Below are 43,298 nucleotides of genomic sequence, written 5' to 3' on the forward strand. Positions count from 1 at the left end.
ACCCCGAACAGAAGCAAGACTTCGGCGACAGGACAGTCACTCAGGGGATTGACACCCAACGGCCCATTACAGAAGCACTGCTTATGAATATGTTATCGGGTGCCATTGAACCGCCAGACCGGCCGACATGCCTGGAGCGCATCGACTTCGATATCACAATAGCCTTCCGAGCGGTCCGGCAAGAACTTCGGCCCTTGAGCATCGAACCCTAAGTTGGGTATCCATTCCCCTTGACGATTATTCATCATCAGGACCTTCTTCAGGCCGATGTGGCTGAAGCAGCCCGCTCCTCCGTCCGCATGATGGACCGTGATCATGAGCTCCTCGGGACCATCATCATCCACATCGATGGTCTCGGTGTCGAAAGTGACGGGTTTGTTCAACTCCTCGCCGCACTCGATATAGCTGTCCAGATCAGCGGCTCTGATTGCGGCCACGTGATCTGCCTCCGAGAGGGCTAAGGCAGAAGAGGAGCTGGCAAGAAGTGCAAGAGGAGCGATAAGAATGCGCCTAATCGTAATGGGCTCAGACGGCTGTTTAGTTGGTTCGGATGTTTGTTAGCGATCGGTCGGCTTCTACGCTACTCTCAGGGCGGGGTGATTAAGCCGGCCCACAGACCACGCTTTGGCTTCCGTGTATCGGTTTTTGAGCGACGTAGCCGGCCCGTACTGATGGCAGGGCAGGTAACTACATGGCCTCGTTGAACTAGCCAGCCATTGAAGTTGACACCGTCGGTCGAGCACGTGCGCAACCATCACCGATTGTGACGGACATCTTTCGCTTGGCAGGTGAGCGTTGGCCAGCCGATCTTGTCAGAACGGCTAAGGGCTGCCTGCTGGCCGCAGCGACAAGTCTTCCCGCCGACGTGGTGACAGGTCTGAGTGTTCTCTGGGGACAACAGCATGGAACCTGATGCGAATGCCGATCTCGATGGTTCGCCGTCGATCACGCTCGCACTGCCGATGATCGCTTGAGCTAACACGGGAGTCGTTTTCACAAGAAGGGCAGCACATAGAATGGCGGGTCGACGAGTATCTCGAGCAGGCAGCGATTCCCGGCACATCGTTGGCAATGCGGCTGAGCACACTGGAAGCCTGTTCGATGACGTGCGGGATTGTTGTGCCTATGGATGCGGAGTTGTTGGAGGCGGTGTTCGACACCATGCTGGAGCAATTGCACGGCGATGCCGATACGATTCCCGATGATCAACGGTTTGCCACCGCCATCGACCACATAGCCGCAACAGACGCGCTTATGCTCTTGGTGGCATTTGCCGATTCGGAACGACCCGCAGGTGGGTTACAGGTTCCACAACCGGTCAAACGCGAGCCGAGTAAGCACTCGAATAGGGTTATAAATTCAGTGTCATCATGATTATTGGTGGGTATACTTGTCTTTGGATTTGAATAGAGATACCCAACTTGATCCGTTACTGTGTAAGTAATATATTGGAAAATGAGGGATATACTTGAAATAAATCTTATAGTTTAAGTTTAAAACGCCCAATCATCTTTACAATTTGGCAGTTTTTTATCATTCAACAATGTGATTGGTATAGTTACCTTGCGGAACTGTCCGATAACTAGGGGTTTCCGGACACCTCGGCGGAGCTGAGAGGCCGTCCCGTAATCATGAGTTCCGGCCCAAGCGGCGGACCAGGAGCATGACGGGAGCGGCGTAGAGGAACGCGCGGGCTGAGGCGAGCGTCGCCTCCGAATCCTTCCAGAGCCGTCGGTTTCAACTGATCCACGCGAAGAATCTTTCAACAACCCAGCGGCGTGGGTGCACCGCAAAGCCGACCTGATCAGGCCGCTTCTTGACGATCTCGATGCGGATCGAGGTGGCCTGAGCCGGCGCTTCGCCGGTATAGCCGCTGTCGGCAAAGGCCTGAACGATGAACGGGAATGCGCGCCGCGACAGGCGCAGGACCACACAGGCCCCATCGCAGTTCTGAACGTCCGCCGGCTGCGGCTCCAGGATCAGACCGCGCCCATCGGTGTCGACCATCACCTGGCGCTTGCGGCCCTTCACCTTCTTGCCCGCATCATAGCCTCTTGGGCCGCCACTCTCAGTGGTCTTCACGCTTTGGCTGTCGAGCACGGCGGCGGTGGGCGAGGCCTCCCGCCCGACCCGCTCCCGGTCGGCCATGACCAGGAGGTGGGTGATGGTCTCAAACAGGCCGGTGTCGCGCCACAGGCTGAACCAGCGAAAGACTGTACTTTTGGGCGGCAGATCAGAGGGTAAGAGCCGTCAGGCAATGCCGCTGCGCAGCACATAAAAGATCGCGTTCAGGATCTCCCGGGTGGACCAGCGGCGCGGACGTCCTCGGGCGTGGGGCTCGGGCACGAGCGGCGCGATCAGATCGGTTTCGTAACGCAAGCCGTCGCGGCTATACTGCCGCCGGGTGGTCGGGGTCCACATTGCGGGTCCAGGTCAGGCTTCAGCACCCTCCTGAAATCATAGGTATCTCGGCCACTCAACCCATTTCGGGACGGGCTCTGAGAGCTTCACGATTGCCCCGCTGCGGATTTGACTTCACCCGATGAGCTGCGCCACCGACAGGCGGCGTTGAGCCTCATGCACGCTTTCCATCGTGTCCAGGATCTCGCAGGTGGAAGTCCGTAAAGAATTATCCTGTGCGCGGCCGCAGCAGGATGATATCAGCGCTGAACGGGCGAAGCACCGCGTCCGTACCATCCCAGCGGCCCGGTAGAACACGGTTGCCGTCGAGAGAACAAGGCAGCATCACACACCAGCGATGCGGCCTAGATTTCACGTTAAATGGAATCGGGATCACTGCCGTGTGGCGTGCATGTCGCGTGCAGCAAGGACGGCCTGCACCAGGCGACGCAGCACGCGGATCGAGCCACCCGTCCAATGAGCCCGCAACAGGTCCGTCTCCGCGCCTGTCAGCGGCCCATACCATCGCTCATCCAGCCCACGGGCCTGGTACAGATCCCGTGCTATGGTGGATACCAAGGCATCAAGATGGGCGGGGCCCGGAGACGGGATCCGGATGATGGTGAGGCGATCAAGCAATGGCCGGCCGAGGGGCGAAAGATCGTTCGCGGTCAGGATCACATTCAAGGCGGACAAGTCGATGGGCGCCTCCAGGTAAGGATCAAGAAAGCTCGCGGCCCGTTGCGGCTCCAGAAGGGCCAGGAGCGTGGACTTCAGGTCCCCGTTGCGCCGGCTTCCGCCGATCTTTTCGACCTCGTCGACAATGAGCGCGCCATTGGCAACTCGGTGCTCAAGAATCATGTCCCAGTGACATCCAGGTGAAGCCGCCGCCCACTTTCGTGAAGCTCCGAGCAGCATGCCATCGAACGTAGATGCGCCATCAATCACCCGATGCGGCAGCCCGAGCTCCCGGCAGAGCACCAGCGCCAAGGTGGTCTTGGCAGTTCCGGGAGAGCCCAGGAGAAGCACCGGAGACACAAAGCGCAATGCGTCTCCCGGCACGATATTGGTCAGAAGTTGGTCGATGACGTCCGTAAGATGCGGAAACCGTGGCATGAGGCGCTGCCGTACGGCCGCAAGATCGGGCGTGGGCACCAGGGCAAGCGGTTGTCCGGCGACGGCCTCGAATGGCGTGAGTGCATTCCTCGCCTCGCGGCTGGTCGCAAGAGGCAAGCGGGGCAGGACCACCACTCCCGCTCCACCATGCTCGATGAGCGCCTCTCCCGCGGCCTCCTGTGAGCTGACACACGAGTCTGCCTCTTGTGCTCCAATAACCTCGTCATCGTCGGTCTGGCTCCTCGAGTCGAAGCGGACGAGCAGGTCATGGACGATCTGATGGGCCGGAAAGAAACTCGAGCTCTGTCCCTCGCCCCCAAGCCAGGCGCGCCAGCACAGCACGAGGAGGCGGGCCCGCTGAAACAGCTCGGGCGTGACGGCATCCCCGTCGAGGGCATCCACGAGGCGGGCGAGCCGCCCGACGACCATGCCGGCATAGGGCGTGCGCTCCGTCGACGTTGCAAGCGTCAGGTAGCTGACGTCCTCCGCCAGGCGGGCAAGCCCCGGCGCATTCCTCTCGACGGAACGCTCATCGAGCAGCTGCGCGAGCGTCTCGCCGTCCTCCTGGCCACGCGCCCAGTCCTCGGCCGCTGGTGCCAGAGCCGGCACGCCGCGGGCGATCTCACCGGCCACGGTGCGGCGGGCCTCATAGGGGCGCAAAATTGGGTCAATGGCCAAGTCGACGAGCCGCGGGTAAGGGGAGGGCGGCGCCTCCCCTTGAGTGGCCATGAGCTCGTCCATGCTGATCTCATCGGAAGAAGAACGGGTCTTCGCGGTGGCGATACGGGGCCGCATGCCCCGATAAACAGATGCCTGACGGGATTTGGGTGAGCGGCTTTTCGACATGGGTGTGCTCCGGGCAGCCCGGGGCAGCCGGCCTCAGGACGAAGCCGGTGCGCCGCGGGTGAGGGCAGGAAAGGTGGGTGGGCTCAGTGGGCCAGCGTGAGGTTGGCCGGCGTGGCGAGCGTGCGCTGGAGCGAGGGGCGCCGCGGTGTCAGCACCGGGCAGCCGGCATCCGCCAGCAGCGAGCGCACCGCCTCCAGGATGATTTTGGCCTCAAGGCGCGCGGCCGGCGAGGCCGGGAACCGCAAGGGGCCGACGCCGGCGTGCAGGTGGGCACGCCCCACGCGCTTGACCTCGTCGCTCAGCTCCGCCTGGAGCGCAACGATGTCGTCCTTGCCCCATTTCTCGTTCTCGAACCGGCTGGTGCCGACGATCACGAACAGCCGCTCCACCCAGGCGAGGGAGCGGTCGTACATGTGGTCGCCGATGCGCGGCCAGGGTTTCGCAGCCTCGCCGACCCGGACGCGCAGGCGCTGCTCGCCGTCCTCCCCGGCGAGGAGGTAGCAGGAGGGGCTGTCGAGGAGCTGGAGGTCGCGGACCAAGCGCAGCTCGCTCCATTCGCACGCGATCAGGGCCACGGGGCTGACGCGGCTTGACAGGATGCGGATCGAGCTGTCCGGGGCGGGGCGGGAGATGTTGACGCGGGGCAGGATGATGGTGGGGCTCATGGAAAGTCTCCTGTGGGGACGAGCTCGCCCGTGCATGCGCCGCTCGGGCTGGCATGCCGGATCAGGGGACAGACTGAGAGCGGCATGCGGGTGCATGCACGGACGCTCGGGTCAGGCCTCAGGCGGGAAGATCGTCGGGTGTGAAGGATGTCGATATGGTGCGGGCGATCAGGCGCGCAGGGCTGCCGGGGCGGCAGGCGCCTGGGTCAGGACATCGATCGAGGGGACTTCCGGCACGGGCCGGATCAGGGTAGAGGTGGCGTCAGCCATAGCAGAACTCCTTAGCAAGTTCGGTTGTGGTCAGACCGCTGAGGGTGTTGGTAGCACCTTTGGCGGTCGCCCGTCGGATCACCCGATGAGGACCATCATCCTGCAGCTGCTCCGGATGTTAGGCAAGCGATCCTTTCTCACATGGTTAAGATTCGCCTTGTTGCAACAGGATCTTTGGGCAGGCGCTCAGGGAAGAGCCTTGAGCCCAAAGATCATGGGTCTGACAGGTGCGATGTCCCAGACGGGCTCCTTGATCCCGTCCGCCATGCTGCCGGTCGGCGGTTGCCGCAGGCGCTACACGAAATCAAGGCAGCTTGGTGATCTCAGGACACAGAAGATCCGGAGGAACGGCATTTCGGCTATGCGGAGACAGGCCCGGAACCCCCCGCCTGTACTCACCTAAGCCGGCAAGTTGATTGGCATTCAGTTTCTTTTGATCCGGTCGAGCCCCCGGCGGCGATTGGATCCGCTCTAATGATCGCATATCCTCCCAGGGAGCGACGCCGCGTAAATCGCAGGTGTTCGTAGCCCCCACTCTTCAGGGGCAAGAAATATAGGCCGTCGGACTCGCCCTTTAAGAAGCAGCGCAAGCCGATGTAGACGCTCTCCTCGTATCCTTTGATGGCTCGCCGAACGGCGGGATGAAGAACGAGGGTGATGCTTTTGCTCTCACAGACCTCTTCAACGGTTTCGAAACTCAACACAGCTGAACCTCCGAACGGCCAAGCAGCTTCTGATGGTTCAACGTTGCTCCTGAGGATCCGGTTCTCTCTGGGTTCTCCCATTCATAAGGATGGGCTTGCAGCCCTCCCACCAGCGTGATTATCTCACGTTAGCACTCCCATGCGGCGAGTGCTAAACGTGCTGCTCGGCGCAGACGAGTGCCTCCCATTCCATATTGAGGAGGCTTGCCTATGACATTCCGTCCGCTGCACGACCGTGTTGTCGTCCGCCGCATCGAAGCCGAAGAGAAGACGGCTGGCGGCTTCATCATTCCGGACACCGCCAAGGAGAAGCCGCAAGAGGGCGAGATCGTCGCCGTCGGCCCCGGCGCCCGCGATGAGAGCGACAAGGTTGTTGCCCTCGACGTGAAGGCCGGCGACCGCGTCCTGTTCGGCAAGTGGTCCGGCACCGAGGTGCGTATCGACGGTCAGGATCTCCTGATCATGAAGGAATCCGACATCATGGGCGTGATCGAACAGTCCGCCGCGGCGCAGAAGGCGGCCTAACCAGCCCAGCCCCGGCCAGATACAACGCAACAGGAGTTCAGCTCATGGCTGCCAAAGACGTAAAATTCTCCTCCGACGCTCGTGATCGCATGCTGCGCGGCGTAGACATCCTCGCGAATGCGGTGAAGGTCACGCTGGGTCCCAAGGGCCGCAACGTGGTGCTGGAAAAGAGCTTCGGCGCTCCGCGCATCACCAAGGACGGCGTCACCGTCGCCAAGGAGATCGAGCTCGCCGATTAGTTCGAGAACATGGGCGCCCAGATGGTGCGCGAGGTGGCCTCGAAGGCGAGCGATGTGGCGGGTGACGGCACCACCACGGCGACCGTTCTGGCTCAGGCCATCGTCCGCGAGGGCGCCAAGGCGGTTGCCGCCGGCATGAACCCCATGGACCTCAAGCGCGGTATTGATCTGGCTGTGGCAGAGGCAGTGAAGGACATCCAGTCCCGCGCCAAGAAGGTCGCCTCGTCCGAGGAAATCGCCCAGGTCGGCACCATCTCGGCCAATGGTGATGCCTCGATCGGCGAGATGATTGCCCAGGCGATGCAGAAGGTGGGCAACGAGGGCGTGATCACGGTCGAGGAAGCCAAGACCGCCGAGACCGAGCTCGACGTGGTCGAGGGCATGCAGTTCGACCGTGGGTATCTGTCTCCCTACTTCATTACCAACGCCGAGAAGATGGTGGCCGAGCTCGAGGATCCTTACATCCTCATCCACGAGAAGAAGCTCTCCTCCTTGCAGTCGCTCCTCCCGATCCTCGAGGCTGTCGTTCAGACCAGCAAGCCGCTGCTGATTGTGGCGGAAAACATTGAGGGCGAGGCTCTGGCTACCCTCGTGGTCAACAAGCTGCGCGGCGGCCTGAAGATCGCCGCCGTCAAGGCGCCGGGCTTCGGCGACCGCCGCAAGGCCATGCTGGAAGACATCGCGATCCTGACCGCCGGTCAGACCATTTCCGAAGACCTTGGCATCAAGCTCGAGAACGTCACCCTTGACATGCTCGGCCGCGCCAAGCGCATCCGCATCGACAAGGAGAGCACCACGATCATCGATGGTGCTGGTTCTACGCAGGACATCGAGGCGCGCGTGGGTCAGATCAAGGCGCAGATCGAGGAGACCACCTCGGACTACGACCGTGAGAAGCTGCAGGAGCGTCTCGCCAAGCTCGCAGGCGGCGTCGCGGTGATCCGCGTCGGCGGCTCGACCGAGATTGAGGTCAAGGAGAAGAAGGACCGCGTTGACGACGCGATGCATGCCACCCGCGCGGCGGTGGAAGAGGGCATCGTTCCGGGCGGCGGCACGGCTCTGCTGCGCGCCAAGGGCGCTGTTGCGAAGCTCACCAGCGACAACCCTGACGTGAAGTCCGGCATCAACATCGTGCTGCGTTCCCTTGAGGCTCCGATCCGTCAGATCGCCGAGAATGCTGGCGTCGAAGGATCGACAGTCGTTGGCAAGATCAACGACAACACGAAGTCCGACACCTTCGGCTTCAACGCTCAGACCGAAGAGTTCGTGGACATGCTCCAGGCCGGCATCGTCGATCCGGCGAAGGTCGTGCGCACCGCTCTGCAGAATGCAGCGTCGGTCGCTGGTCTGCTGGTCACCACCGAAGCTATGGTGGCCGAGACACCGAAGAACGACGCTGCTCCAGCCATGCCAGGTGGCGGAATGGGCGGTATGGGTGGCATGGACTTCTAAGTCCTGCTCTTGTCATCTTACTGGAAAGGCTCTGGCTCATTTCGGGGCCTTTCCGTATGTACCGTGCGTTTGGAAGGAGACGATCGCACAGGTGTTGATTAGACGGATAGACCCATCGCACTGCGCCTGCTGCAAGACCGGGTCGTCGGCCGTTCTCTGTCATTTGGAACGGCCGCGCCAATCCTGACGCGGAACAGGCGCTCCTAGACAGCTGGCGAAAGTTTCATCCCGCAGCCAGGCTTCAGGCAATCGGCGCGTCAGTGCTTGTTCAGCACGACCGCATTGGATCCAGCCGTGTTGGCTTCCCTCGCCGGCTTGATCCTCCTGAGGAGGGTGGGCGAAACATTCCACCTCTGCCCAGTGTCGGTAATCACCGTCACTGTCTTCTTGTTGTAGCGGGTCAGCATGCCCTCAAGTTGACTCTGGCCGGGAGGCTGGAAGGCAACCCGGTCACCAATCTTGAACTCCAGCATCTCCACATGAGCGCGCATCTGGTCGAGAAAGCGCAGGCGCTCCACGATGCGGTGGTTGAGATCGATCAGCTCGGCCTCGGTCAGCTGGTCAATGTCGATTATCATCGGATTACCATGGATGAGAGCCGGGCTAGCACCATCGGGCGAATGTCTGGCCAGCGCTAAGGCCTGTCAAGCGCCTGATGCAGCTTCCAAGTGTCGTTGTGCGGAAGGACCGTGATGCACGGATCAAGGGAGAGGGCCCATGGCAGAGGTCCGGAAGAAGCGCAGCGCAAGAAATGTCTTCGGAGCATTCTCCAAGGTCGAGCCTCTGGGCGAGCAGGCCGGCTGGGCAGGGGCAGCACCATGCAGGACTAGGAAGCGCGGCGTTGGGCAGCCCGATCATCTTCCCCGCCTTGCGGCGACTGCCAGCCCCGCACTAGGCCGGAGAACAGCCAGAGCGTTGCCCCCAGTGCGACGGCGGCCATCACCCACCAGAGGGCGGTTGACAGCGCCGCGGCGTCGACCACCGGCCAGGGATGTTGCGCAAGGTCGGCGCCGCGTTCCGTCATCCAGTGCCAGGCCGTGTGCGCCACCAGCGCCGACAGGATAATCGTGCCGATCCTCTCGGGCACCACATACTTGAACAAAAGGCCAAGCGCCGGAACCGCCACCGCCAGCACAACCAGCTGGCCGACCTCCACACCGACATTGAACGCCAATAGCGAGGTGATCAGGTGCGAGCCGGCAAATTGCAGGCGTTCGCTCAGAAGGAACGAGAAGGCGAAACCATGCACAAGCCCAAATGCGAAGGCGACAAACCAGCGCCGCTCGGGGTTGGGGCCGACGATGTTCTCCAGGGCCATATAGAGGATCGAGATCGCAACCAGCGTCTCGATCAGCGGCGTGAACCACAGCGCGTTCGGCGCCAGACCATAGGCCGCAGCGATCAGCGTGATCGAATGAGCGATCGTAAAGGCGGTCACCACAATGGCGAGTGGGCGGAAGCGTCGGAACGGAATCACTAGGGCGAGCAGGAAGAGGAGATGGTCGACGCCCTCGAGGATGTGGAGGAAGCCGTCCTCGGCGAAGAGCAGGAACGCCTGCAGCCAACTCGGATCGAGATGCACGATGCCGACACCGGCGTGAACGTCGAACACGCGCTCCGGGCTGTCAGGCGACAGGAAGCGCATCATGATGTTGACCTGGAGCCCGAGACGGGTCAGTCCCGGCCGGATGGCGAAGTCGGATTGGTCCGACTGAATCGTATATTCATAGGCGACGTCCAGCAGACCCTGCTTCCAATAGATCTCCGTGTCCGGCGGCAGCGGACTGCTCCCGATACTGGCCAGCGCCTGCTCGTAGCTCGCAAAGGAGCGGTCCGATGCCAGCGATACCCGCGCGCCCACAAGCTGAGGCTTTCCCAGCAATCTGCCATTCTCGTAGACCTCGACAAAATCACGGATCCAGATCTGGGCGGCGTGCTGCAGCGACCCGTCGACCCGCGACAGGTCGAGGAATCCGTTGGGCTTGAGCGGCACGTCGACGTCGCGCAGCGACTCCATCGGTGCCCGCACCAGGAAGGTCAGTGTCTTCCCCTCCGGCTTCAGGAAAGCCAGGACCGTGACCTCGTTGGGCACTTCGTGGGCTGAGGTGCGCATGGGCCAGCCGATCAGCAGGGCGGCTGCGATGATGAATGCAAAGACGATCCGAAGGGGCGCCATGATTCTCGATGGTTCTCGACAGCAGAGCCCAGCTTGGCTACATTTCGATTTATTGACAAGAGCGGCGTCAAGCTGCCCGGCAAGGGGGCCGGGAGGAAACAGAATGAGACAGCTCTTCTGGAGTCGCAGGGCGTTTGTCGGTGTAAGTTTCCTGGCAGTGATGGCGGCGCTCGGCACGGGCCAACTCCTGCTGCAGAAGGCTATTGCGCAGGGCAAGGAGGCCCCGCGCTTTGAGGTCGATCCATTCTGGCCAAAACCGATGCCCAACAACTGGGTGCTCGGCCAGACAATCGGTGTGGCGGTCGATTCGCGCGACCATATCTGGATCGTCCACCGTGGCTCGGACCCGGCCGCTCTGGACAATACAGAACTAGCCGTTCCGCTTACCGGCAACCGCGCCGGTCAGCGTGTTGGGGAATGCTGCAATCCCTCGCCACCGGTCATGGAGTTCGATCAGGCGGGCAATCTCGTAAATTCCTGGGGCGGCCCATCTCCGACGAGAGAATATGAGTGGCCATCGTCCAATCACGGCATCGCGGTCGATGCGGAAGGCTTCGTCTATATTGGCGGAAATGGCGCGGGCGATGCGCATGTCCTGAAGTTCACCCGCGACGGCAAGTTCGTCGCCCAGTGGGGCCGGGCGGGTGCGCGCCAGGCTAAGGCCGCGGCTGCAGCCTCAGATCCAATAGCCAGGTATGCCGGCGTGGCGCCAGGGGGCGGTGTGCCCGCCGCGGGCCCTGCTGCTCCTTCTGCGGGGACGGCTCCTGTCGCGAGCGCTGCGGCTCCTTCCGCCGCCACACCTGCCGCGGCAGCCGCGCCGACCTTCCAGGCCAATAGCCATGATCAGGAGAGTTTCGGCCGGGTCGCGAAGATCGACCTCGTTGAGGGCGCCAACGAGGCCTACCTCTCGGATGGCTATCTCAACCACCGTGTGGCAGTGGTCGACATGGATACGGGTAAGATCAAGCGCTACTGGGGCGCCTACGGCAAGCCGCCGACTGACGAGGTCCTGCCGCCCTACAATCCAGCAGCCCCTGTGGCCCAGCAGTTCGCCAATCCCGTGCACTGCTCCAATGTCTCGAATGACGGTTTCGTCTATGTCTGCGACCGGGCGAATGATCGTATCCAGATCTTTCGCACCGACGGGACCTTTGTCAAAGAGGTGTTCGTCGCCACGCAAACCCTGGCCGACGGCTCGGTGTGGGACATTGATTTCTCCCATGATCCCGAGCAGCGGTTCCTCTACGTCGCTGATGGCGTGAACGAGCATGTGCGCGTCTTCAATCGTCAAACCATGGAAGAGCTCTACAACTTCGGCTACGGCGGTCGTCAGCCGGGCATGTTCCTCGGTGTGCACTCTATTGCTGTAGACTCCAAGGGGAACATCTACACAACTGAGACTTACACGGGTAAGCGCCTGCAGAAGTTCGTCAACAAAGGTGTCGGCCCTGTCTCAACGGTGAATGCGGCTATGCCCTGGCCGACGCCGCAGTAGATAGGCTCGAACTCGCTTCGGCGTCGGCTCCTCATCGGAGCCGGCGCTTTCACTATCCGTCTTCGCCGAAAGCCACAGTGCGCGATTTTGAGCGCTGACGTAGCGCCTTGCCTCTTGGCTCTGGCGGCCTCACGGCCGCAGACACTCGCTTTGGTGCACCATCGCTGTTGCCCGCGCGGGCTGGGCGGCGGCCTCTTGGAGCGATGGGCCGGTTCTTTTCGCCAGGATTCTGTACCTTCGGTGAGTGCTCCTCGAGAAATGCTCGGCAAGTAGCAAAGTCAACTAACACTGTGGGTGGACATTCGATTCCTTTCTGTTCAGCCAGGGACCGAGCATAGCGCACCATTGCCTCACTTGGAGAACGCAGGCCCGTCTGCGGTGTTGCCGTAGTAGGTCCAGAGGATCGTTGTGGTGCATGGTGGTCCAGGAACGTCCGGCAGATGGCACTGTTGGTCTTGAGCCCGCGGGGCAGTTTCAAGCCCCGCTGGGCAGCAAGCGATGTTGCGAAAGCAATCATCGCCTTTGTTGGGGGCTTCCCATCCGCTGCGGGGGGCGTGGGGAGATATGCCGGATCGAGAGCAACAGCGCCGGACTGTCCAATTGTCGTGATCAGCTCTCTGACACGGCTGCGGGTTCGCTCCTGATAGGCCGCCGCTCGGCAGGCCGCCTCTGCGCGTGTGGCTGCGCGCCCAATCTCGGCAAGATCAGCCTCGAACATCGCCCGACCAACTGGGTCGCCATAGGCAGGAAAGACACGGCGAACAGAAGCGATAAATGCGAGGCCAACCTCCGTCACCTGAAGTGGCGGATCTTTGCCCTTCAGCAGTTCAACATACTGGCTCTTCTGGAGCTTGGGCAGGATCGTGTCGCGGGTCGCCGCGGTTCCGAGACCCTTGGGCTCGTTCGGGTTTGCCGGGTTCTCTAGGGCCGCCTTGAGGGCCGGGTCTTCCACCTGATCGACGAGCCGTCCCATGACCACCGGCAGCTCGCCACGGGTGATGCGGCGGGGTGGCTCGGTCTTGGCGGTCTCGATCCGAGCGTCGGTCGCTCTTCCCGGTTCGTTGTCCCGGACAGGCGGCAAGCGCCCAGTGGTGGGCTCTTCGTCCGGCTTGGCCTTGCCTGGGACAGCCTCGTTCTCCTCGTCAGCCTCGGCTCCATACACCGCTCGCCAGCCCGGGGACTTGATCACGCTGCCGCTGACCGAGAAGCGCTTCGGACCATGTGGTGTTGGGACCTGCACAGCGACCGTGGTGCGAGCGTCGATACCGTCGGGCAGGTGCGCTGCTAGAAAGCTCTTGGCGACCAGCTCCCAAAGGCGGAGGTGATCTCCAATAATGCTGCCGGGCTGCGGCACCTTGCGTAGTGGCACAATGGCGTGGTGCTCGCCGGGATCCTTGACGTAATGGCCCTTGCCCCCTTTGCGGAACACGAGATCGCCCGCTGCTGGCACAAGGTTAGCGAGTTCGGATAAGACTCGGACGACGCTTTCAATGACCGCGCTCGCGTCACCTGTCTGGCTCTCAGGCAGGTGCTCGGACTCGGTGCGAGGATAGGTGAGGTGGCCCTGATCATAGAGGTCCTGGGCAAGTTTGGCGGTGTGTTGCGGATCCCAGCCAAACCGTTTGGCGCAGCGACGGGCGAGAGTGTCTTTCGAGAACAGGCGAGGGGGTGCCCGGCGCACATCCTTCTGCTCGACACCGAGCGAACCTGACCAGCAGGCGGCCGCCTGCTGGATTGTCCCGGCCACCTGCTTATCGAGAATCTTATCTTTCGGGGCATGCCAGAGAGTGATCCCGGTGCCAGTCTCTGTTGTGACGACCAGAGCAATCTTGAAATAGTCCTGAGGAACGAAGTCGCGGATGCGCTTCTCGAGGTCAGCCAGGATGGCGAGCGTCGGAGTCTGCACACCACCGAAGCGCCAGGGCTGTCTGAAAGCTGGCGGCCGGAGCCTTAAAGAGATGGCGCGCGTGCCGTTGAGCCCCAGGTGGTAGTCCTCATATTGGCGGCACAGGGCCTCCAGATAGGCGGCATAGTCCCGCTCGCCGGAGTCGGGTTCCTTGGCCATGGCCGTAAAGGCGCGTCGGATCGAGACTTCATCGAGAGCACCCAGCTTGAGGCGATCCACCCGACCGCGATAACCAAGGTGCTCGAGCACCTCCCAGGCAATCATCGAGCCCTCCCGGCCTGGGTCGGTGGCGATGATGACGCGCTCTACGCCCTGAAGAGCTTGCTTGATTGCTTCGATCTTCGGCTTGTGCGACTGGCCGGAGCGGTTGGTGCCATAGGTCACAGGGATGCGCTCGAGCACGATCGGCAGCGTATCAAGGCGCCAAGACTTCCATTCATCCCGAACATTGCCAGGTTCCTCGGCTGCCAGGAGGTGGCCCTCGGCTGAAACACAGATTGTCGTCGGCGATTTGAAGAACCGCTGCAACTGGCGCATGGCCGAGGGCTTCTCAAAGAAGAACAGCGTGCGCGTGGCAGATTGAGTAGCCATAACCTACAATCATCAATCCGATTACGGTGCGCAGCCCGGAGTTCGCCCGCGAGGTCTGGCGCTAAGAACGGATAGAGAACACTACCCGCAGGGACATTGCGGGTCAATGGAAGGGCAGGGTGAAAGTCCGGCAACTCCTGCGGCACTCTCACCTAATGATGGACGCGCCTCCTGGAGCGATATGCCAGAAGCTGCATTTGTTGCAATAAAATTACGTTAAACAAACTTGGCTTGGCGGCAGATCAAAGCAACCATGCCGCGATCCCGGTCGTTTCCCATCTGACGGGGAATAGCCGCTCATGCTGCAGCTCTGCGCCGTGTATCGGCACAATGAAGCTGCTGAGGTAATCAAGAAAGATGACCGAGAGGAGGGGGCGAACTCCCGATCGTCTTCCTGCCGCTGAGACGACCACTAAGGCGCTACTCCTGACGCCACCAAGCCCAATCAAGGACCAATCAAAGTCCAGCCTTGACGGAGTGTGCAACGCCGCTGTGTCCGACCTTCGTCCGTGGCGGAGCCGCGACTGTTCCCTGATAATTCACTCGGCAGCGAACAGGAATGCTAAGAGATGGCCGACACAATCGCACCCGTTCTCACGTCGTTGAACCTCCCTGCAACCATTTACCTCGACGGCGTGGATCGCGCCGTCCCGCTCAGCGTCGGCGCAGGCGACACAAACGGAACGGGCGTCACGGCTGTCCAGGTCTGGCTGAGCCGCCCCGTGACTCACTTCGAGGCCGATAGCCAGACATGGGTGAGCGATACCCTGAATTTTGACGGAATGCTTGATCCATTCAGCGATGGCCGCTCTACGCTTCAGTGGAACCTGTCACGGTCGTCTGAGCCCGGACCATACGGCATCCTCAGCGTCTATGTGGTCGATGCTGCCGGCAACGAACGCACCTACCTTCCCGCAGATTTGAAGGCCGTCGGGATCCGCACGAGCTTCACGATCAGCACCTTCGATCTCGTGACCACCGGGGATAAGGGCAGGAACATGGTTCAGGGTGGATCCGGCCATGACAAGCTGAATGGCGGCCTTGGGATCGACACGCTGATTGGTGGCCCGGGCAAGGACGCCTTCGTGTTCAACACCAAGCCGAGCAAGACGAACAGGGACAAGATCACTGACTTCAACAGCAAGGATGACAGCATCTGGCTCGACAATGCTGTCTTCAAGAAGCTTGGTCCCGGCATGGATGCCGCACCGGTCCAACTGAAGAAGGGCTTCTTCACCATCGGCAGCAAGGCCAAGGACCGAGACGACTACGTCATCTACAACAAGAAGACCGGTGTTCTCTCCTACGATGCGGACGGCTCCGGCAAGGGCAAGGCCGTCGAGTTCGCGCAGCTTAAGAAGGGCCTCTCCCTGAAGTACGACGACCTCTTCGTGATTTGAGCAGTTGGTCGACGACTTCTCAAGCAAGGGGACGTACCGGGTTGCAATCCCTGAGGCGGCAACCCTGCCGCGGCTTGCGTCACCTGTCTACCCGCCATGGCAACGGCCTCTGACCTTAAGAAGGACAACCCGTGGAAGCGGACTTCGTCCTGTAAGGTCGTTCCACAGGATCAAGCATGCCACACTTCGCCGTAGTGGGCGAAGGCATCGACCGCGGCTCACCTGAACCTAACGAGATCGAGATAACGCTGAACGTAGTCACGTGTCGAGAGACTGCATTGCAGCGACGCTCTTCTGACCGGTTTGTAGACTACGTGTAAGCCGAAGGCTTACCAGGCCTCTCGATACACTTTACTTCGGGACCGCTCCGGCAGACGACGTGAGAGCTTATGGACATAGGCTGGATCTGACTGGGTGACAGCGACGGGTGGCAGCGAAGGCGCCTCCACATTGCGGCGCTGCCGCAAGAGTGTCACCGGTGAGCTGGTGTGTCAGCGGCAGAGTAGGACGCTGATCAGGTCGGGCAGCGTTCAAACGTATTCAAGCCTGCTGCACAGGTCCGACCAAAGCCTCAGACCATTGTCGCAGTCAAAACCAACCTCTGGTCCCGGATCCCTCAGACTTCAGCACGGCTGCTCTCCGCCCTTCGGCAGTGGCGGGCACCTTTCCCTTCCTGCCAATCTGCAACGGTGTTTAACGCCCGCAATGGGCTCAGCAGGGAACGGGGAACCGCCATGGTGCATATCGTCAAGCACGATCTGGAATTCATCCTGAAGCAGATCAAAATCGCGGAGGCCCACTCGGCAGGCACACCGCTGAACCAGATCCGTATTGATGCGAACGGCAACATTTCGACGAACCCGAACGATCCGCTCGCCATTCCGGCTCCTCTATCGCCCTACGGCCTTCGCACGGTCGACGGCAGCTACAACAACATGATGGAAGGCCGCGACCAGTGGGGTGCCGCCGATAATCCGTTCCCGCAGATCACCGACCCGTTCTACCGCAACGAGGGTGACGATGCGATGCCGGCCGGCTATGTGGCCGGCAACAACAACAATTATGGTCAGCAGGGGGATGTCGTCGATGCCGACCCACGCCTCATCTCGAACCTGATTGTCGATCAGACGTTGGAGAACCCTGCCGCGATCAGCGCTGCGCTCACCTATGCGGGGATCACCGGCGCGAAGCAGACCACCGCAATCAATGAGATCAGGAGTGCCTACCTGGCCGTCAAGAACGGAACGGGCACCCAGTCGAATCTGGACGCCGCTCTGGCGAAGCACGGCGTCGAGATGGACGGAAAATCCGTCGTAATTCCGAACGTCGCCCCGGACGAGGGCCTGTCGGCCTCGTACAATGGCTGGTTTACGCTGTTTGGTCAGTTCTTCGACCATGGCCTTGATCTCGTGTCGAAGGCCGGCGGAACCGTTTATATCCCGCTCTCGCCGGATGACCCGCTCTACAACCCGGCCAGCCCGCGCACGAATTTCATGGTGCTCACACGCACCGCCAACGGTGGTGAGAACCTGACCACCCCGTGGGTCGACCAGAACCAGACCTACACCTCGAACGCCTCGCACCAACTCTTCCTGCGCGAGTACGCCATGGTCGACGGCAAGCCCGTCTCAACCGGCAGGCTTCTCGAGGGTGATCGCGGCCTTGCCACCTGGGCCGACGTCAAGGAGCAGGCCCGCACAATGCTGGGCATTGAGCTCACCGATGCCGACGTCACCAACATCCCGATGTTCGTCATGGACGAATACGGTGAGTTCGTGCGTGGCGAGAACGGCTTCCCGCAGATCATCCGAAGCCTCGGCGCCGACCAGAAGTTTGGCGGCGGCGATGATGTGCTCGAGGAGGGCAACCCGTCCTCCCCGATCAGCACCTTCCCGTCCGTGCGCACCAACCACGCCTTCCTTGACGACATCGCACATGACGCCAAGACGATCAACGACCGCGGTCAGAAGATGTACGCGGATGACGATAACGCCCTCGGCGTCGGCCAGACCCTGGTCGCCAATCCGAACTTCAACGCTGATCTGCCCGAAAGCTCCACCAACCAACGCTACCTAGGCGCCCTCAACCCGGACTTCAACCCGGCTCTTCCGGTCAGCGCGGCCAACCCCCAGTACATCCCGCTCTCGCGTTTCTACGACGACGAGAAGCTCGACTCGCACTACATCACGGGCGACGGGCGCGGCAACGAGAACATCGGCCTGTCCGCGGTTCACCACGTGTTTCATTCCGAGCACAATCACACCGTTGAGCAAGTGCAGTTCCGGGCCATTGAGTCCGGCGATCTTTCCTTCCTCAACGAGTGGCTGCTGGTCGACCTGCCGGCGGGCACCGTCCTGCCGCCAGCCGATGATGCGGCAGCGATTGAGACCTTTGCCAAGACCCTCACCTGGGATGGCGAGCGCCTTTTCCAGGCGGCCCGTTTCACCACTGAGATGCAGTACCAGCACCTCGTGTTCGAGGAATTCGCCCGCAAGGTCCAGCCGGACGTGGACGCCTTCGTGTTCAACCCGTCGGTGGACATCAACCCGAATATCTTCGCCGAGTTCGCTCATGTGGTGTACCGCTTCGGCCACTCCATGCTGAATCAGGAGGTGGCTGCAACTAACGCCAACGGCAGCGATGCCAGCATGGATCTGTTCGATGCCTTCCTGAACCCGCTGAAGTTCGGCGCTTCGAATGCGCAAGGCACTGTTACCCTCACCCACGACCAAGCTGCGGGCGCCATCGTTCGCGGCATGACCAGCCAGGTTGGCAATGAAATCGACGAATTTGTGACCGATGTGCTGCGCAACCAGCTCGTCGGCATCCCGCTCGATCTCGCAGCGCTCAACATCGCCCGTGGTCGCGAAACCGGCATGCCACCTCTGAACGAAGCCCGTCGTCAGTTCCAACAGGCTGCCAACGGTGACAGCCAGCTAGATGCTTATGCCAGCTGGACAGACTTCGCGCTTAACCTCAAGAACCCGGCTTCGATCGTTAACTTCATTGCAGCTTACGGAACGCATCCAGCAATCACGGCCGCGACCACAGTGGCTGCGAAGCGTGAAGCCGCCATGGCTTTGGTGTTCGGGGACGGTAATGATGGTGACGGCGTCACGATTCACGGCGTGACCTATACCGACCGCCACCACTTCCTGAATGCCACCGGTTCCTATGCTGCCGTGGAGACGACCGGTCCGCTCGCGGGACGCTCATCCCTGGGCGGGTTGGAGTATGTCGATCTCTGGGTTGGCGGCTTGGCCGAGAAGAAGATGGCTTTCGGCGGCATGCTCGGGTCGACCTTCTCGTTCATCTTCGAGCTCCAGCTCGAGAACCTTCAAAATGCTGATCGCTTCTACTACCTGTCGCGCGTCCAAGGCCTGAACTTCCTGAACGAGCTGGAAAACAACTCGTTCGCCAAGATGGTGCTGAACAACACCGACCTCGGCGAGACGGGTTATGCGCTGCCGGGCGACATCTTCTCGGTGCCGGACCATGTCCTCTACATGGATAAAGCCATGCAGACGAAGTTCGGCTACTCTGATCCCGTGCAGGAAGATCCGTGGCTTGAGGCACTGTCGCCGCTGGTTGAGCGCAGAGACGCGAACAACGACGGTGTGGCCGAGTACATCCGCGTCAACACCAACGACCACGTGCTGATCCAGGGCACCAATGGCAATGATACCATCGTGGCCGGCGGCGGTGACGACTCGGTGTGGGGCCGCGACGGTGACGACAAGATCGAGGCTGGCTACGGGGTCGACAAGATCCACGGCGGCAAGGGTGACGACATCATCACCAACTCCGGCACAGATATCGGCGAAGTCGATATGTTCCACGGCGAGGAGGGCAACGACGTGATCCATGCCGGCAGCGGCCTGGCGCTGGTGTTCGGCAACGAGGGGCAGGATTTCCTCATCACCGGCCCTGATGGCAAGGAGGCCTTTGGTGGTCTCGGCAACGACTTCATCCTGGGCGGCGAGGGCGGCGACTTCCTCCTCGGCAACGAGGGCGACGACTGGATCGAGGCGGGCAACGGCTTCGACACCACGGCCGGCGACAACTCGGAGCTGAACTTCAACTCCACCATCATCGGCCACGACGTGATGTTCGCCGGCAACAACGAGCATGATTTCGACGCCGAATCCGGCGACGACATCATGGTCCAGGGCGAAAGCGTCATGCGCAACGAGGGCATGTGGGGCTTCGACTGGGCGATCCACAAGGGCAACCAGGAGGCGGCGGATTCCGACCTGACCCGGCCGATCTTCACCACGGACGAGCAGGATATCCTGCGCGACCGCTTCGATGCGGTCGAGGCGCTCTCCGGCTGGGACAAGAACGACGTCCTGAAGGGCGACAACCGGGGGGATCCCGATCCGAACGAGGAGCCGGAGCCGGGCGAGAACCCCAACCTTGCCGCCGCTGAGAACACGATGGTCAGGCATGAACTGACCCAGGCGGGCGTCAACCGGATCTCGGGACTCCGTGACCTGCTGGGCAACTGGGCGGCCGCGCCAGTAGCGGGCGATCTTGAGGCGCAAATCGCCTTCGACGACGGCAACATCCTGCTCGGCGGCGGCGGCAGCGACCTCATCGAAGGTCGCGGTGGCAACGATCTCATCGATGGCGACAGCTGGCTGAACGTGCGGATCCGCATCACGGTCGGTAATGAGGTCTACACAGCTGACGGCATGGCCCAGAAGGTCTACCGGGAGGTGGACTACAAGGACGGGGCTCCTGTTGCCGGCGCCGTGGCGCAGTTCGGCGGCAAGACCCTCGACGCCCTGATGCTCAGCCGGACCCTCAACCCAGGCCAGCTCTCGATTGTCCGCGAGGTCGTCAAGGATGATGGGATGGGGGACATCGATACGGCCGTCTTCTGGGATGTGAAGGGCAACTACAGCATCACCCTGGGCGACAATGGCTCGATCATCGTCAGCCACACGGGCTTTGACCCGGCCAATCTCCCGGCCGGTGTCGACACCCGGGTCTCGGATGGCGTGGACAAGCTGCGGAACGTTGAAGTCCTGAAGTTTGCGGATGGCAATGTCAGCGTCCGGGAACTCCTGAACACCCCGCTCAACATCATCACCAATGGAGGAGAACCGATAGCGCTTACGGTGGACGAGAACACCCCGGCCGGCACTCTTTTGGTCGATGTGGACACAAATCCGCCGCCGGTGGGACTGAAATGGTCCATCACAGGTGGCAATGAGCGCGGTCTGTTTGTGATTGACCAGGGCACCGGACGCATCACTCTTGCCAGCACGCCGAACTACGAGGCCCTGAAAGCCTTGGGAACAACCTTTGCGTTAACTGTGGCAGTGACCGATGGCGTCCGGGTCGACACGCAGCAGATCACGGTTGATGTACAGAATGTCAACGAAGCACATACTGGTACAGTCACTCTGGGGTATCAGGCTGATACGGGAGCGCTCTTCGTTGCCAACAGCATCGGAAACGATCCCGACGGAGCTGGCTCAGTCACGTACCAATGGCAGGCGTTGATCGGTGGAACCTGGACGAACATTGGGGGCGCGACTGGGACAACGTTTACGCCTGGGCCGGACGAGGTCGGACGTAATCTACGTGTTGCGGCGACCTACGTGGACGGTGGCGGATTCACACACCTCATCCCCTCCGACCAGATGGCAGTCTATGGCTCTGATGCAACCAACACGCTGACGGGCTTGGCTGGCCGGGACATCGTTCTGGGGCTGGGTGGCAATGACGTGCTGCGCGGCAACGGGGGCGATGACACGCTTACCGGCGGCTTGGGCAAGGACACGCTCACCGGTGGGATCGGCGCTGACACCTTCGTGTTCACCAGTGCAGCCGACAGTGGCATGGGGTCGACTGAGCGTGATGTGATCAGCGATTGGGAGAGCAGCGACAGGATCGATCTGAGCGCCATTGACGCCAGCACTCAGGCCGGGCACCAGAGCTTCGTCTTTGCGGGCCAGGGGGCGGTGAGCAACTCCGTGGCGGCTGGTCAGGTGAAGTACTTCCACGACAACGGTAACACCTATGTGGTGGGCGATGTCACAGGTGACGGGATCGGCGACTTCAAGATCGACATCCGTGGCCTGCACACCCTGACAGCAGCCAACATCCTCGGGGTTCTGGCCAACCGGGCACCGACCGGCCCAAGCTCCATCGTTCTGAACGCAAGCAACGAGGACACCGCCATTACCCTCACGGCAGCCCAGTTGCTGCAGGGCTGGAGTGATCCCGATCTCCACCCGCTGTCGATCCAGAACCTGCAGGCCTCCTCGGGCAATCTGGTCAACAACGGCAACGGCACCTGGACGTTCACGCCGGCCGCCAACGACACCACAGGTGTGACCTTCACCTACACGGTCTCGGACGGGGGTCTGACTAAGCCGGCCAGTGCCACCCTCGACCTGCTGCCGGTCAACGACTTCGCTCCTACGGGCGGGGTTGCGGTGGGAGTGTCCCAGTCGGCTCCAGGCACGCTGACAGCCTCGCATACGCTGCAGGACGGCGACGGTTTGGGCGCGGTCACCTACCAGTGGCAGGCATGGACCGGCTCCGGCTGGACCAACCTCGCCAGTGCCACCGGTGAGAGCTACCAGCCGACGGATCTGCGGCCGGTACGGGCCGTAGCCAGCTATACCGATGGTGGTGGTACTCTGGAGACAGTGATCTCGAGCCAAGCGGTGGTGATGGGAACTGGGACGGGCAATGCCCTGACCGGCACGGCCGGAGCCGACATCCTGGTGGGTCTGGGTGGTAAGGACACGCTCTCGGGCGGAACGGGAGCTGACACCTTCGTGCTCACCAGCGCGGCGGACAGCGGAATAGCCGCAACGCAGCGCGATGTGATCACCGGCTGGGAGAGCAGCGACACGCTCGATCTGAGCGCGATCGATGCCCGCCCCGATCAAAACGGACACCAGAGCCTCGTGTTTGTTGAGGGCTTGGGGGCAGTGAGCAACCGCGTCGACTTCGGCCACGTCAGGCACTTCCACGACAACAACGCCACCTACGTCATCGGCGATGTCACAGGGGATGGAGTTGCGGACTTCAAGATCGAGATCCGTGGCCTGCACACCCTCACGGCCGACAACATCTTGGTTCTCGATGAGGTCGTGGGGACGGGACCGGATCCACTTGGCTAAGTAAGGAGCTGTGATCAAACAGATGGGGTCGCGCCTTCGGGCGCGACCCTTTAGCCTGACCAGTGACCGTCCGCGTTTCCCGGACGGTCTAGGACATTGACCGGTAAAGCAATCATCATGGTGCGGTGATCTTCGGCATGCCGGTTCGTTGAACCCTCCAGCTCTCCGGCCAGTAGCCCGCCCACTCGATCAGACCGATCGCGAGAGTCAGCGTGATGACGATCACGTAAAGCACCAGTTCACGACGCGTGAGACGTCGCCGGGACAGTTGCCACAGCCGGATTGTGAGTCGAACAAAGGGATCCACGCAGCTCATCAGGAACGTTCAGAAGGGCGTTACCAGTTCGTAGTCGCAAGCAAGCAGAAAGCATTTGAACTGATGCAACAATCCTTGGTTCTGTTCTCGCCGGAGGTGTCCGAGTGGCTTCGTTCTGCCAAAACAGCTTGCCGCCTCTCAATTAATGTAACAAAATTACCTTAAGAAGCACGTCAGGGCGCCTGGTGTAGCAAGAGCATCACAGATGGTGGTGCTGGTTGATCCGAGCGCGTTTTGGCTTTGCCGGTCTGCTCGTACAGTAGAAGCGCCCGTCAACGCGAAGGGACCAAAGGACGGGTCTCCTTTTCGGCTCTACAGGAAGCCGGATCGCCTCGGCCGAGAGAGCGCGACCGGTGGTGCCCAGGATGCAATCAGGTTAACAACGGAGCTCCGGGGCGCAGGCTTGCCAAACAGGTATCCCTGGCCTTGGCCGCAACCCGCCATCCGCAGGTATTCGGCCTGCACGGGAGTTTCGATTCCTTCGGCCACGGTTGTCAGGCCGAGCTTTTTTCCCAGATCCAATAACGCCGCCAGGATCGCCACATCCTCAGAACTGCTCGGCAGATTGCGGATGAAGGATCGGTCGATCTTGATTACATCCACTGGGTTTTGCCGCAGATGCAGAAAGGACGCATGGCCGGTTCCGAAATCATCCAAGGCGATCCTGACACCTGCTGAGCTCAGGGTTTCCAGCGCCCGGACGATATCGTCAGCACTGTGCCCGAGGAAGACGCTTTCTGTGACCTCGATCTCCAGGCAACGGGTTGGAACGCCCGCTGTTCTGAGGCCCTCAAGCACCTGCTCGGCGAAGCGGCCGCTCCGGAATTCGGCCGGTGCTGCGTTGATGGCCACGTGACTGAAATCGACGCCGGCCTCCAGCCAGGCCTGCATGTCCTCGATCACGGCGGCCAGCACCTGACGTCCGATGCCCGAAGCCAGACGAGCATCCTCGAACGCGGCCTGAAGGCTGACAGGGGCTTCCACGTGTCCCTGCGGATTGCGCCAGCGCAGCAGAGCCTCAAACCCGGTCAGGCGACCGGACCTGAGACAAACCTTCGGCTGGTAATACGGCGTGATGCGCCGCTCCGTGATGGCACCGCGCGCATTGCTGAGCATTGTCGCGCGATGCTCGACGTCCGCTCGCATGGCGGGTGCATACATGACGGTGGCGCTGCGCCCCTTGGCTTTCGCCACATCAAGCGCAATGCCGGCTTGCCGGAGGAGGTCTGTCGTGTCGTGCGCATGCGCCGGCAGAAGGCTTGCGCCAATGCTGGCGCAGCAATCCAGCATCTGGCCTTTGCAGGAGAAGGGCTCCGCTAGGCGTTCAAGGAGGGTTTGAGCGACGGCTTTCAGATCCTGCTCGGAGGTGACCCGCGGCAGGATGATCGCAAACTCATCTCCGCCAATGCGCGCCACGGCATCGGTATTCTCGAAGAGGGTGCGTAACCGATGCGCCGTCGTTCGCAGGACAAGGTCACCGGCATCATAGCCGACGGTGTCGTTGACCTGTTTGAGATGATCCAGATCCAGCAGCAGCAATCCGATACCCGCATCTTGGTCGCCCTGCGCCACGGCTGTACGGAGGGCCGTCTGGAACAGCTCCCGGTTGGGCAGTTGTGTGAGAGTGTCGTGGAACATCACCCATTTGGCGCGCGCCTCCGCCTGCCGCTGCTCGGTCAGATCAGTGACAAAGCCTTCCAGGCTGACCGGCTCTCCCGTCGGGTCGCACACGAACCGGCCGCGGTTCAGAACCCATCGCACTCCGCCGTCGCGAGTCCTGATCCGGTAATCGACTGCGAACAAGTGACGGCTTTCGTAAGCGCGCTGGACGGCACGCTGCAATTTGTCCAGGTCCTCCGGGTGGGTGATCCCCGCCCAGGCGATCCGCCCGCTGGTGAAATCATCGGCGGCGTAACCCGTCAGGTCTTTGGCGCCGTCACTGATCAGGATCGGGGACCAGGGTGATGTGGGATCGGCTGTGTAGATCACGCCCGGCACGTTGTTGAGGAGTGTCGTGAGCGCCTGGGGACTCAAGGCCACCGGCTGTCGGGCGTTGGGCTCACGGGCAGGCCCATGGGAGGCGTTGGCTGTACCACTCATCTCATCATCCCGCTGCCGCCCCTGATTTGGGCTAAGAACCCGTGGAGCGCCTCACAATCGGAGTTTTTCCTTTATATTCTACTACTTCCGCAGAGGTCCAGCATGCATTCGTCGTGCAGGGAGCCTCGTTTGAGCGGTGATGTCGGCGGCATCACCGCAACCGGTGCGTCCCCTGGGAGTATCGTACCTAAACCCGAACCATGAGGATTACCTGGCGTTCGACAACGATCGAGCCGTTCGGCTGCGGAGGCAGATCGACATCCTATGAACCCGTCTCGGATTGTCCCGATTAAGGAGCCGACCACGGTAGGTTCGGAGTGGATGAGCCCTGGACGTCTCTACCTCGCGAAGAGGCCGCCCTCGCAAGCCGTTCGACATGGCTGTGGTGCTGGTCGCCTGGTCACAGCACGGATGTGCTCGGTCCGACTCCGCCTCAGATTGAGTTGGATCTCCGCATGAATCGAACGAGGGAAAGGCTGACGAAATAGAGCAAGGCTGATGCGGCCAAGGTCAGGCAGCCATACAGCGCTATTAATCCACACAGGCGTCTCAACTTGCGGGCCGACTCTTTGGAGTCATAGACGGTGATGGAATAGGGGTGGATATCCTGGCCATCTGCCCGCCGGCTGAAGTAGATAGCACTGCAATCCACACCGGACGAGGTACTCGCGGGCTCTGGCAGCTCAGCGAGAGGGCGGCTGATGTAAGGTATGCACTTCTCTGATTGGAGCTCCCGCAGAAGCACTTCCCGGAAGGCGTCCCGACCGGGGTTGGTTTGGTGTACGATGGTCAGAGGATAGATCAACCCGAGAGAGATAAAGCTTACAATGGTGACTGCGAGCCACGACCATTGCCACACGTTCAGTCGGCGAAAAACGCTCATGGTCGCGCTCGCTCTCAACAACTTTACCTTCGAGGGACTTTGTGGGGGCGCTTGCGGCACTAGCCCTGAGGCCGTTGTTGTCACGACATGACCTTGGCAATCATGGAGCTCTACAAAGGTGAGGCTGCAGTCCGGTCAGGCGCTAAGAGAATACGCGCCCGGGAGGGCAGGTAAGCGTTTGGAGATCACGAATGTGATATGCAGCACTCGCCTTGAGCTACCGAACGCATTCAGCGTTGATAGAACAGACACATCTGCTGGGTCGCAGGGAGTGGAGCTCTGAGCGGGCTCCACTCCACTGGTTGCATTAAGCTGCGAAGCAATTACGCGGCTTGCGTCGCCAGAGAACCAAACAGAGCCTGGGCGCGGGCTGCGAGGCGCTCGCGGATGGCGACCGGAACCTGCCGGGCTGCCTTGGCGCGCGGATAGGCCATCTCGACCAGCGGGGCCGATTCCTCGCCCAGAGCCTCGTGCTCATCCCAGTTGTCGAAGGCAAGCCGGTCGACGTTGTCGATGAAGCTTTCAGCCGGGACGTTGTCGGCGAGCAGCAGCGAGTGATCGGCGAGTTCGACGTGGTAGTAGGTGAAGGTTTTCGCCGGAGCGGGAGCGCGCACAATCGAGGTGCCGTTCACGAGCGCGCTGGCATGGACCAGGATATCATCGACCAAGATAGCGTGATCGGGAGAGACGTAGAGATCGCGTGAGGGCACGTTCTCGGCCAGAGCGCCCGCCTTGATGCAGATCGGATTGACACGAAGCGGGTCCGCAAAACGGGTGGAAATCGTCTGGCGGCCAACCCAGCGTACAGCGACAGTGCGACCGTCGGCTGTCTTGACCAAATCCCCGTGTTGCAGTGCTTCTACAGAAGTCTCGCCCTCCGGGGTTGCGATTTGCGTGCCTGGCAGGAAGCAAACGGGAGTCGGGACGCCCGAACTCACATTAAGAGTCTTCGTGCCCGTAGTTTCGATCGGTGTATTTGTGAAGAGCAGATAGTCCTGACCCTTAACTTGCGCGATAAAGCCGCCGTCCGCTGTGCCAACGTAGGTATATGATGGCCCCACGGGCGTCCCGTCGGACTTATTGAATGTAAGCACGTCGTTTGAAGTTAGTGTGGTTTTATCGTCGCCTACAGCAGTTCCACTGTCTACCACGTCGACATCTCGGTAACTGGGCTGAGGGACTGAAGTCGACGATGCAGGCACGACTTGATAACTCGGGCCATTCTTCTTCACCATGTATACATACTTATAGTCGCTGATGTCCGCCACAGTCGCCCCCTTGCATACTTGCTGGAATACTTTCAAGCGCCGTTCTGTTACGGCCCGTGATTAATGGATAGCATTTCAGCGGTTCGGGGTGACTGCTGCACAGGGATATTTACCCAGTCTACTGGGATGGAGCGACTAACCTTCAGGATATTGCTAGTCATATCCCTTAGGATAAATTGGCAGGTAAGATGGTTGCGATTGATGTCTCGACCCGCTGAACAATGGCCTTGTGGTCGAGCGGCAGTTGAGCAATAGAAACGCTCAAACGGATGGGGCAAGGAATGACTGAGGATGAAATCGAATACGTCGCCCAGGAGATGGCAAAGGTCGGGGGCGTGTCTTGGTATCCCGGACGCACGTCGGGTGGATTATTGAGGAATGTGTGCGAGCGCTATCGCGACCGGGCGCGGGTGGCGATAGCGGCTCTGGATCGGGTGAGAACTGATCCGCAAGCGGCTGATGTCCCAGTGATTGAGCAGTCGCGTGAGAGTGTGGCCAGTGAGGGTTCTGACGAAGCTCCCAACAACAAGCTCGAGGTCGGCAGCATTGTTGTTCATCGCCCGCCGGGGGATCAAAGGGCAATCGAGTGTCAGGTCACGCAGATCGAAGGCGGCTGCGTCTACCTGGTGCCATGCCCGCGCCATGATGTGGGATGGGTGGCGATCGACAGCGCTGTGCCCGTGGAGGCAGGGAAGGGCAGATCCGTAATGTAAGGCCGGAGCGCTGCGCCGGTTCGCATCCGTCCACTTGCTCACGTGTGCGGGAATTGCTGCGCCACGCACTGCTGGCGTCTTGGAAAATCTGGATAGGCCAACCCACTGCTGAAGGCCGCGTGCTGCCGTATCGGACGCGCCATGGCTGAGTTCGACAGCATCTATAGCAATGTTGATCGGGTGAGGACGGGAGGACACTGAAACCATTCGGCGGCCGATGGCATCAGTTTTGAACCTCACTCCTTGCACAGCTGGGCAACTGACGCCCGGGCAGGTTCACGTCCCTATGAGCAACGTGGCGTGAGTCCAGGCCACCGGGCAGATCCGAGCGCTCATTGGCTTCCTCGGCCGGCCAACGCCGCTAAAGATCAAGATCGAAGAGGTGCAACTGCTGGAGGGAGTAGGGCCACTCCAACAGCTAAGTGGACCAAGCGCAGTGGAGTTCATCCCATTAAGTAGGAAGACGGGATCCTTCATTGATTAGCGATCAGGAGCGCGCACCCGAGAAGCAGAAAGGCGCAGAGCAGGCCAATCCAGTCGAGGAAGCGGGCTGCCGATGTTCTGATCAGGTTATGAGCGCGGATCTCCTTATCCTCATCATCAAGAGCGAACACGGCTACTCCCCGGTGTCGAAGAATTGTTTTCACGAAGAGCATCTCGGTGCTCTTGAGCGTGGTGATTAACCAAAGCGCGCGGACCTGAACAATTACCCTTAGGAGGTAGAGCCGCATTGCATCACACGCTAACGACACCAGAAGGATGGGCCGTGAGAGGTGCAACCGCTTGAGTTGGTCGGGTAAAGGCGTTGCGAACACAGTGTGTCAAAATGAGGTGCGCACACTCGGTGTTGCTCACCCGGAGTGCGTTTGCTTTTGTACGGCAGCTCCGGCGATCCTCGAACGAGGCGTTTTATCACCGCTCTCGCACAACGCTTCACCTCAATGCGTGTCATCGACAGGGTCGCAGCCGATCTAACGCAACTCGATGAGCACCTGCGGCGCGTGCTGACGAGAGCTCGTCGCGAGGGCGAGGGGCTGGCCGATTGAATGGACGGCATCGGTAAGCGCGTTTCGAGCGGGAAACTCGAGCAGTTGCTGATGTGGTCGGGTCTTCTCTGAGGCCCACCGCATCTTGCGATGGGCAAGGCTCCGCGCTAGTGACATTCGGCCTGCGCTGATGCGATTTCGCTCTGCTGGCTGAGGTACTCTGCCGCCCAGATCGCAGCACGGGTGCGGTTCTCTGCGCCAATCTTCTTCAGAAGCGACTTCACGTGCAGTTTGACTGTCACTTCTGCGACATCGAGCTTGCGTGCGATTGCTTTGTTGGGGGCGCCATCGCGCAGGCCCCGCAGGATCTCCAGTTCGCGATGCGAGAACTCGCCAGTGGGAGCCGAGCCCTGCTTGAGCGGCACAACTTGGCCAGCGGCTTGATGTTTCGCGGTGTGCGCTAGTGCGCTCATCATTCCCAACACCATGTCGGCCGGGAACAGCGTCTGGCCATGCATGAGCAACTGAAGTGACATGGCAAGCCCGTCAGTGCTTGTGGCTGTGGACAGGAAGCCGGTGGCACCGGCACTGTGAGCGTGGAGCACAGATGCCGGCTCAAAACGCTCGGCCAGCACGGCGATGCGCGCGCGGGGGCACTGGGCCTTCAGCTGAGTGATGACCTCAGGAAGGAGAGCGCCGTAGTAGTCACCGTCGATCACGGCCAGCACGGGGATGGTTTCCGGAGGGGAGGGTAGGCCTGAGCTGCCATCGAATGCCTCATCCAGCACCATAAATGGCGATCCCGAGAGCATCTGCCGTAGGCCCGCGCGAAACACGGAACTCCTGCAGGCAATCACTGTCGCAACACAGGTCTTGCTGTTGGAGGCGCCCCCGCCCTGTGCGTCGTTCTGGTCGACTAAGTACATTATTGGTCCCAACGGACGAAACGAAACTAGCAAACTCTTAACTGCCCCGCTCAAAATTGCAAGACAGCCTTCCTACTGACTTGGGGACAGGCGGTGGTGTTCCGGTCGATCTGCGGTTGTGGTTAACGGACGCAGCGTGGTGAGGTATCAACGTGTTCAAAAGGCTTGCCTTTTGATCTCGGCAGATGGGTTTCGTGCCGTTCTGGTGGTCGTCGGCATGGTCGAAGATGGATGCGCTGTCGCTTGTCCGTCCTCTTAGCGCAAGCGCCGCAGCAGGTCCTCAGGCAGTCCGCCTTGAAGCAGTCGGGTCTGCACCGCCAGGATCGTGGCCACGCTCGGGGCGTCGCAGATCGTGCCGTTCAGGCACTCGGCGACAGCCTCCTGGAATGACACCCGGCGGACCGACAAGTCCTCCTGGGGATCCGGGTGGGCTGGCCCTTGCTCCAGATCCCAAGCCACAAAGCAGGGAGCCAGTTCATCTGTGATGCCCGGAGAGACCATGAGACGGGCTACCTCAAGCCATTGGCCTCCACGAGCGCCGGTTTCCTCCTGAAGCTCCCGTCGGGCTGTCTCGAGTGGATCTGTTACCTTCGGTCCTGAACCTCGGGGCAGTTCCCAGGTGTAGCGCTGGGGCACATAGCGGTACTGCCCGATCAGACAGGTGCTGCCGTCCTCGAAGATGGGGAGCACGGCGATGCCGTAAATGCGGAAACGAAGCGCTGTATAGGCATGAACCTTGCCAGACCGATGCCGGACCTCGTCCTGGTCGACGTCGACATAGCGGCTCTCGTAGAAGCGTCGGGAGGACAGTGTTTCCCAGGGATTGTTCTGGTTGGGCATGGTTCACCGTTCGAAATGGATCGGGTGTTTTGGGGAGAGGACGGGCTGCCTACCCCTAACGTTGCTCAATGCCGAGAGCCACAAGTACCGCTGAGCATCGGAACCCCAAGGGGAGATGCACCGCATGGATGGTGGTGACGCCTGCGGCGCCTATGACCCTTCCATGAAAACTGTGATTTTCCGGAGCCAGTGCGAGAGCCATCCGTGACGGGCGCCGTGACTTCGTTCTGAGGCAAGTGAGCAAGTTTCATTGACAAGCGCAAATTAACGTTATATCGTTAAACAGGCTAATTGGAGAGATTGTGATGACGAGAGCACGTCGAACACAGACGGGCAAGGCTGAAGCTGAGCCCGGCAGCCAAGTCACTCGTGCCGAACCGTTGACCGTCGCCTCGCTTGCCGTGCAGGCCCGGTTGGTTCCCGTTGCTGAGGACCGCGAGCAGGCATTTGCCGCTCTGCTCGTCCGATATCAGAACGTGTGTCGTGAGTGGGACCGGTTGGTCCAGCAGGCGGTCGACCTGCTTGGGCCTGACATTCCATCTGATCGATCCAGCAGCGGACCCTCCGTCTTTAAGCATGAGGAGTGAGGGCCTGATGCCGTTTGTTGAGATCGTGGAATTGGCCACCACGGCACGACGGAAGTTGACGGCGCATCGGCGTCTCAGGGTCTGGGAACAAGCTGCAGGGGTGTGCGCGCTGTGCGAGAGGAAAATCGATGGGGTGCGTGAGCGCTGGATTGTCGAGCACCTACGCGCGCTGGAGTTGGGTGGCACCGATGAACTCGCCAACATGGCGCCCGCCCATGAAGTGTGCGCGCGGGCCAAGACCCGGGACGATCATCGTCGTGCGGCGCAGGCCAAACGGCAGAAGATCCGACACATTGGGGCAGGGGGGTCGAAGCGGCCATTGCCGTTCGGCAAGACGAGCCCGTGGAAGCGGACCCTGTCCGGCAGGATCGTACCGCGCAAGTAAGACGACGAGGGGCTCCATGCTCCACCGGGAGGCAGCCTGATGGCAGGGCCGGGAGAACCAAGCAGCGACAACGCCGAAATGCTTGAGAGGGAAAGAGATTAGGATGATGTCCGTCCTGCCGGTCGTTGTTAAGGTCGGACACAGGACGTTGCTCGTGCTGCTCCGTCCGTTGCCATCAAAACTTCATCGCCTTGGCCCTCATGTCGCCGGCTCCTTGACCGCGGTAGCGCCGTGAGCCACGGAAGTTCCGCTCCTTAAAGGGCGGGAGCCGTCAAGGATCCTTGTTGGAGCAGGTGACATGGGCGACCGGGTATGCCGACACATGCTGGTCTTCCGAAAGGAGAGTGAGACCTTCACAGATGGCTTGGGCGATCAGCAGGTGATCAAACGGGTCACGATGGTGCATCGGAAGACGGACGAGCTCCTCAAGATGCTCGGGGCGGACCGCGAGGGTTTCGAAGCCTTGAGCGTTGATGGCGGCAGTGATGTCGCGGATGTCGGCCTCGAGCTTTCCAACCCGCATCTTCACCACAATCTCCCACAACGAGGCGATGCTGACCAGGATGTCGTGCGCAGGATCGGCAATGAGGTCCCGGGCCGTGTGCTCAATCCGCGGATCACCCGCAAGCCACCAGAGAAGTGCGTGAGTATCGAGAAGGATCCTCACCCTCCGTTCCCTTCCATCGCGGACAGGATGTCGTCGGGAAGCAGGTTGAAGTCCTCCGCCATGCGGATCTTGCCCTTCAACATGCCTGGGCTCCGATGGGGGCGCTCCATACCAGAGGGGGGGCGGATCTCGGCAATAATCTCGTTACGCGACATGACAAGGAACGAGGTGCCTTGGCGGGCTTGCCGGAGCAGTCCGCTGAGGTTCGCGCGCAACTCACGCACTCCGACCCGAATTTGCTTGTCCTTTTGCGGTTGAACCATGACGATTCCCTTGTGTACTCTTATGTGTACACATTTGGTGAGCCATGAGCAAGCCTGCCCATGCGGATCCTCATCCTCGACCCTGCGGCGGCGCCGTGCGCGTAAGCAGCACGGTCGCCCCATGCTGTCCGCCATCAGCTAGCTCAGGCGATGTCGGTTTGGGGCGAAGTCCTCTCCTGCGAACTGGAACTCAGTCTTCTGACCCTGTGTAGCCAGGTCATGCGCGTCAGGGCAGAGGGACTGGCGCTTCGACAGAGGCATTCTCACAGGGCATCTGCTGGGGGCAAACGGAGGCTAATTCATGCTCCTCAATAGAAGATTCGTTCGGGTCATGACGTGAAGGCATCTGTTTCGGGGGGTGCTTTACCTACGTGTTTTATGCGTAGAAAAAAAAGGCGCATATGCACTCTGGAGGTACCCAATGCCTAGACCCACTGGAGACGCGAGGGTTCGGCGTCCGACGAATGTCACTCTCCCTGTCGAGCTTGTCGCTGAGGCAAAAGCCCTGCAGGTCAATGTTTCCCAAGCCTGTGAGATCGTGTTGGCTCAGTCGGTGGCGGAAGCCCGGCCGGCCCGTTGGCTGGAGGAGAACAAGGAAGCCATGGATGCTCACAATGCGATGATCGAGCGCGATGGCCTGATCCTGGATGAGTTCAGGCAGTTCTGATGGCGCAATTCGATGTTTATGCCGGAGTCGGCCGCACCAAGGGCTATGTGGTCGAACTGCAATCGGACATCTTGGAGCGGCTGGCAGTTCGTGTTGCCGCGCCCATGGTTCCCGGTGATAAGGCCATGACCATCTCCGGGCTGACACCGCTGATCCGGGTTAAGGGAACTGACTACCTTCTGTTGAGCTACCAGCTGGCATCTATCCCGGTCCGTGAGTTGCAACGCCCCGTCGGCTCCTTGTCCGCTGATCAGGATGGAATCAAGCGAGCACTCGGGATCCTGTTCTTTGGCTTTTGAGTGTCGCAGCAGACCACCTAGTCCCCACAAAATTCTCAAGAGCGCATTTAAGGATCCTGAGCCTCAAGCAAGGACCCGGCCCGGTCCTGTTCGGAAACGGCATTGACATTCGACCGGGCTACCAGGGATTGTTGGGAAGCAGGTGACCGGGATCGGAGCGGATCCGGCCCTCAGATGCTCATGGCCTTAGTTTTCATGTAATCGAACTCTTTGATGGCCCGGTCGCGGCGGGAGCGCGCCCGGCGCTCATACCGGTCAAGGCGCTCCAGTTGACGAAAGAGGTCATCCCAGGTCGTGTAAATGGGCGCTGGAACCATCTTCTGCAGCGCCTTGAACACGGTCGCGACGCGCTCGAGCTGTTCGGCGACGGTCTGAAACATCTTCACCTCCCGCATTGTCTCCTCGTCGGTCACCACTCGCGCCAGGTTCTGGAGATCCTGGCGGACAGGCTTGAAGTCCGGCATGGTTTCGACCGGCACGATCCGTTCGGGCCTGCCGGTGCTCAGGTCCCAGACACGCAACAGCTCCAAGCGGGCGCGTCGCGCCCGCTGCACATCGATCTCCGCTTCCGCCACCTTGCGCGCCCGCACCATCACAACCGGGTCATCCTGGGCCTCATCTGCCAGCTCGCGGGCGAGGTGATCGATGTCCTGCTGCAGCGCCGGATGCGCCGAGGTAGGCACGGCCAGCCCGTGCTTGAGCGCATTGAGGCTCGCCCGCAGTCGGCCTCCCGCCGTGCGGGGGCCGGTGCTGCGCCGGGCGTTGGCCCGGTTCGCGGCGATCTTTCGGGATGACGGCATCACTCACCTACCTCTGGTTCAGCCCGGCATTGCGGTAGGAGACGGCTGTGACCTGCTCGGCAACGGTGCGCTGCCACCGGGCCAAGGTCTCCCGCCGACGCTCGATCTCGAGGAGAACCCGGTTGCGCCGTGCTTCGGCACTGGCGATGAGGCGATCGCAGCGCTCAATGTCACTCAGGCATTCCGACAAGGCCATCGCCATGACGGCGTTTAGATCGAGTCCGCGCTCGGCCAGGAGACGGTTGAACGTCTCGACCGCTGCCGGGTCGCCCTGGAGCAGGGCACTGGTGTAGGCGGCCTTCAGCGGCTCGGCTGACTGCAGATAGGGCCCGTTGGTTTCCGTGATCAGCCGATCGAGTCCTTTCTTGCGGGCGGCCATGAGACGGCTGGCCTTCAGGCGCTTCCAGCGCTCGATGTCCCAGGTGTGGTCGGTAACCTCTTTGACCCGAAGCTCCTCGATGGCGTCGGTCGGGGCCACCGCGGCGGCGACCTTCGACAGCAGCAGGTCATAATCGGCCTCGGCCTCACCCGGGATGAGAGGGCGTTCCGCAAACAGAGGGCCGAGGTCGCGCAGGAGGACGTGGAGGTCGGTGGGATCTGCTGCGGGGGCGCCCTGTTTCGGGGCGGGCGCGGGAGGTTGGGGGCGCTTGGCCATCGTGAAGACCCTTTCAAAGGCCTGAACCCCCATGGGCGAAGGTCCGGCTGAGAGAGATCGCCTCAGCGGATCGGGGCGATCAGGTCCCTTTTTGTTCTCATTGGGCCGCTGATGCAGGCAAGCCACCACTGGCCCTGAGTGCGGCAGCAGACGGGGTATCAAGAGGCGCAAGGGAGGATTGCACAAGGGAAGGGGATTAGTGCGGAGGGTGAAGGGTCATGGCCAAGGTTCTTGCGCGATGGCGTTTCTGATCCCGCGGCATTCGTTGGTCGATGAAATCGCTCGTTCGCCGCTCCAGACCCGATTCGATCCGAGCCGGGGCTGAGGATGAGGGCGCCTGTGCGGCCTGTTTTGAGGCTTCGACGATTTTTGAGGGTCTTTCGCCATCTTGAACAGGATGAAACACCGGTCGAAGCAAATGTCCCGATCCGGGCGTCGCATCGCCGGCACCGGCCGCACAAGGCCGTCGGCGCGAACCCTTCCATGGTGCCAACAAATAAACCGAGTGCCGACAATCAGAACGGGCAAAATCGAAGCGCGGGAGTTGCTTTCTGGGGAGCAGCCAAGGCTGGTGTCGTCGGGGTCTATGGTTGTAGAATGCAGCCCTTTTCAGCACACCCTGAGCAATGTCGCGGCAATCTGAGATCGAATTTACGTGCGCTGGTGCAGCTGAGTCGTTAAGAGCGTTCGTGATGTCCCTTAGATTGCTCTCCCGGCGGCTGGCCTGGCTGCTCGTTCTTGCCGTTGCTGTCTTCACACTTGCCCCGATTGAACTCAGACCCGTTACGGCAGCTCCTGCCGTCTGGGAGCGGTTTGCCGCTTTTGTGGTGATCGGGGTGCTGTTCTGCCTGGGCTATCCCCACCATCAGTGGCGCATGGTCGGGCTGGCGATTGGATTGGCCGGGTTGCTCGAGGTGCTCCAGCATATGAGCCCGAACCGGCATGGCAGGCTTCCGGACGGCCTCGTCAAGGCCGCAGGCGCTCTCTTGGGCGTCGGGCTTGCTGTGGCGGCGGAACGAATCTTCGGGCGGTTAAGGGCGAACTCCAGACCCAGATCGGATCCGCATACCACCTCTCTTGGACCACAGAGCGAGCCGCTTGCCAGGGTTCGGGTCCGAAACAGCTGATAGGTAGGGTGGGCCTGAGGGGCACAGCACCCATGGCATCCGGGAGAGCTGCCAGGAGCAAGAAAACTAACCCATGCACTGTAGCTTGGCAGATGCCGCGTCTTCAGCCGAAAGGCCCGTTTTTGGGTTTCGACCTAAGGCTGGCGAACCTCGATTCGGCTCAGTCGCTTAGCGACCTTCGCGAACCGCCGATCAAAGCTGAAAAAGGCGGCGCAGCCATCGGCTCTTGCCAGATGAAGCGCATCCGCGAAGTCCATCCCTGCGGCCATCCAGTCCAGGGCCGTTGCGGCCAGAGCGGGATCCGCCAGCGTCACCCGCGGGAGCCCTGCCAGGGCCCGAAGGGCTTCGCTGACCTGGGGCGGCGGATAGCCATAGGCACTGCGCAAGACCCATTCGGTCTCCAACAGGACTGTCATGCTGATGAAGACCTCATGGGCGTCGATGAGCGCTCTTGCCTGCGGCGATTGCTTCGGCTGGTCTCCGGTCAGGTACCGGACGATGACATTGGTATCAATCGCGAGCATGGCGCCGCTTGGCCTCAGCAATGAGGCCGGCTTCCATCTCCTCAAGGGTCTTCGGGGAGCCCGTCGGCGGCAAAGATCCGTACACATCCTCCGGCCGAGTGGGAGCAAACAGCGGTGCAGCCTTCAGGAGCACGCCATCGGGCGTGTCTTCGACCACCAGGCGCGTTCCAGGCTCCCAGCGCCGCTGTTGCCGGATCGACTTGGGGAGAATGACCTGACCCTTCGTCGAGACCCTCGTGGTCAGCCGTTCAGTCTCGGTCATCTGAGCTCTCCAAAGTAAGACAGAGGTAAGTTAACAACCGGTTCGGGCGATCGCAATAAGCACGGGGCTCTTCACGTGAGGGGCGCCGAGGCCCCAAGCCGTCCGTCGCCGATGCGGAGTGATCCGGCTGAGCGCCGGGGCCAAGTTCAGACATCATCCGTCCTTGCCAAGGTTCCGGTTCGTCGGCGACAAACGCCAATTCTCACTCTAACCCGCCCGGGTCTTTGATCGAACGAGCCGTCCGGCGCTGGGTGTCGGCTGTACCAAACTTTGGGAGGCCAGCAACGGCCAGACACCACAAGAGGCGGGCTGGCAGTCCATGGGGCGGTACGGGTGCATTGTTGATCACATACCGAGGAGAAACGTCATGACCCCTGTTCGACAAACCACTCCCGAAGGCCATGAACATGTCTTCAAGGAACAGCCGTGCCGCAGGTCAAAGCCGACTGGAGTTTCCAACCGCCATAGCAGGAGGTGGGTGTCAGCAACAGCTCCATCAGGCTTCACCCCTGAACAGGTGTTCTATGTCCGCACTGCCCATCTAGTCGAAATCGTCCGGTACGGAGATTTGCCCTGCCAAGAAGCCAAGCCGGTGGCATTGTCCGGCCGCCGGGGCATCGAGCGCTGTGACCTTGACGAGGGGTTTGCCCACCTCGGCGATCACAAACGCTTCCCCGTCTGCGGCCTTTTCGATGAGCCGAGACAAGTGTGTCTTGGCTTCGTGGATGTTAACGATCTGCATCGCGCCTCCCTTGAAGTTAACCAATTGAGCTTGGTCTTGCTCCTCCGCAAATCAAGTTCGTTGCCGGCGGTGCGGCGGAAGACGGCCTCTGGCAGATGGTGAGACGAGCGGGTCCTTGACGGTGGTTCAACACAACCGTGCGCGGACGATGAGATGGGCATGATCAAGGCCGCGGGAGCCCCTTTTGGGGATCGTGCTGGCCATGGGGGCCGAACCCATCTTGAACCGGTTGGGGACAATCTCCAGACCCGGACGGGATCCGCGGGTCACCCTTATGGTGCAGAGAACAAACCGTCCGCCAGCGCGGGCGTCCAAAACAGGTGATCTAACTTGCGACGTGGTCCGCCTGTTTAAGGATGTGCCGTCCGACAGGGCCTCTCCTGAAAGAGATGTTGATCTTTCACGTCTGATGACCGCGGAAGGTCGGTTGAGAGGGCTCAACCATATCGTAAGGTTAGGCCGCACAATCCCGCAAGGTAAGCCTGACCTCACGTCCTCCGATGTGGATCTCAAACATCGTCTCAGGCAGATCGCCCGGTCTCCTGTTTATGAAGCTTAAGCCTTCTTTAACACTAGGAGGGTTACCGTTCTGACAAGTCCCGATCGTTCATTATGCCTCTGTGACTCCGGGATCGGCGAGAGTAAACCTAGCGGCCGAGAACTCACAACATGTCGTCCATTCGGTCGAACTTGTCCGCGGTAGCAGTTCTGGAATCTCTCAGATCGGCGCAGAGTGCGATCACCAAAACCCAAAGACAGATCTCGACTGGTTTGCGGGTCAGTGAGGCGTCGAACAATGCCTCGTACTGGTCGATATCGACAAAAATGAAGTCCGACATTGGAGCCCTTGGGGCGGTCCAGGATACCCTCAGGCAGAGCATCGCGACAATCAATACGTTCTCGTCAGCGCTCGACAAGACCCTCGATCATCTCAACCGCATCAAGAAGGGGATCGTCGCCGCCAGCCAGCCCGGCGCGGACATTTCGGCTATTCAGACAGAAATCAGCGCTCACATCAAAGGCGTGAAGAACATCGCCGCATCCGCGACCATCAACGGCCAAAACTGGCTGTCAGGTGCGGCGGGGACGGTTAACCTCGTTGTGTCGTACGATGGCTCCGGAAGCAAAGTGAACACCCTGCCGGTTGATACGAGCCAGACGGTCCTGTTTGCCGATCCCGATACTGGAGCCGGCGGCATTCTCAGTCGGGTTGCCGTCATTGACATCACGGTTGCCCTCCCGTTGCGTCTGACGTCCCCGGGCCCGGGTGGGCAGACCCGGAGCCAAGGCAGTTTAACCCCGTCCGTGGTTCGCACCGGCACAGCAGGTCCTGATACATTGGTCGGTGGCGCCGGAAACGACATGCTCACTGGAGGGCTTGGCAAGGACGTACTCTATGGTGGGGCAGGTGCTGATACCTTCGTGCTAGCCGCGGCCACTCAGTCTCCGATTGCCCCAAGCGCACGAGATGTAATCATGGATTGGGAGATCGGCGACCGCATCGACCTCGACGCCATCGACGCCAGCACCAGCCTGGCCGGGCACCAGAGCCTCGTGTTTGTGGGCCAAGGAGCCGTGAGCAACTCCGTCCAATCCGGTCGGGTGAAGTATTTCCATGATAACGGCAACACCTATGTGGTCGGTGATGTCACCGGGGACGGTCAGGCCGATTTCAAGATCGATATTCAGGGTCTGCACACTCTCGTCGTCGATACCGATAGAAGTGAGATATATGCGGCGGCCCTGAAGACCGTCGACGACGCCATCAACCGAGTGGTGCAGGGTGAAGCTCACCTCGGTGCGACAAAGGCCCTTTTGGAGAGCCAAGGCGAGTTTATCAACGTTCTGTCAGACGCTCTGATGACAGGAGTGGGTGCCTTTGTCGATGCTGACATGAACGAGGCGTCGACCCGCCTCAACGCGCTGGGGGCGCGGCAGCAACTGGGCCTTCAGGCGCTCTCGATCGCAAACGAAAACAGTCAGCTGATCCTCAAGCTGCTGGCGTGACATCTCAGCCGGCGAGAGATGCACAGCGGTCAGTGAGGCGGGCGAAAAGCTGTCAGGTGATCTTGGGAGGCGAGCGCATTGCCATTCTGACGCCTGCAACAGCCCTGATTCGCAGCGCCGTCGGACCGCAACGCTGAAAAAGACCGACACGCTTCGGTTTTCTCCCAGTCTGGTGTACCTTAGCGTCGCCGCTTCAACTGGCAGGCCGGCCGGACCAGTTCGCTGCAGCGACGTGGATCAAACGCCTCTCCTCAGATGATTTCCTTATCGAGGAAAGCCTGCGCGGCCGGTTGTGATGAGAAAAGGCCAGCTTGGACCCAAGCCCTGGTGAAGGCATCTCGCTCCACGTCGGTCAGGCGCTCTCGTCGCCGCCGGTGAAGACCAATGAACTTGATGTCGTTCCGCCCCATTTCTCGAATGGACCATTGGATCGCCTCAGGTCCAACGGGCGAAATGGTGAAGAACGTGACGTAGTTTCGTCGCCGGTGCAAATGATAGAGGCGGCCAAAGGTGCCAAACGACTTTAGGACGAAGGCACAATAGAGCAGAAATTCTGTGGTCTCGGCGAGAGGGGATTGCTCCAAGAACGCAAGCGCGAAGGGCACAGCTTCCTTCTGTTCAACCGCCTTGAGCATGTCCAAGACGACTGGACGCGACATGACATAGGGGGTGGTGCTTGGAAGGGCAGGGGCTCCGCTGACTTCCGAGTTGATGTCTTCGATACCAAAGTACGCCAAAGCTGTCTTGTACCACGCGTTAAATGGAGAGTTGGGCGGATAGGATTGGTTATGGCTTCGGAGAAGACCCTGATCTGAAACGAAGTCCTCAGGATCCAGTGGGCGGATGACGTGGTTCTTGGTGTCCAAAACACACACAGCGTCTGTCGTGCAAATGCGCGCGGCCAGTAGCTTCAAAGCTTGCTGGATCCGCGGACCCTTGTGCTGCTTAAGGACAGCCGGATCGATCAGCTCGGATCGGAGAACGACCCGCCACTCGACTGCGGTCTGGCCCAACTCTGCCTGCAGACGCGGCAGAAAAAGCTCGGAAAACGCCTGATGATCGTGGCGATCATTCCAGATGATGTAATAGCACTTGATGAAGTCTCGGGCGTTAGAGCGGGCAATGGATCGGGCTTGCAACAGGAGTGCTGCGAACTCTCCGGCGAAGGAAACAACAACGAAGTCAGATTTCACCGCCGATATCCTCTCTCGCGCAGAGCACTGACCAATCCAATACCGCCGACGAATGGGATCCGGTCTCGTTGAAGTTACGGCCAACAAGGGCATTTCGCAATTTCGAGAGATCCATCAGGCTTAACCGTCTATCCAGGTGTATGGAGCTTCTGAACGTTCCTCAGCAGCTTCATAAGTGAGGTTGATTCGAGTCTTTACGATGATGTGCACGGAGGCGGGTACCAGAGTCGAACTCCACCTCAGCGGCGCGTCGCCAGTGTCTGCGTGGCGCCGACAGTGTTGGACCAGTGCCTTGGCGTCTTCTTGTAAGCCGTAAAGCAGTGCATTGCGATGAATCGGGAAAGCTGGTTCCTCTCCAGGATAGCCACATTCTCTAGCCAAGCAGCTAACCTGAGAGGCGTCTTAGCTGCAATCTCGGCGAATGCGCGGGTGATAAGAGCTGGACCGGTTTTGAGCCAAACAACATCAGTATCGCCGCGGTTTAGGGCCTCCGCTGCCGATTCGAGGGCGCGTCCAATAACGGCATTGTTAGGCGCTGCCGCTAAAAAGTTGTTGCCGAGAGTGCCAACGGCAAGCCCTCCGAGGGCGTAATCCTCCTGGTACACCGCTAACCCAACGTGAGACGGAAGGACCGAGCTAATTGGAGCGAGGCAACGGTCATCAGCATCCACATAGACGCCGCCATGTGCATAAAGATAGGCGAGGCGAAACAAATCTGCCTTTTCAGCTGCGCTGCCAGCTCGTCGGTAGGCACTCAGAACATGCGGTGCGTAGTTTTTCGTAAGGAACTCGCGGGCTGAAACATCATCAAAAACCTGATGACTGTAATCTGTGTTGAAAGATCGCCAGGTGTCCATTAGGTGCGTTACATCCTCAGGTGGGTGTGGATCATTCCAGTACTGGATGATCTGCCTGGGGATGTGACTAAGACCCTCCCGGTTGTCTTTCGGGGGAGGCACACTTGACAGCTGCGCCAATCGAATCGCGAGAATTAACTGGATTGCGGGTGCAGAATGGTCGCCATTTGATCGCAGCAGATCCTGCAATGGTGCAATCCGCTCATCCGCTGGTAGCATTCGAATGTCCGCAAGTTTAGTGATAAGGACCCTGTTGAGGGCGAACTCATCATAGGCTTGACCCATATGGCTCTGGGTAACATTTGTGGACTGACCGCGGGCGACGAGCCCAGGTGCATTCAGTAGGGTCCACGCCTCAAGGTGATTGCGGGCCTCATCAATCCGGAGGAGCAACATGCAGGCTCGGAACATCTCCGCGTGAGCCCAACCATCCTGCGGGTTCAGCATGAGAGCCATTTGATAGTGCTCTCTTGCCTCCTCAAAATTATATTGAGCTTCGGCGAGCTGCCCACGGAACACGTGGATCCGGGCTCGCTCGAACGTGATATCGGATGAAATGGACTGAAGTTTGACTGCTGCTGCGGCTAAGTCGCCGAACAGCAGGTCGAATTGCACGCATTGTGACCAAAGAGCAAAATTCTGCGGGTTTTCGCTCAGTATTGTCTCCGCCAACTCCCGGGCATCGGGCAAGTACCCAGCTTGCTTTAGCAGCTCGGCTCGTTTGCGACCAATCTCCCATCGCTTTGGGAAACGCAAGTTAGCTGTGTCAAGTAGCTCGAACGCTGCCGCGCGCTCTCCGCACTCGCTCAAAATCTGACTTATCTGAATGTGGAGTCCGAGATTGCTCGGGTGGAGTTCTTCCGCACGCTGATAGACATCAAGACACCTCTCCATATCCCCGGCTACGCGCGCCGACTCAGCAAGTTGCGTTAGTGCGGAGAGATGATCGGGCTGTATCTCAAGCACCTTCTTCAAAATCTGCTCAGCTAAACCAGGCTTGCCAAGCGCTCGCTCTTCAACCGCGAGTTCAACGGATGCTTGTAAAAAATCAGGATTAGTCTCACGAACTTTTTGAAATTCGGAGCGGGCGGATACCCGGTCACCGACATGACGTTGGAGGTAGCCTCGTTGCATCCTACCGTGAACGTTTCCAGGCTCAATTCGAAGCGCTGCGTCGATGATGGCCTTGGCCTCATCGTACTGTCCGCGATCTCTGAGTTCGGTTGCGACCTCCAGCTTCACGGGTAAGTTATGTGGCTCCAGTTCAGCAGCGGCTTCGAAGTACGTCAGGGCTGAAGCGC

General features: G+C 60.6%; 33 protein-coding genes and 2 pseudogenes. 13 read left to right on the forward strand and 22 right to left on the reverse strand.

Translation table 11 applies throughout. From position 1 onward, the window contains the following. Positions 1-92 precede the first annotated feature (92 nt). The gene (locus tag JKL45_RS22430) at positions 93-437 is read right to left on the reverse strand and encodes a hypothetical protein (protein ID WP_201863902.1); all 345 of its coding nucleotides are present in this window, start codon (positions 435-437) and stop codon (positions 93-95) included. 688 nt (positions 438-1,125) lie between these two features. On the opposite strand from JKL45_RS22430, the gene JKL45_RS22435 reads away from it, so the two are divergent. Next, a complete protein-coding gene (locus JKL45_RS22435) occupies positions 1,126-1,374 on the forward strand; it encodes a hypothetical protein (RefSeq protein ID WP_201863904.1) in 249 nt (82 codons plus the stop codon). A 255-nt stretch (positions 1,375-1,629) separates the two neighbouring features. On the opposite strand, the pseudogene JKL45_RS22440 reads toward JKL45_RS22435, so the two are convergent. From JKL45_RS22440 to JKL45_RS22450, 3 genes and pseudogenes are all read right to left on the reverse strand, one after another. Beyond that, a pseudogene (locus JKL45_RS22440) lies at positions 1,630-2,421 on the reverse strand (IS5 family transposase). A gap of 372 nt (positions 2,422-2,793) precedes the next feature. Next, positions 2,794-4,257: an AAA family ATPase gene (locus JKL45_RS22445; RefSeq protein ID WP_201863905.1), complete on the reverse strand. Its 1,464-nt coding sequence runs from the start codon at positions 4,255-4,257 to the stop codon at positions 2,794-2,796. Between the two features lie 188 nt (positions 4,258-4,445). Then, on the reverse strand, positions 4,446-5,063 hold the full coding sequence (locus tag JKL45_RS22450; protein WP_201863906.1) for a hypothetical protein: 618 nt from the start codon (positions 5,061-5,063) through the stop codon (positions 4,446-4,448). 1,148 nt (positions 5,064-6,211) lie between these two features. Between JKL45_RS22450 and JKL45_RS22455 the strand changes: the two genes are divergently transcribed. Further along, positions 6,212-6,526: a co-chaperone GroES gene (locus JKL45_RS22455; protein WP_201863907.1), complete on the forward strand. Its 315-nt coding sequence runs from the start codon at positions 6,212-6,214 to the stop codon at positions 6,524-6,526. Between the two features lie 44 nt (positions 6,527-6,570). Beyond that, positions 6,571-8,217: pseudogene (gene groL / locus JKL45_RS22460) on the forward strand (chaperonin GroEL). 257 nt (positions 8,218-8,474) lie between these two features. Here groL and JKL45_RS22465 read toward each other — a convergent pair. Then, complete coding sequence (locus tag JKL45_RS22465; RefSeq protein ID WP_201863908.1) at positions 8,475-8,795, reverse strand: hypothetical protein; 321 nt, start codon at positions 8,793-8,795, stop codon at positions 8,475-8,477. 248 nt (positions 8,796-9,043) lie between these two features. Next, on the reverse strand, positions 9,044-10,393 hold the full coding sequence (locus tag JKL45_RS22470; protein ID WP_201863909.1) for a HupE/UreJ family protein: 1,350 nt from the start codon (positions 10,391-10,393) through the stop codon (positions 9,044-9,046). Positions 10,394-10,496: 103 nt separating this feature from the next. Here JKL45_RS22470 and JKL45_RS22475 point away from each other — a divergent pair, with 103 nt between their 5' ends. Next, positions 10,497-11,888: a beta-propeller fold lactonase family protein gene (locus tag JKL45_RS22475; RefSeq protein ID WP_246498821.1), complete on the forward strand. Its 1,392-nt coding sequence runs from the start codon at positions 10,497-10,499 to the stop codon at positions 11,886-11,888. 52 nt (positions 11,889-11,940) lie between these two features. Here the strand turns inward: JKL45_RS22475 and JKL45_RS22480 are convergent, their stop codons facing one another. Continuing rightward, entirely contained in the window at positions 11,941-14,385 is a 2,445-nt protein-coding gene (locus JKL45_RS22480; RefSeq protein ID WP_201863911.1) for a type IA DNA topoisomerase, read from the reverse strand. A 569-nt stretch (positions 14,386-14,954) separates the two neighbouring features. Between JKL45_RS22480 and JKL45_RS22485 the strand changes: the two genes are divergently transcribed. Together JKL45_RS22485 and JKL45_RS22490 are read left to right on the forward strand one after the other, a co-directional pair. After that, complete coding sequence (locus tag JKL45_RS22485) at positions 14,955-15,785, forward strand: M10 family metallopeptidase C-terminal domain-containing protein (RefSeq protein WP_201863913.1); 831 nt, start codon at positions 14,955-14,957, stop codon at positions 15,783-15,785. Positions 15,786-16,519: 734 nt separating this feature from the next. Next, entirely contained in the window at positions 16,520-22,930 is a 6,411-nt protein-coding gene (locus JKL45_RS22490) for a peroxidase family protein (RefSeq protein WP_201863914.1), read from the forward strand. Between the two features lie 115 nt (positions 22,931-23,045). On the opposite strand, the gene JKL45_RS22495 is transcribed toward JKL45_RS22490, so the two are convergent. The 3 genes from JKL45_RS22495 to JKL45_RS22505 form a co-directional block, all read right to left on the reverse strand. Further along, entirely contained in the window at positions 23,046-23,237 is a 192-nt protein-coding gene (locus JKL45_RS22495) for a phage tail protein (protein ID WP_201863916.1), read from the reverse strand. A gap of 321 nt (positions 23,238-23,558) precedes the next feature. After that, the gene (locus JKL45_RS22500; protein ID WP_201863918.1) at positions 23,559-25,346 is read right to left on the reverse strand and encodes a putative bifunctional diguanylate cyclase/phosphodiesterase; all 1,788 of its coding nucleotides are present in this window, start codon (positions 25,344-25,346) and stop codon (positions 23,559-23,561) included. Positions 25,347-26,552: 1,206 nt separating this feature from the next. Further along, positions 26,553-27,464, reverse strand: a complete 912-nt coding sequence (locus tag JKL45_RS22505; protein WP_201863958.1) for a Hint domain-containing protein — start codon at positions 27,462-27,464, stop codon at positions 26,553-26,555. Between the two features lie 314 nt (positions 27,465-27,778). Between JKL45_RS22505 and JKL45_RS22510 the strand changes: the two genes are divergently transcribed. After that, entirely contained in the window at positions 27,779-28,210 is a 432-nt protein-coding gene (locus JKL45_RS22510; protein ID WP_210345868.1) for a hypothetical protein, read from the forward strand. Between the two features lie 473 nt (positions 28,211-28,683). Here JKL45_RS22510 and JKL45_RS22515 read toward each other — a convergent pair whose 3' ends face one another. The 3 genes from JKL45_RS22515 to JKL45_RS22525 form a co-directional block, all read right to left on the reverse strand. Further along, positions 28,684-28,941 (reverse strand): hypothetical protein, encoded by a 258-nt coding sequence (locus tag JKL45_RS22515; RefSeq protein WP_201863920.1) that lies wholly within the window; start codon positions 28,939-28,941, stop codon positions 28,684-28,686. A 422-nt stretch (positions 28,942-29,363) separates the two neighbouring features. Next, on the reverse strand, positions 29,364-29,987 hold the full coding sequence (locus tag JKL45_RS22520) for a LuxR C-terminal-related transcriptional regulator (protein WP_201863922.1): 624 nt from the start codon (positions 29,985-29,987) through the stop codon (positions 29,364-29,366). Between the two features lie 390 nt (positions 29,988-30,377). Next, positions 30,378-30,962: an NUDIX domain-containing protein gene (locus JKL45_RS22525; protein WP_201863924.1), complete on the reverse strand. Its 585-nt coding sequence runs from the start codon at positions 30,960-30,962 to the stop codon at positions 30,378-30,380. Positions 30,963-31,267: 305 nt separating this feature from the next. Between JKL45_RS22525 and JKL45_RS22530 the strand changes: the two genes are divergently transcribed. Together JKL45_RS22530 and JKL45_RS22535 are read left to right on the forward strand one after the other, a co-directional pair. Continuing rightward, a complete protein-coding gene (locus JKL45_RS22530; RefSeq protein WP_201863926.1) occupies positions 31,268-31,549 on the forward strand; it encodes a hypothetical protein in 282 nt (93 codons plus the stop codon). A 7-nt stretch (positions 31,550-31,556) separates the two neighbouring features. Next, the gene (locus tag JKL45_RS22535) at positions 31,557-31,934 is read left to right on the forward strand and encodes an HNH endonuclease (protein ID WP_201863928.1); all 378 of its coding nucleotides are present in this window, start codon (positions 31,557-31,559) and stop codon (positions 31,932-31,934) included. A 271-nt stretch (positions 31,935-32,205) separates the two neighbouring features. On the opposite strand, the gene JKL45_RS22540 is transcribed toward JKL45_RS22535, so the two are convergent. Both JKL45_RS22540 and JKL45_RS22545 read right to left on the reverse strand, forming a co-directional pair. Next, positions 32,206-32,601: a type II toxin-antitoxin system VapC family toxin gene (locus JKL45_RS22540; protein ID WP_201863930.1), complete on the reverse strand. Its 396-nt coding sequence runs from the start codon at positions 32,599-32,601 to the stop codon at positions 32,206-32,208. After that, positions 32,598-32,864, reverse strand: coding sequence for a type II toxin-antitoxin system Phd/YefM family antitoxin (locus tag JKL45_RS22545; RefSeq protein ID WP_201863933.1), 267 nt, complete (start codon positions 32,862-32,864; stop codon positions 32,598-32,600). The genes JKL45_RS22540 and JKL45_RS22545 overlap by 4 nt, the downstream gene beginning before the upstream one ends. 421 nt (positions 32,865-33,285) lie before the next feature. On the opposite strand from JKL45_RS22545, the gene JKL45_RS22550 reads away from it, so the two are divergent. Both JKL45_RS22550 and JKL45_RS22555 read left to right on the forward strand, forming a co-directional pair. Further along, positions 33,286-33,531: a type II toxin-antitoxin system CcdA family antitoxin gene (locus JKL45_RS22550; protein WP_201863935.1), complete on the forward strand. Its 246-nt coding sequence runs from the start codon at positions 33,286-33,288 to the stop codon at positions 33,529-33,531. Beyond that, positions 33,531-33,830, forward strand: coding sequence for a CcdB family protein (locus tag JKL45_RS22555; RefSeq protein ID WP_201863937.1), 300 nt, complete (start codon positions 33,531-33,533; stop codon positions 33,828-33,830). The genes JKL45_RS22550 and JKL45_RS22555 overlap by 1 nt, the downstream gene beginning before the upstream one ends. Positions 33,831-34,000: 170 nt before the next feature. On the opposite strand, the gene JKL45_RS22560 is transcribed toward JKL45_RS22555, so the two are convergent. Next, positions 34,001-34,630, reverse strand: coding sequence for a hypothetical protein (locus JKL45_RS22560; protein WP_201863939.1), 630 nt, complete (start codon positions 34,628-34,630; stop codon positions 34,001-34,003). Positions 34,631-34,637: 7 nt separating this feature from the next. Beyond that, the gene (locus JKL45_RS22565) at positions 34,638-35,285 is read right to left on the reverse strand and encodes a hypothetical protein (RefSeq protein ID WP_201863941.1); all 648 of its coding nucleotides are present in this window, start codon (positions 35,283-35,285) and stop codon (positions 34,638-34,640) included. 692 nt (positions 35,286-35,977) lie between these two features. Between JKL45_RS22565 and JKL45_RS22570 the strand changes: the two genes are divergently transcribed. Further along, positions 35,978-36,412, forward strand: a complete 435-nt coding sequence (locus tag JKL45_RS22570) for a VanZ family protein (protein WP_201863943.1) — start codon at positions 35,978-35,980, stop codon at positions 36,410-36,412. 134 nt (positions 36,413-36,546) lie between these two features. Here JKL45_RS22570 and JKL45_RS22575 read toward each other — a convergent pair whose 3' ends face one another. The 3 genes from JKL45_RS22575 to JKL45_RS22585 form a co-directional block, all read right to left on the reverse strand. Then, positions 36,547-36,936, reverse strand: a complete 390-nt coding sequence (locus JKL45_RS22575; RefSeq protein WP_201863945.1) for a type II toxin-antitoxin system VapC family toxin — start codon at positions 36,934-36,936, stop codon at positions 36,547-36,549. Continuing rightward, positions 36,923-37,198 (reverse strand): AbrB/MazE/SpoVT family DNA-binding domain-containing protein, encoded by a 276-nt coding sequence (locus tag JKL45_RS22580; RefSeq protein ID WP_201863946.1) that lies wholly within the window; start codon positions 37,196-37,198, stop codon positions 36,923-36,925. Before JKL45_RS22580 ends, JKL45_RS22575 begins: the two co-directional genes overlap by 14 nt. 541 nt (positions 37,199-37,739) lie before the next feature. After that, on the reverse strand, positions 37,740-37,940 hold the full coding sequence (locus tag JKL45_RS22585; protein WP_201863947.1) for a type II toxin-antitoxin system Phd/YefM family antitoxin: 201 nt from the start codon (positions 37,938-37,940) through the stop codon (positions 37,740-37,742). 669 nt (positions 37,941-38,609) lie between these two features. Between JKL45_RS22585 and JKL45_RS30545 the strand changes: the two genes are divergently transcribed. Beyond that, positions 38,610-39,947, forward strand: coding sequence for a flagellin N-terminal helical domain-containing protein (locus tag JKL45_RS30545; RefSeq protein ID WP_201863949.1), 1,338 nt, complete (start codon positions 38,610-38,612; stop codon positions 39,945-39,947). A gap of 251 nt (positions 39,948-40,198) precedes the next feature. On the opposite strand, the gene JKL45_RS22595 is transcribed toward JKL45_RS30545, so the two are convergent. Together JKL45_RS22595 and JKL45_RS22600 are read right to left on the reverse strand one after the other, a co-directional pair. Further along, entirely contained in the window at positions 40,199-41,140 is a 942-nt protein-coding gene (locus JKL45_RS22595; RefSeq protein ID WP_201863951.1) for a DUF6492 family protein, read from the reverse strand. A 239-nt stretch (positions 41,141-41,379) separates the two neighbouring features. After that, positions 41,380-43,298, reverse strand: a 1,919-nt coding sequence (locus JKL45_RS22600; protein WP_201863953.1) for a tetratricopeptide repeat protein, incomplete at its 5' end; no start/stop codon positions are given.

The organism is Microvirga soli (assembly GCF_016734765.1).
Classification (GTDB): Bacteria; Pseudomonadota; Alphaproteobacteria; order Rhizobiales; family Beijerinckiaceae; genus Microvirga; species Microvirga soli.

What these genes read in the sequence shown, in the direction of transcription:
- JKL45_RS22565 (WP_201863941.1), bottom strand. Translation starts at nt 35,285, where the DNA reads ATGGCCAAGCGCCCCCAACCTCCCGCGCCCGCCCCGAAACAGGGCGCC.
- JKL45_RS22525 (WP_201863924.1), bottom strand. Translation starts at nt 30,962, where the DNA reads ATGCCCAACCAGAACAATCCCTGGGAAACACTGTCCTCCCGACGCTTC.
- JKL45_RS22515 (WP_201863920.1), bottom strand. Translation starts at nt 28,941, where the DNA reads ATGCGGCTCTACCTCCTAAGGGTAATTGTTCAGGTCCGCGCGCTTTGG.
- JKL45_RS22445 (WP_201863905.1), bottom strand. Translation starts at nt 4,257, where the DNA reads ATGGACGAGCTCATGGCCACTCAAGGGGAGGCGCCGCCCTCCCCTTAC.
- JKL45_RS22490 (WP_201863914.1), top strand. Translation starts at nt 16,520, where the DNA reads ATGGTGCATATCGTCAAGCACGATCTGGAATTCATCCTGAAGCAGATC.
- JKL45_RS22500 (WP_201863918.1), bottom strand. Translation starts at nt 25,346, where the DNA reads ATGAGTGGTACAGCCAACGCCTCCCATGGGCCTGCCCGTGAGCCCAAC.
- JKL45_RS22505 (WP_201863958.1), bottom strand. Translation starts at nt 27,464, where the DNA reads ATGGTGAAGAAGAATGGCCCGAGTTATCAAGTCGTGCCTGCATCGTCG.
- JKL45_RS22475 (WP_246498821.1), top strand. Translation starts at nt 10,497, where the DNA reads ATGAGACAGCTCTTCTGGAGTCGCAGGGCGTTTGTCGGTGTAAGTTTC.
- JKL45_RS22480 (WP_201863911.1), bottom strand. Translation starts at nt 14,385, where the DNA reads ATGGCTACTCAATCTGCCACGCGCACGCTGTTCTTCTTTGAGAAGCCC.
- JKL45_RS22435 (WP_201863904.1), top strand. Translation starts at nt 1,126, where the DNA reads ATGGATGCGGAGTTGTTGGAGGCGGTGTTCGACACCATGCTGGAGCAA.
- JKL45_RS22510 (WP_210345868.1), top strand. Translation starts at nt 27,779, where the DNA reads ATGACTGAGGATGAAATCGAATACGTCGCCCAGGAGATGGCAAAGGTC.
- JKL45_RS22560 (WP_201863939.1), bottom strand. Translation starts at nt 34,630, where the DNA reads ATGCCGTCATCCCGAAAGATCGCCGCGAACCGGGCCAACGCCCGGCGC.
- JKL45_RS22465 (WP_201863908.1), bottom strand. Translation starts at nt 8,795, where the DNA reads ATGATAATCGACATTGACCAGCTGACCGAGGCCGAGCTGATCGATCTC.
- JKL45_RS22580 (WP_201863946.1), bottom strand. Translation starts at nt 37,198, where the DNA reads ATGACCGAGACTGAACGGCTGACCACGAGGGTCTCGACGAAGGGTCAG.
- JKL45_RS22570 (WP_201863943.1), top strand. Translation starts at nt 35,978, where the DNA reads ATGTCCCTTAGATTGCTCTCCCGGCGGCTGGCCTGGCTGCTCGTTCTT.
- JKL45_RS22535 (WP_201863928.1), top strand. Translation starts at nt 31,557, where the DNA reads ATGCCGTTTGTTGAGATCGTGGAATTGGCCACCACGGCACGACGGAAG.
- JKL45_RS22550 (WP_201863935.1), top strand. Translation starts at nt 33,286, where the DNA reads ATGCCTAGACCCACTGGAGACGCGAGGGTTCGGCGTCCGACGAATGTC.
- JKL45_RS22455 (WP_201863907.1), top strand. Translation starts at nt 6,212, where the DNA reads ATGACATTCCGTCCGCTGCACGACCGTGTTGTCGTCCGCCGCATCGAA.
- JKL45_RS22585 (WP_201863947.1), bottom strand. Translation starts at nt 37,940, where the DNA reads ATGCAGATCGTTAACATCCACGAAGCCAAGACACACTTGTCTCGGCTC.
- JKL45_RS22520 (WP_201863922.1), bottom strand. Translation starts at nt 29,987, where the DNA reads ATGGTGCTGGATGAGGCATTCGATGGCAGCTCAGGCCTACCCTCCCCT.
- JKL45_RS22555 (WP_201863937.1), top strand. Translation starts at nt 33,531, where the DNA reads ATGGCGCAATTCGATGTTTATGCCGGAGTCGGCCGCACCAAGGGCTAT.
- JKL45_RS22575 (WP_201863945.1), bottom strand. Translation starts at nt 36,936, where the DNA reads ATGCTCGCGATTGATACCAATGTCATCGTCCGGTACCTGACCGGAGAC.
- JKL45_RS22450 (WP_201863906.1), bottom strand. Translation starts at nt 5,063, where the DNA reads ATGCACGGGCGAGCTCGTCCCCACAGGAGACTTTCCATGAGCCCCACC.
- JKL45_RS22545 (WP_201863933.1), bottom strand. Translation starts at nt 32,864, where the DNA reads ATGGTTCAACCGCAAAAGGACAAGCAAATTCGGGTCGGAGTGCGTGAG.
- JKL45_RS22530 (WP_201863926.1), top strand. Translation starts at nt 31,268, where the DNA reads ATGACGAGAGCACGTCGAACACAGACGGGCAAGGCTGAAGCTGAGCCC.
- JKL45_RS22485 (WP_201863913.1), top strand. Translation starts at nt 14,955, where the DNA reads ATGGCCGACACAATCGCACCCGTTCTCACGTCGTTGAACCTCCCTGCA.
- JKL45_RS22470 (WP_201863909.1), bottom strand. Translation starts at nt 10,393, where the DNA reads ATGGCGCCCCTTCGGATCGTCTTTGCATTCATCATCGCAGCCGCCCTG.
- JKL45_RS30545 (WP_201863949.1), top strand. Translation starts at nt 38,610, where the DNA reads ATGTCGTCCATTCGGTCGAACTTGTCCGCGGTAGCAGTTCTGGAATCT.